At 70.8% G+C, this 54603-nt stretch carries 54 protein-coding genes (2 of these 54 cut by a window edge); 31 read left to right on the forward strand and 23 right to left on the reverse strand.

Translation table 11 applies throughout. The features are described from left to right. The 9 genes from murC to G3A44_RS13970 all read left to right on the forward strand — a co-directional run. Positions 1-524, forward strand: the 3' portion of a protein-coding gene (gene murC / locus G3A44_RS13930) for a UDP-N-acetylmuramate--L-alanine ligase (protein ID WP_163458135.1). 904 nt of this gene lie to the left of the window's left edge; only the last 524 of its 1428 coding nucleotides appear in the window; the start codon falls outside the window, past its left edge; the stop codon is at positions 522-524. 18 nt (positions 525-542) lie between these two features. Beyond that, positions 543-1547 (forward strand): D-alanine--D-alanine ligase, encoded by a 1005-nt coding sequence (locus tag G3A44_RS13935; protein WP_163458136.1) that lies wholly within the window; start codon positions 543-545, stop codon positions 1545-1547. A 24-nt stretch (positions 1548-1571) separates the two neighbouring features. Further along, on the forward strand, positions 1572-2372 hold the full coding sequence (locus G3A44_RS13940) for a cell division protein FtsQ/DivIB (protein ID WP_163458137.1): 801 nt from the start codon (positions 1572-1574) through the stop codon (positions 2370-2372). 2 nt (positions 2373-2374) lie between these two features. Beyond that, entirely contained in the window at positions 2375-3604 is a 1230-nt protein-coding gene (gene ftsA, locus G3A44_RS13945; RefSeq protein ID WP_163458196.1) for a cell division protein FtsA, read from the forward strand. A gap of 102 nt (positions 3605-3706) precedes the next feature. After that, a complete protein-coding gene (gene ftsZ / locus G3A44_RS13950) occupies positions 3707-5011 on the forward strand; it encodes a cell division protein FtsZ (protein WP_163458138.1) in 1305 nt (434 codons plus the stop codon). Between the two features lie 287 nt (positions 5012-5298). Continuing rightward, a complete protein-coding gene (locus tag G3A44_RS13955) occupies positions 5299-5952 on the forward strand; it encodes a response regulator (RefSeq protein ID WP_163458139.1) in 654 nt (217 codons plus the stop codon). A 49-nt stretch (positions 5953-6001) separates the two neighbouring features. Next, positions 6002-7909: a sensor histidine kinase gene (locus tag G3A44_RS13960; RefSeq protein WP_163458140.1), complete on the forward strand. Its 1908-nt coding sequence runs from the start codon at positions 6002-6004 to the stop codon at positions 7907-7909. A gap of 105 nt (positions 7910-8014) precedes the next feature. Continuing rightward, positions 8015-8950 (forward strand): UDP-3-O-acyl-N-acetylglucosamine deacetylase, encoded by a 936-nt coding sequence (gene lpxC, locus G3A44_RS13965; protein ID WP_163458141.1) that lies wholly within the window; start codon positions 8015-8017, stop codon positions 8948-8950. 19 nt (positions 8951-8969) lie between these two features. Continuing rightward, entirely contained in the window at positions 8970-9155 is a 186-nt protein-coding gene (locus G3A44_RS13970) for a hypothetical protein (protein WP_163458142.1), read from the forward strand. A gap of 75 nt (positions 9156-9230) precedes the next feature. Here the strand turns inward: G3A44_RS13970 and G3A44_RS24110 are convergent, their stop codons facing one another. Further along, positions 9231-9851: a TetR family transcriptional regulator gene (locus tag G3A44_RS24110; protein WP_163458143.1), complete on the reverse strand. Its 621-nt coding sequence runs from the start codon at positions 9849-9851 to the stop codon at positions 9231-9233. 200 nt (positions 9852-10051) lie between these two features. On the opposite strand from G3A44_RS24110, the gene G3A44_RS13980 reads away from it, so the two are divergent. The 3 genes from G3A44_RS13980 to G3A44_RS13990 are packed head-to-tail and all read left to right on the forward strand — an operon-like array spanning position 10052 to position 16001. Then, the gene (locus tag G3A44_RS13980; protein WP_239061879.1) at positions 10052-11332 is read left to right on the forward strand and encodes an efflux RND transporter periplasmic adaptor subunit; all 1281 of its coding nucleotides are present in this window, start codon (positions 10052-10054) and stop codon (positions 11330-11332) included. Positions 11333-11353: 21 nt separating this feature from the next. Then, positions 11354-14539 (forward strand): efflux RND transporter permease subunit, encoded by a 3186-nt coding sequence (locus G3A44_RS13985; RefSeq protein ID WP_163458145.1) that lies wholly within the window; start codon positions 11354-11356, stop codon positions 14537-14539. Between the two features lie 4 nt (positions 14540-14543). Continuing rightward, on the forward strand, positions 14544-16001 hold the full coding sequence (locus G3A44_RS13990; RefSeq protein WP_163458146.1) for an efflux transporter outer membrane subunit: 1458 nt from the start codon (positions 14544-14546) through the stop codon (positions 15999-16001). 46 nt (positions 16002-16047) lie between these two features. On the opposite strand, the gene G3A44_RS13995 is transcribed toward G3A44_RS13990, so the two are convergent. From G3A44_RS13995 to dusB, 5 genes are all read right to left on the reverse strand, one after another. Beyond that, positions 16048-16803 carry a dienelactone hydrolase family protein gene (locus G3A44_RS13995; RefSeq protein ID WP_163458147.1) on the reverse strand — a complete coding sequence of 252 codons (756 nt, stop codon included), beginning with the start codon at positions 16801-16803 and terminating at the stop codon, positions 16048-16050. 72 nt (positions 16804-16875) lie between these two features. After that, positions 16876-17457 carry a crossover junction endodeoxyribonuclease RuvC gene (gene ruvC / locus G3A44_RS14000; protein ID WP_163458148.1) on the reverse strand — a complete coding sequence of 194 codons (582 nt, stop codon included), beginning with the start codon at positions 17455-17457 and terminating at the stop codon, positions 16876-16878. 62 nt (positions 17458-17519) lie between these two features. Beyond that, a complete protein-coding gene (gene purH / locus G3A44_RS14005) occupies positions 17520-19109 on the reverse strand; it encodes a bifunctional phosphoribosylaminoimidazolecarboxamide formyltransferase/IMP cyclohydrolase (protein ID WP_163458149.1) in 1590 nt (529 codons plus the stop codon). Between the two features lie 71 nt (positions 19110-19180). After that, a complete protein-coding gene (locus G3A44_RS14010; protein WP_163458150.1) occupies positions 19181-19417 on the reverse strand; it encodes a helix-turn-helix domain-containing protein in 237 nt (78 codons plus the stop codon). Between the two features lie 99 nt (positions 19418-19516). Next, a complete protein-coding gene (dusB, locus tag G3A44_RS14015) occupies positions 19517-20575 on the reverse strand; it encodes a tRNA dihydrouridine synthase DusB (RefSeq protein ID WP_163458151.1) in 1059 nt (352 codons plus the stop codon). Between the two features lie 104 nt (positions 20576-20679). Here dusB and G3A44_RS14020 point away from each other — a divergent pair, with 104 nt between their 5' ends. Together G3A44_RS14020 and G3A44_RS14025 are read left to right on the forward strand one after the other, a co-directional pair. Continuing rightward, a complete protein-coding gene (locus tag G3A44_RS14020; protein ID WP_163458152.1) occupies positions 20680-21165 on the forward strand; it encodes a YqaA family protein in 486 nt (161 codons plus the stop codon). Positions 21166-21185: 20 nt separating this feature from the next. Continuing rightward, on the forward strand, positions 21186-22715 hold the full coding sequence (locus G3A44_RS14025) for a carboxypeptidase M32 (protein WP_163458153.1): 1530 nt from the start codon (positions 21186-21188) through the stop codon (positions 22713-22715). Positions 22716-22765: 50 nt separating this feature from the next. Here G3A44_RS14025 and G3A44_RS14030 read toward each other — a convergent pair whose 3' ends face one another. Next, positions 22766-23185, reverse strand: coding sequence for a carboxymuconolactone decarboxylase family protein (locus tag G3A44_RS14030; protein WP_163458154.1), 420 nt, complete (start codon positions 23183-23185; stop codon positions 22766-22768). Positions 23186-23218: 33 nt separating this feature from the next. Next, on the reverse strand, positions 23219-24829 hold the full coding sequence (ilvA, locus tag G3A44_RS14035; protein WP_163458155.1) for a threonine ammonia-lyase, biosynthetic: 1611 nt from the start codon (positions 24827-24829) through the stop codon (positions 23219-23221). Between the two features lie 436 nt (positions 24830-25265). Between ilvA and G3A44_RS14040 the strand changes: the two genes are divergently transcribed. Next, the gene (locus G3A44_RS14040; RefSeq protein ID WP_163458156.1) at positions 25266-25691 is read left to right on the forward strand and encodes an OsmC family protein; all 426 of its coding nucleotides are present in this window, start codon (positions 25266-25268) and stop codon (positions 25689-25691) included. Positions 25692-25997: 306 nt separating this feature from the next. Then, entirely contained in the window at positions 25998-27095 is a 1098-nt protein-coding gene (locus G3A44_RS14045) for a porin (RefSeq protein ID WP_163458157.1), read from the forward strand. 102 nt (positions 27096-27197) lie between these two features. On the opposite strand, the gene lptM is transcribed toward G3A44_RS14045, so the two are convergent. Next, entirely contained in the window at positions 27198-27389 is a 192-nt protein-coding gene (gene lptM / locus G3A44_RS24250) for an LPS translocon maturation chaperone LptM (RefSeq protein ID WP_375138663.1), read from the reverse strand. Positions 27390-27490: 101 nt separating this feature from the next. Between lptM and cyaY the strand changes: the two genes are divergently transcribed. Then, positions 27491-27817, forward strand: a complete 327-nt coding sequence (gene cyaY / locus G3A44_RS14050) for an iron donor protein CyaY (RefSeq protein WP_163458158.1) — start codon at positions 27491-27493, stop codon at positions 27815-27817. Between the two features lie 19 nt (positions 27818-27836). On the opposite strand, the gene G3A44_RS14055 is transcribed toward cyaY, so the two are convergent. The 4 genes from G3A44_RS14055 to G3A44_RS14070 are packed head-to-tail and all read right to left on the reverse strand — an operon-like array spanning position 27837 to position 33100. After that, positions 27837-29186 carry a lipocalin-like domain-containing protein gene (locus G3A44_RS14055; RefSeq protein WP_163458159.1) on the reverse strand — a complete coding sequence of 450 codons (1350 nt, stop codon included), beginning with the start codon at positions 29184-29186 and terminating at the stop codon, positions 27837-27839. Position 29187: 1 nt separating this feature from the next. After that, positions 29188-31854 (reverse strand): ABC transporter permease, encoded by a 2667-nt coding sequence (locus G3A44_RS14060; RefSeq protein WP_163458160.1) that lies wholly within the window; start codon positions 31852-31854, stop codon positions 29188-29190. 4 nt (positions 31855-31858) lie between these two features. Further along, a complete protein-coding gene (locus G3A44_RS14065; protein ID WP_203561414.1) occupies positions 31859-32557 on the reverse strand; it encodes an ABC transporter ATP-binding protein in 699 nt (232 codons plus the stop codon). Positions 32558-32575: 18 nt separating this feature from the next. Further along, positions 32576-33100 (reverse strand): DUF1993 domain-containing protein, encoded by a 525-nt coding sequence (locus tag G3A44_RS14070; RefSeq protein WP_163458161.1) that lies wholly within the window; start codon positions 33098-33100, stop codon positions 32576-32578. A 227-nt stretch (positions 33101-33327) separates the two neighbouring features. Between G3A44_RS14070 and G3A44_RS14075 the strand changes: the two genes are divergently transcribed. The 7 genes from G3A44_RS14075 to G3A44_RS14105 all read left to right on the forward strand — a co-directional run bounded on the left by G3A44_RS14075 (position 33328) and on the right by G3A44_RS14105 (position 38736). Beyond that, positions 33328-33804, forward strand: coding sequence for a Spy/CpxP family protein refolding chaperone (locus tag G3A44_RS14075; protein ID WP_163458162.1), 477 nt, complete (start codon positions 33328-33330; stop codon positions 33802-33804). Beyond that, a complete protein-coding gene (locus tag G3A44_RS14080) occupies positions 33788-34321 on the forward strand; it encodes a methyltransferase family protein (protein ID WP_163458163.1) in 534 nt (177 codons plus the stop codon). The genes G3A44_RS14075 and G3A44_RS14080 overlap by 17 nt, the downstream gene beginning before the upstream one ends. A 23-nt stretch (positions 34322-34344) precedes the next feature. After that, positions 34345-35082, forward strand: coding sequence for a response regulator transcription factor (locus G3A44_RS14085; protein WP_163458164.1), 738 nt, complete (start codon positions 34345-34347; stop codon positions 35080-35082). Then, the gene (locus G3A44_RS14090) at positions 35079-36470 is read left to right on the forward strand and encodes an ATP-binding protein (protein WP_239061880.1); all 1392 of its coding nucleotides are present in this window, start codon (positions 35079-35081) and stop codon (positions 36468-36470) included. The genes G3A44_RS14085 and G3A44_RS14090 overlap by 4 nt, the downstream gene beginning before the upstream one ends. Before the next feature lie 112 nt (positions 36471-36582). After that, on the forward strand, positions 36583-37317 hold the full coding sequence (locus G3A44_RS14095; RefSeq protein ID WP_163458165.1) for a 2OG-Fe dioxygenase family protein: 735 nt from the start codon (positions 36583-36585) through the stop codon (positions 37315-37317). A 35-nt stretch (positions 37318-37352) separates the two neighbouring features. Beyond that, the gene (locus tag G3A44_RS14100) at positions 37353-38435 is read left to right on the forward strand and encodes a 6-phosphofructokinase (protein WP_163458166.1); all 1083 of its coding nucleotides are present in this window, start codon (positions 37353-37355) and stop codon (positions 38433-38435) included. 130 nt (positions 38436-38565) lie between these two features. Then, entirely contained in the window at positions 38566-38736 is a 171-nt protein-coding gene (locus G3A44_RS14105) for a DUF3149 domain-containing protein (protein WP_163458167.1), read from the forward strand. A 100-nt stretch (positions 38737-38836) separates the two neighbouring features. Here the strand turns inward: G3A44_RS14105 and orn are convergent, their stop codons facing one another. Next, positions 38837-39397, reverse strand: a complete 561-nt coding sequence (orn, locus tag G3A44_RS14110) for an oligoribonuclease (RefSeq protein WP_163458168.1) — start codon at positions 39395-39397, stop codon at positions 38837-38839. An 84-nt stretch (positions 39398-39481) separates the two neighbouring features. On the opposite strand from orn, the gene G3A44_RS14115 reads away from it, so the two are divergent. Together G3A44_RS14115 and rsgA are read left to right on the forward strand one after the other, a co-directional pair. Continuing rightward, positions 39482-40771 carry a M48 family metallopeptidase gene (locus G3A44_RS14115; protein ID WP_163458169.1) on the forward strand — a complete coding sequence of 430 codons (1290 nt, stop codon included), beginning with the start codon at positions 39482-39484 and terminating at the stop codon, positions 40769-40771. Continuing rightward, positions 40768-41739, forward strand: a complete 972-nt coding sequence (gene rsgA / locus G3A44_RS14120) for a ribosome small subunit-dependent GTPase A (protein WP_163458170.1) — start codon at positions 40768-40770, stop codon at positions 41737-41739. The genes G3A44_RS14115 and rsgA overlap by 4 nt, the downstream gene beginning before the upstream one ends. Positions 41740-41787: 48 nt before the next feature. Here rsgA and G3A44_RS14125 read toward each other — a convergent pair whose 3' ends face one another. From G3A44_RS14125 to fliF, 9 genes are all read right to left on the reverse strand, one after another. Next, entirely contained in the window at positions 41788-42768 is a 981-nt protein-coding gene (locus G3A44_RS14125) for a CobD/CbiB family protein (RefSeq protein ID WP_163458171.1), read from the reverse strand. Then, positions 42765-43517 (reverse strand): CoA pyrophosphatase, encoded by a 753-nt coding sequence (locus tag G3A44_RS14130; protein WP_163458172.1) that lies wholly within the window; start codon positions 43515-43517, stop codon positions 42765-42767. The genes G3A44_RS14125 and G3A44_RS14130 overlap by 4 nt, the downstream gene beginning before the upstream one ends. A 173-nt stretch (positions 43518-43690) precedes the next feature. Continuing rightward, a complete protein-coding gene (locus tag G3A44_RS14135; RefSeq protein ID WP_163458173.1) occupies positions 43691-44011 on the reverse strand; it encodes a hypothetical protein in 321 nt (106 codons plus the stop codon). A gap of 106 nt (positions 44012-44117) precedes the next feature. Beyond that, positions 44118-45647, reverse strand: coding sequence for a flagellar hook-length control protein FliK (locus tag G3A44_RS14140; protein ID WP_163458174.1), 1530 nt, complete (start codon positions 45645-45647; stop codon positions 44118-44120). 12 nt (positions 45648-45659) lie between these two features. Next, complete coding sequence (fliJ, locus tag G3A44_RS14145; RefSeq protein ID WP_163458175.1) at positions 45660-46124, reverse strand: flagellar export protein FliJ; 465 nt, start codon at positions 46122-46124, stop codon at positions 45660-45662. 26 nt (positions 46125-46150) lie between these two features. Then, a complete protein-coding gene (gene fliI / locus G3A44_RS14150; RefSeq protein WP_375138662.1) occupies positions 46151-47596 on the reverse strand; it encodes a flagellar protein export ATPase FliI in 1446 nt (481 codons plus the stop codon). 24 nt (positions 47597-47620) lie between these two features. Next, positions 47621-48559, reverse strand: a complete 939-nt coding sequence (locus G3A44_RS14155; protein ID WP_163458176.1) for a flagellar assembly protein FliH — start codon at positions 48557-48559, stop codon at positions 47621-47623. Then, positions 48556-49560: a flagellar motor switch protein FliG gene (fliG, locus tag G3A44_RS14160; RefSeq protein WP_163458177.1), complete on the reverse strand. Its 1005-nt coding sequence runs from the start codon at positions 49558-49560 to the stop codon at positions 48556-48558. Before fliG ends, G3A44_RS14155 begins: the two co-directional genes overlap by 4 nt. Positions 49561-49608: 48 nt before the next feature. Further along, positions 49609-51372, reverse strand: coding sequence for a flagellar basal-body MS-ring/collar protein FliF (gene fliF / locus G3A44_RS14165; RefSeq protein WP_163458178.1), 1764 nt, complete (start codon positions 51370-51372; stop codon positions 49609-49611). Between the two features lie 228 nt (positions 51373-51600). On the opposite strand from fliF, the gene fliE reads away from it, so the two are divergent. The 5 genes from fliE to G3A44_RS14190 form a co-directional block, all read left to right on the forward strand. Then, on the forward strand, positions 51601-51927 hold the full coding sequence (fliE, locus tag G3A44_RS14170) for a flagellar hook-basal body complex protein FliE (RefSeq protein WP_163458179.1): 327 nt from the start codon (positions 51601-51603) through the stop codon (positions 51925-51927). A 710-nt stretch (positions 51928-52637) separates the two neighbouring features. Further along, positions 52638-53507 carry a hypothetical protein gene (locus G3A44_RS14175; protein ID WP_163458180.1) on the forward strand — a complete coding sequence of 290 codons (870 nt, stop codon included), beginning with the start codon at positions 52638-52640 and terminating at the stop codon, positions 53505-53507. A gap of 66 nt (positions 53508-53573) precedes the next feature. Beyond that, a complete protein-coding gene (locus G3A44_RS14180) occupies positions 53574-54107 on the forward strand; it encodes a GTP-binding protein (RefSeq protein ID WP_163458181.1) in 534 nt (177 codons plus the stop codon). A 1-nt stretch (position 54108) separates the two neighbouring features. Next, complete coding sequence (locus G3A44_RS14185) at positions 54109-54489, forward strand: roadblock/LC7 domain-containing protein (RefSeq protein ID WP_310734378.1); 381 nt, start codon at positions 54109-54111, stop codon at positions 54487-54489. Beyond that, a protein-coding gene (locus G3A44_RS14190; RefSeq protein ID WP_163458183.1) for a hypothetical protein crosses the window boundary here: on the forward strand, positions 54486-54603 show its 5' portion. The gene runs 290 nt beyond the window's last position; 118 of the gene's 408 nt are visible here — the first part of the coding sequence; its start codon is at positions 54486-54488; its stop codon lies beyond the right edge, outside the window. The genes G3A44_RS14185 and G3A44_RS14190 overlap by 4 nt, the downstream gene beginning before the upstream one ends.

Here is a 54603-nt window from a genome sequence, read left to right on the forward strand (position 1 = left end):
AGCCCATCGTGCGGGCCCTGGCGGCCTTCAGCGGCGTGGGTCGGCGCTTCCAGCGTCACGGTGACCTGCCGGCTGCCGGCGGCGGCGTCTTCACCCTGATCGACGACTATGGTCATCATCCGGTCGAGATGGCCGCCGTGATCGCCGCCGCGCGCGGCGCCTTCCCGGGCCGCCGTCTGGTCCTGGCCTTCCAGCCGCACCGCTACACCCGCACCCGTGACTGCTTCGAGGACTTCGTCAAGGTCATGGGTCAGGCCGATGCGGTGCTGCTGACCGAGGTGTATGCGGCCGGCGAGTCGCCCGTCGTGGCGGCCGATGGCCGCGCCCTGACCCGCGCCCTGCGCGTGGCGGGCCGGGTGGATCCGGTTTTCGTGGACGAGGTGGCCGAGCTGCCGGCCCGCATCGCCGAGTTCTCGCGTGATGGCGATGTGGTCATTGCCATGGGCGCGGGCTCCATCGGTGCGGTGCCGGGCAAGGTGGTGGACCTGCTGGGCGGGGCGCGCGCGGCGACCCCCGGCACCTGAGGCATGAGGCCTGACGAGATGACTTCCCCCCTGTTTCCCATTCCTGACGAGCGCGACGTCGCGCATCGGGCCGCCCGCCTGGGCAAGGTGGCGGTGCTGCTGGGCGGCACCTCGGCCGAGCGACCCGTCTCCCTGATGTCCGGCCAAGGCGTGCTGGAGGCGCTGCGCTCGCTGGGCGTGGACGCCCATGCCTTTGATCCTGCCGAGCGCGACCTGGCGGAGCTCAAGCGCGAAGGTTTTGCACGTTGCTTCATCGCCCTGCATGGCCGGCACGGCGAGGACGGCACGGTCCAGGGCGCACTGGAGCTGCTGGGCTTGCCCTACACCGGCTCGGGTGTGATGGCCAGCGCCATCGCCATGGACAAGGTCATGACCAAGCGCCTGTGGCAGTCGGCGGGTCTGCCCGTGCCGCGTGGCTTGGTGCTGGACGGCGCTCACCACCGCCGCGAGGACACCCGCAGCGTGCCCGACAGCCTGGGCTTGCCGCTGATCGTCAAGCCGGCGCGCGAAGGCTCGTCCTTTGGCGTGACCAAGGTGCAAGGTTATTCGCAGATGCAGGAGGCCGTGAACCTGGCCGCCGGCTTTGATGCCGACGTGATCTGCGAGGAATTCATCGAGGGTGAAGAAGTCACCTGCGCCGTGCTCGGCCAGGGTGACGACGCGGTGGCCTTGCCGGTCATCCGCATCCAGGCACCCGACGGCAACTATGACTTCGAGCACAAGTACGTCTCAGACGACACTCGCTACCTGTGTCCGAGCGGTTTGCCCGAAGCCGAGGAGCGCGAGATTCAGCGGCTGGTGGTGCAGGCCTACCGACTGCTCGGCTGCCGTGGTTGGGGACGCGCCGATCTGATGATCCGGGCCCGTGACCGCCAACCCTACCTCCTGGAGATGAACACCTCGCCGGGCATGACCAGCCACTCGCTGGTGCCCAAGTCGGCCCAGGCCGTGGGCCTGGACTATCCGCACCTGTGCCTGCATCTGCTGCAGGCGGCCAGCCTGGACACGCCCAGCCGCCGCTGAGGCGGCCGCGACCTGCCATTTCCCATGACCCGCGTCGACACCCCTTCCACCAGCCTGCCGCTGGACCTGCGCCTGATGCGCCAGGCCACGCGCGCCGTGTGGTGGCTGCTCGCCCTGCTGGGCCTGGCGGCGGCCGGGGTGTGGGTGGCCCATCGGCCGGTGTTCGACTTTGGCGGCATCCAGATCCAGGGCCAGCTGCAGCGCAGCGCGGTGGCCGACCTGCGCGCCAGTGTCCTGCCGCAGTTGGCGGGTAATTTCGTGACGATGGATCTGCAGCGGACCCGGGAGGTCTTCGAGTCGGCGCCTTGGATCCGCCGGGCGGTGGTGCGTCGCGTGTTTCCCAACCGCCTGCTGGTGGTGGTGGAAGAGCACCAGCCCGTCGCGCTGTGGCGCGAGCCCGGCGAGCCCGACCGCCTGCTCAACCACCTGGGCGAGGTCTTCGAGGCGGACCTGGGTGAGGTGGATGGCCTGCCCACCCTGGAGGGGGGGGCCGGACAGGCGGGGCGCCTGCTGGACATGTACCGCATGCTGCAGCACCGTCTGCGGGCGCTCGACAGCGCACCGGTGCGTGTCAGCCTCAGCGGCCGGGGGGCCTGGGAGACCGAGCTGCGCAACGGCGAGGTCATCGTGCTGGGCCAAGGCAACGAGGCCCAGGTGCTGGGCCGGCTGGATACGTTCATGGCCACGCTCAGCCAGGTGCTTGCCCGCGGCGGCAGCGCCACCTGGGTGCGTGCGGATCTGCGCTACCGCAACGGCTACGCAGTGCAATGGAAGCCGCAGCCGACCGAATCCGGTCGGCGTGGCGCACAGGGACATCGAGGGTGATGATGGCCAGGGACAGCAAGGATCTCGTCGTCGGTCTGGACGTGGGCACCGCCAAGGTGATGGCGGTGGTGGGCGAGGTGGTCGGGCAGGAACTGCGCCTGGCCGGCCTGGGGGTGGCGACTTCGCATGGCCTCAAGCGGGGCGTGGTGGTCAACATCGAGGCCACGGTGCAGTCCATCCAGCAGGCCCTCAAGGAGGCCGAGATGATGGCCGCCTGCAAGATCGAGACGGTGTGCACCAGCATCAGCGGCAGCCACATCCGGGGCCAGAACTCCACCGGCATGGTCATCGTGCGCGAGAACCGCGAGGTGACGCCGGTGGACGTGGCCCGGGTGATCGAGACCGCCAAGGCCATCAACATTCCCAACGATCAGCGCCTGCTGCTGGTGGAGCCCCAGGAGTTCGTGATCGACGGCCAGGAAGTCAAGGAGCCGGTGGGCATGAGCGGCAGCCGGCTCGAGGTCAAGGTGCACATCGCCACCGGGGCGCAGAGTGCGGCGGAGAACATGCTCAAGTGCGTGCGCCGCTGCGGGTTGGAGGTGGATGTGCTGGCCCTGGGCCCTACCGCCACTGCCGCGGCCGTCCTGACCGATGACGAGCGGCAGCTGGGTGTGGCCGTGGTGGACATCGGCGCCGGCACCACCGATGTGGCCATCTACACCGAGGGCTCCATTCGCCACACCGCGGTGATTCCCATTGCCGGTGACCTGATCACCAGCGACATCGCCATGGCGCTGCGCACGCCGACCAAGGATGCCGAGGAGATCAAGGTCGAGTACGGTGTGGCCAAGCAGCTGATGGCCGATCCGGGCGATCAGGTGGAGGTGCCCGGTCTGGGCGACCGTGCGCCGCGCATGATCAGCCGCCAGGCGCTGGCCGGTGTGATCGAGCCGCGTGTGGAGGAGATCTTCCACCACGTGCACCAGGCCATCCGCGAGTCCGGTTACGAGGAGCTGCTCTCCTCAGGCATCGTCCTGACGGGCGGCACCGCCGTCATGCCCGGGATGATCGAGCTGGCTGAAGACATTTTCCTGCGGCCGGTGCGCCGTGGGCTTCCGATATACGCCGGTCCCTTGTACGACATGGTCGCCAACCCCCGCTCCGCCACGGTGATGGGCCTGCTGGAGCAGGCTCGCGTGGCGCGTGTGCGCGGGCAGAAGGTGGCGCAGCGCACGGGATCGGTGGGGACGGTGTTGGGCAGGGTCCGGGATTGGTTCCTGGGCAATTTCTGATGGGGCTTGCCCGCAACAGTGGCCGGTACAGGCCTCGGGCGATGCGATGATCAACGGCATAGGCGCAACGGCAATTGCGCGACAGGCAACAGGAGCACACAGATGTCCATCGAAATGATTGAGGACTTCAACAAGGGTACCCAGATCAAGGTGATCGGGGTGGGCGGTGGTGGAGGCAACGCCGTCGAGCACATGATCAGCCAGGGTGTGCAGGGTGTGGAGTTCATCTGCGCCAACACCGATGCCCAGGCGCTCAACCGCAGCCAGGCTGGCACCCTCGTGCAGCTGGGCGAATCCGGCCTGGGGGCCGGCTCCAAGCCTGAAGTGGGCAAGGCTTCGGCCGAGCAGGCCGAGGCCCGCATCCGCGAGGCCATCTCCGGCGCCAACATGCTGTTCATCACCGCCGGCATGGGCGGTGGCACCGGCACCGGGGCTGCGCCCGTCATCGCCCGGCTGGCCCGTGAGATGGGGATCTTGACCGTGGGCGTGGTGACCAAGCCGTTCGCCTTCGAGGGGGGCCGCCGCTGCAAGCAGGCCGAGACCGGGGTGACGGAGCTGGAGGCCAACGTCGATTCCCTGATCGTCGTGCTCAACGAGAAGCTGCTCGAGGTGCTGGGCGACGACGTCACCCAGGACGAGGCTTTTGCCCACGCCAACGATGTGCTCAAGAACGCGGTGGGCGGCATCAGCGACATCATCCACATCCCGGGTCTGGTCAACGTCGACTTTGAAGACGTCAAGACCGTGATGAGCGAGCCGGGCAAGGCCATGATGGGCACCGCCATGGCCAGTGGCCCCGACCGGGCCGCCAAGGCCGCTGAGGCCGCCGTCACCTGCAAGCTGCTGGAGGGCATCGACCTCTCCGGCGCCCGTGGCGTGCTGGTGCTGATCGCGGCGTCCCGCGGCAACTTCCGCCTGGCCGAGGTGCGCAGCGCCATGTCCACCATCGGCCGCTACGCAGCCCAGGATGCGCATGTGATCTACGGCACCGCCTACGAGGAGTCTCTGGGCGACCAGCTGCGGGTGACGGTCATCGCCACCGGTCTGACCTCGTCCAAGCAGCGCGCCCAGGCGCCGCTGACCGTGGTGCCGCAAGCGGCCACGGTGCCGGCCTCGGCGGCGGCTCAGCCGGCCGTTGCCGCACAGCCGGTGGTGCAGCCGGCTGCCCAGGCCGCTGTCCACGCCTCGGCCACGACTCAGGTCAACCTGCGCACCGGCACCGACAACCTGCCGGTCATGGGCGCCATGGTCAGTGGCGTGGCCACCCCCGCCGCAGCCCCGGAGCACCTGGTGCCCAGCGTCTGGCGCAGCGGTCGCACGCAGGCTGCGGCCAAGGTCGAGGCGCTGAGCTCCAATGGCATGGAGGAGATCGAGATCCCGGCGTTCCTGCGCAAGCAGGCCGACTGAGATCCGCCCGGCATGGCGGTCCGCCAGCTCCGGGCGGACGCCCTCCAGCTCCTGACCTGTGTCGGTGACCGGCGCCGCTAGCCTGTCGCCGTGCATCACCTGGCCTTGCCGCGCTGCGGTGGAAAGATGATCTGCGCCACTTGCCGGTGGCGCGTTGCGTGTCCCGCATGGCCGCCCCGACGGGTTTCGTCGGGGCCCGTGCCGCTGTCCCTCAGCCGGGCGACACATCCCGTCCGCCATGGCGTGGGCGCTCTGGCCGGCCGGAGCACGACCCTACACTCCCGCCGATGAAGTCTCCCCTGACCGTCGTCATCATCGAGGATGACGAGCGCTTCCGCGCCGCGTTCGCAGCTTCGGTGTCGGCAGCGCCGGACATGCGGCTGGCCGGCACTGCCGCCGACCTGCCTCAGGGTCTGCAACTGCTGCGGGACAGCCGCCCCGACGTGGTGCTGGTGGATCTGGGCCTGCCCAGCGGCAGTGGCATCGAGCTCATCCGATTTGCCCACCAACAGTTGCCTGACACCGATGTGATGGTGGTTTCAGTCTTTGGCGACGAGCCCCACGTCATGGCCTCACTCGAAGCAGGGGCCACCGGCTACCTGCTCAAGGACACCCGTGCGGCCGACCTGACCGAACAGATCCGCACCCTGCACGCGGGGGGCAGCCCCATCAGCCCCGTGATCGCTCGGCAGCTGCTGCTGCGGCTGGCGCCGGGTCCCCAGCCGCCGGTGGCCGGGGATGACGGATTGCTCAGCGCCCAGGAGCGCCAGGTGCTCACCTACAGCGCCAAGGGCTTCAACTTCGAGGAGATCGCCCGGATGATGGGGGTCTCCCGCCACACGGTGATGACCTACGTGAAGCGCAGCTACCGCAAGCTCCAGGTCCACTCCAAGACCGAAGCCATTTACGAGGCGCGCAAGCTGGGTCTTGTGCGTGACTGAGGCCCTGAGGCCGCCTGGCAGCCCACGGCCTTGGCGCGATTGGGGCGGCTTGCTCACCCTGTTGCTGGCCCTCACGGCCGCCGTGCTGTGGGTGGCCAGCGACGGCTGGCTGGGTCCCGGCTCCCGCAGCGCCGAGTTTGGCGAGCTCCGGGCCTACACCACCCTCTCGACCCAGGCCCCGGGGCCCCGGCAGGGCGGCTTGGAGCCTCGTGTGCCGCCGCCAAGCCCCGGGTCCGGGGCCTGGCAGCCGGCGGGCCTGCCGACCCAGGTCCGCGGCGATCCCGGGCAACAGGGCTTCCGCCTCACCTGGTATGCCCTGAGTTTTCGCGCGCCGCCCGCACTGGCCGCCCAGGAGGGTGGACCCCTCGCGCTGTATGTGCCCCGCATCAGCCATGGGGCCGTGCAGGTCCTGCGGCTGGAGGAGGGGCGCTGGATTGTCCGATGGGACGGCTCCGACCTGGCGCGCGAACAGTGGAACCGCCCCCTGCTGGTGCAGGTTGGTGAGATGCCCCCAGGCGGCGAGCCGCTGCAGCTGGCGTTGCGGGTCAGCCATGCTGCAGGCGAAACCCATGCCATCACCACCGCCATGGTCGGTCCCTTGACCGAACTGCAGCCGCTGGCTGAACGGCGAGAGCTGCTGCAGCGGGTTCTGCCCCTCATCAGCAGCCTCGCCTTTCTCTCGCTGGGCTTGGTGGCGCTGTTCCACTGGCTGGGGGATCCGCATGAGCGTGCCTACCTGTACTTCAGCCTGACGGCCCTGGCCTGGACGGCTCGCAATCACGCCTTCTTTGGCGTGCCGCCCGCCGATCCCTTCTGGCGGCAGTGGCTGGGATGGCTGCACGGGGTCTCCCTGTCCTGGGTGATGCTGTTCATCCTGCTGTTCGCCTTGCGTTTCGGGACGCGCCCCCCGGCGGTGCGCCTGTCCGGTCTGGTGCTGGCCGTGGTCCTGGTCTCCGCGGTGTCTGCGCCCTGGAGCGGTGGAGAGTTCCCTGCGATGGAGGCGCTGCGGCCTTGGCTCAGTGCCGGCCTGGCAGCGAGCATGCTCGCCTTGCTGGGCTGGCAGGCCCGTCATGCCGGCACCGAGCTGCGGCTGCTGGCCGGCGCATTGGGGCTGACGGCCTTGGCCGCGGTCCACGACCAGGCCCTGGCCCTGGGCCTGGTGCCGCCAGATGCCATCTACCTGCTGCCCTTGGCGTCCCTGCTGATCTTCCTGGCCTTCCTGCAGGCGGCGCAGCTGCGGTATGCGCAGGCGGTGCGGCAGGTGGAGACGGCCAATCAGCAGCTGGAGGACCGGCTGCGCCAACGCGAGTCGGAGCTGCAGGCCAACCATGAGCGCCTGCGGCAGGTGGAGCGCGACCAGGCCCTGCTGCGGGAGCGCCAGCGCCTGATGCATGACATGCACGACGGCCTGGGCTCCACGCTGATGTCCACGCTGGTGGTGGTGGAGCAGGGCCGGCTGGAGCGTGAGGAGGTGGTCGAGTTGCTGCGGGAGTGCGTGGATGACCTGCGCCTGGTCATCGATTCCCTGGAACCGGTGGAGCAGGACCTGCTGACACTGCTGGCGTCGCTGCGTCACCGCCTGGGCCGGCGCCTAGAAGGGGCGGGCCTGGCCCTGCATTGGCAGGTGCAGGACGTGCCACCGCTGGCCTGGCTGCATCCACCCGACGCCTTGCAGATCCTGCGCCTGGTGCAGGAGGCCCTGACCAATGTGCTCAAGCATTCGCGTGCGTCCCAGGTCAGCATCGAGGTCCACCAGCAGGGTGAGGACATCGAGGTGGCCATCGTCGACGACGGGGTGGGCTTCGACCCCGATCAGGTGGTGCCGGGGCGTGGGTTGCGGCACCTGGGCCAGCGTGCCGCTCGCCTGGGCGCGCACGTGCAGGTGCGCAGCGCGCCGGGCCAGGGCACCCGCGTCCAGTTGCTGCTGCCCTTGCACCGCAGTGCGCCGGGGCATTGACCTGTCTGCAGGGCCAGCCGCTGGGGGATAGTCGACAATACCGACGGTCGTCACCGGTGCGCGGACACGGGGTCCCTGCGTCGGCAGGGCGGCGCCGTCAGCCTCATGCTCCAGCAACGCACCCTCCAATCCCTCACCCGCGCCGTGGGCGTGGGCCTGCACAGCGGCCAGCGGGTCGAACTGACCTTGCGGCCCGCGCCGCCGGACACCGGCATCGTCTTCCGCCGGGTGGACCTGCCGCAGCCGGTGGACATCCCCGTGCGCTTTGACTCGGTCAGCGACACCCGCATGGCCTCCACCATCACGCCGGGGGGCGATCCGCACGGTCCCCGGGTGCAGACCATCGAGCACCTGATGTCGGCCTGTTGCGGGTTGGGTATCGACAACCTCTACATCGACATCACCGCCGACGAGGTGCCCATCCTGGATGGCTCCTCCGCAAGCTTCGTGTTCCTGCTGCAAAGTGCGGGCATCGAGTTGCAGGCGGCGCCCAAGCGCTTCCTCAAGGTCAAGAAGGCCGTGGAGGTGCGCGAAGGGGAGGGCGCGCGCCTGATGTGGGCCCGCCTGGAGCCCTTCCACGGCTACAAACTGACCTTCAAGATCGACTTCAACCACCCGGCGGTGGACGCCACCGGGCAAGAGGTGGTGTTTGACATGGGCTCAGGGCGCTACAAGCGAGACATCGCCCGGGCGCGCACATTCGGCTTTACCAAAGACCTGGACGCGATGCGCGCGCGCGGCCTGACGCTGGGTGGCAGCATGGACAACGCCATCGTGGTGGACGACACCCGGGTGCTCAATGCCGATGGCCTGCGCTATGACGATGAATTCGCCAAGCACAAGATCCTGGACGCGATCGGCGACTTGTTCGTTTGCGGCCGACCGCTGCTGGCGGCCTACACCTCATTCAAGGGCGGTCATGCCTTGAACAACAAGCTGTTGCGCACCCTGTTGGCCGATCCCGAGGCCTGGGAGGTGGTCAGCTTCGAGGATGCCCGCCATGCGCCCGCCGGCTTTGCGGAGCTGGCCCCGGCGTGGTGAACGGTGCGAAGGAGCTGACATGCTGATCTTCCGTCTGCTGATCGGCCTGCTGCTGGTGGCCGGCATCCTCTGTTTTGCCGCCTACATCGCCACCGGCCAGCCGCGCTGGCGCCGGCTGGGCATGGTCATCATCAAGTGGACAGTGCTGGCAGGTCTGGGCTTTGCTGCGGTGCTGATCCTGGAGCGGCTGGCCCTGCTGCTTTAAGCCCCCGGGCGTCCACCGGCAGGGCGGCCGGTGCCGAAGAAGGCGCCAGGGCCTGACTCGCTGCGGGGCCGGCGCTCAGCGTGCGGAGCGCAGGCCCGCCAGGTAGCTGTGGATGGTCTGCTGCCCCACTTGCACCAGGTCAAAGCTGTCGGGCGCCAGCGTCCAGTGCATCATCAGCCCGTCAACCAGTGAGAACAGGCCCAGGGCGGCGGTGCGCGGCGCCAAATGGCTGCCCAGGCTGCCTGACTGTTGGGCCCGGGCCAGCAGGCCCTCCATCTGGCCCAGGTAGCGCTGGATGCTGTCGCGGTGCTGGTCCTGCTCGATCTTCATCTCGCCGGTGTATTCCGTCAGGTGGATGGCGATGGTGAACACCCGCTGCACCTGAGGTTTGCCCGCCAACTCCTGGAGCGGGCCCATGGCCAGGCTGCACAGCGTGTCGAGCACGGCGTCGGCCGGGGCGGCCTCCAGCTCACACATCGCGCTCTCGCAGGGCAGGACCACGCGTTCCATCATGGCGTGGAATACCGCCGCCTTGTTCTCGAAGTGCCAGTACACCGCGCCACGGGTCACGCCAGCGGCCACCGCGATGTCCTGCAGTGAGGTGCCTGACACGCCTTGCCGCAGGAAGACCTGCTCGGCAGCGTCCAGGATCTGGTGGCGCGTCTCCAGCGCCTCGGCTTTTGTCTTTCGGACCATGACAGGGCGATTGTCCGTCAGCTGCCGCGTGCCGCCAAGATACATACATACGTGTTTGTATGTATACTGATCGCACAGGCTGGTCCACCGTGCGTGCCGCATCCTCTTGGCACCTCAACCCAGTCTCTCCTGTTTGGCCCCTTGCCGTGCGGCGGGTGGGCAAGCCCCCCATCCTGTTGCAGGCCATTCCGATGACCGTCATGCGCCCTTCCTCTCTTTCTGTCCTCGCCCCCCAGCCCACGCGGGCACTGCCGCGCGCCGGCCTGGGGCTGGCTGTCCTGAGCTTGGCTGTGCTGGCCGCCTGCGGGCCTTCCGGCGGCGGTGCGCCCGGCGGTGCCGGTGGCATGCAGATGCCGCCGCCGCCGGTGGGTGTGCTCACCGTGCAGACGGGCAGCGTCGCCCTGACCACCGAGTTGCCCGGCCGCCTGGAGGCGGTGCGTACCGCGCAGGTCCGCGCCCGTGTGACCGGCGTGGTCCAGAAGCGCCTGTTCACGGAAGGCGCGGTGGTCAAGGCGGGCCAGAGCCTTTACGTGATCGATCCGGCGCCGTACAAGGCCGCGTTGGACAGTGCCTTGGCCAGCCAGGCCAAGGCCGAGGCCAACCTGGCCCAGGCCCAGGCGACGCTGGAGCGCAACCGCCCGCTCGCGGAGAGCAAGGCCATCAGCCAGGCCGACTGGGTGAGCACCCAGGCCGCGCACAAGGCGGCCGAGGCGGACGTGGCCGCCGCCAAGGCCGCCGTGCAGACCGCCCGCCTGAATGTGGACTATGCCGCCGTGCAGGCGCCCATCGGCGGTCGCATCGGTCGCTCGGTTGTGACCGAGGGCGCCTTGGTCAGCCAGGGTGAGGCCACGCTGTTGGCCACCATTCAGCAGACCGACCCGATGGTCATCAACTTCACCCAGTCGGCCGCCGAGGTGATGAAGCTGCGCCGCGCCATCGAGGCTGGCAAGCTGCAGGGCAGCGGTTCCACCCAGGTGCGCGTGGTGCTGGAAGACGGCAGCGAGTACCCGCTGCCGGGCAAGCTCCAGTTTGCCGACATCTCGGTGGACGCCACCTCCGGCCAAGTCACCTTGCGTGCTGAGGTGCCCAACCCCAAGGGTGAACTGTTGCCGGGCCTGTTCGTAAAGGTGCGCCTGGAGCAGGTGCGCAGCGACAACGCCATCCTGCTGCCGCAGCAGGCCGTCACCCGCGGCACCACCGGCGATACCGTGCTGGTGGTGGGTGAAGACAAGCAGGTCGCCCCACGCCCGGTGCAGCTGGGCGGGGCCAAGGGCACGCAGTGGGTGGTGCTGGGCGGCCTGAAGGCGGGCGAACAGGTGGTGGTGGACGGCTTCCAGAAGATCCGACCCAAGGCCCCGGTCTCGCCGGTGCCGTGGACCCCCGGGGCAGCGCCCGCTGCCGGTGATGCACCGGGTGCCGCGTCTGGCGCCGCTTCAGGCGCTGCGGCACCCGCCGCACCCGCCTCGGGCGCCAGCCGCTGACCGGCCAGGAGATTCCTTTCCATGAATTCCAGGTTCTTCATCGACCGGCCCATCTTTGCGTGGGTCATCGCCCTGTTCGTTGTGGTGCTGGGGGCTGCGGCCATCACCCGGCTGCCCGTCGCGCAGTACCCGACGGTGGCGCCGCCCTCCATCGTCATCAACGCCAGCTACCCCGGGGCCTCGGCCCAGGTGATGGAAGACAGCGTGCTGGCCGTCATTGAGCAAGAGCTCAACGGCGCGCCGGGGCTGATCTACATGGAAGCCTCGGCCGATGCGACTGGCCAGGGCTCGCTGACCGTCACCTTTGAGCCGGGCACCGATGTCTCCATCGCCCAGATCGAGGTGCAGAACCGCCTGAGCCGCGCCACGCCGCGCCTGCCCAGCGCCGTCACGCAGCAGGGGGTGCGGGTGGACAAGGCCCGCTCGAACTTCCTGATGTTCGTGATGCTGACCTCCAGCAGCACGGCCTATGACCCGGTGGCGCTGGGCGACTACGCCGCCCGCAACATCCAGCCCGAGCTGCTGCGTGTGCCCGGTGTGGGTCAGGTGCAGTTGTTTGGCACCGAAAAGGCCATGCGCATCTGGCTGGACCCGCAAAAGCTGGTCAGCTACGGCCTGAGCAGCGCGGACGTCAACTCCGCCATTGCCAAGCAGAACCTGCAGGTCTCGGCCGGCAGCATCGGTGGCCTGCCCAGCGCCCAGGGCCAGACCCAGTTCGCCACCATCAAGGTCAACGGGCAGATGAACACGGTCGACCAGTTCGGCCAAATTCTGCTGCGCGCCAACACCGATGGCTCCAGCGTCCGCCTGAAGGACGTGGCCCGCATCGAGTTGGGTGGCCAGGCCTATGTGTCGTCCTCGCGCCTGAACGGCCAGGCCGCCACCGGCCTGGGCATCCAGCTCTCGCCCTCCGGCAATGCCCTGGCGGCGGCGCAGGGCGTGCGCGAGCGCATGGCCGACCTCAAGAAGTTCATGCCCGAGGGCGTGAGCTACGACGTGCCCTACGACAGCTCCAAGTTCGTGAAGATCTCCATCCAGGAGGTGGTCAAGACGCTGCTGGAAGCCATCGCGCTGGTGTTCATCGTGATGCTGCTGTTCCTCCAGAACATCCGCTACACGCTGATCCCCACCATCGTCGTGCCGGTGGCCCTGCTGGGCACCTTTGGCGTGATGCTGGCGATGGGCTTCTCCATCAACGTGCTCACGTTGTTCGGCATGGTGCTGGCCATCGGCATCCTGGTGGATGACGCCATCGTGGTGGTGGAGAACGTCGAGCGCATCATGGCCGAGGAGGGCCTGAGCCCGCGCGAAGCCACGGTCAAGGCGATGGGACAGATCACCGGCGCCATCATCGGCATCACCGTGGTGCTGATCTCGGTGTTTGTGCCCATGGCCTTCTTCTCGGGCTCGGTGGGCAACATTTACCGCCAGTTCTCGCTGGCCATGGTGGCCTCCATGGTCTTCTCCGCGGTGATGGCGCTCTCGCTCACCCCCGCGCTGTGCGCCACCCTGCTCAAGCCGGTGCCCGCCGGCCACCATGAGAAGCGCGGTTTCTTCGGCGCCTTCAACCGCGGCTTCAAGAAGACCACCCACGGCTACGAGGGCCTGGTGGCCCGCATCCTGCCGCGCGCCGGTCGCTATCTGGTGATCTACGCCGCGATCTTGGCGGCCGTGGGCTGGATGTACCAAAAGCTGCCCAGCTCCTTCCTGCCCAATGAAGACCAGGGCTACCTGATCGTCAACGTGCAGCTGCCGCCGGGTGCCTCGCTGGCCCGCACCGAGGCCGTGATGGGCCAGGTCGAGCAGTTCTTCATGGCCCAGCCCGAGGTGGACAAGGTGGTGGGTGTGCTGGGCTTCTCGTTCTCCGGCTCCGGCCAGAACGCGGCCCTGGCCTTTGTGCCGCTCAAGCCGTGGGAGGAGCGCCAAGGCCCGCAGCACAGCGCGCAGGCGCTGGCCGGCCGGGCCTTTGGGGCGCTGATGGGCATCCGCGATGCCTTCATCTTCCCGCTCTCGCCGCCGCCCATCCCCGAGCTGGGCACCGCCACGGGCTTCAACTTCCGCCTGCAAGACCGCAACGGCCAGGGCCATGAAGCCTTGCTGGCCGCCCGCAACCAGATGCTGGGCATGGCCATGCAGAGCAAGGTGCTGCAGGGCGTGCGCCCCGACGGTCTGGAAGACGCGCCGCAGCTGCAGTTGGACATTGACCGCGAGCGCGCCGCCGCCATGGGCGTGAGCTTTGACGCCATCGGCAGCGTGCTGGCCACGCAATTGGGTTCGTCGTACATCAACGACTTCCCCAACGCCGGCCGCCTGCAGCGCGTCATCGTGCAAGCGGAGCCCCTGGCCCGCATGCAGCCCGAGGACGTGCTCAAGCTGCATGTGCCCAACACCAAGGGCCAGCAGGTGCCGCTCTCCGCCTTTGCCAGCACCCGTTGGGTGACCGGCCCGGTGCAGACCGTGCGCTACAACGGCTACCCGGCCATGAAGATCGCCGGCGACGCCGCCCCCGGCTACTCCACCGGTGACGCCATGGCCGAGATGGAGAAGCTCGCCGCTCAGCTCCCCCCGGGCTTCGGCTTCGAATGGACCGGCCAGTCGCGTGAGGAGAAGCTCTCCGGCTCGCAGGCCACCATCCTGCTGGCGTTCTCGATGCTGGCGGTGTTCCTGTGCCTGGCGGCGCTTTATGAGAGCTGGAGCATCCCGGTGGCCGTGCTGCTGGTGGTGCCCCTGGGCATCTTGGGTTCACTCACGGGCGTGTGGCTGCGCGGCATGCCCAATGACGTGTACTTCAAGGTCGGCCTGATCACCATCATTGGCCTGTCCGCGAAGAACGCGATCCTGATCATCGAGTTCGCCAAGGACCTGCAAGCCGAAGGCAAGAGCCTGATCGAGGCCACGCTGGAGGCCTGCCACCTGCGCTTCCGTCCCATCATCATGACCTCGTTCGCCTTCATCCTGGGCGTGTTGCCGCTGGCCATCGCCTCGGGCGCGGGCTCGGCCAGCCAGCGGGCCATCGGCACCGGCGTGATGGGCGGCATGGTCACGGCCACGGTGTTGGCGGTGTTCCTGGTGCCGGTGTTCTTTGTGGTCATCCGCCGCTTCTTCCCCTCCACGGGGCATGAGGCGCCGCACGGCACGGCCATTGCATCGGCTGCTTCAGACGCCGCGGTGGCCGAGGCCCTGCACCATGACAAGAAGGAGGGCTGATCCCATGGCCCGCAATGCAATCCCCTCTCGTCCCGCGCTGCTGGGCATGGTCGTGCTGGCTGCCTTGAGCGGCTGCACCAGCCTGGCGCCAGAGCACCAGCGGCCCGATGTGGCGCTGCCCATGGTGGCAGCCGCTTCCTCCGTCCCCCAGGCGGCGGGTCAAGCCGCCGCCCTGCCGGGCTGGCAGGCCCTGGTGCAGGACGAGCGCCTGCGCCAAGTGGTGGACCTGGCGCTGCAGCACAACGCCGACCTGAAGGTGGCGGCGCTGAACGTGCGCAAGACCGAGGCACAGTTGCGGCTGTCAGACGCCGACCGCTGGCCCACCGTCAACGGCGTGTTCTCCGCCCAGCGCGCGCCCAATACCTCGGGCGTGCAGACCAGTACGCTGCAAGCCGGCCTGCAGGTCAGCGCCTGGGAGGTGGATTTCCTGGGCCGCCTGTCCAGCCTGTCGGACGCCGCCCAGGCCAGCTACTGGGCCAGCGAGGCGGCTCAGCGCTCGGCCCGCCTGGCCCTGGTCAGCCAAACCGTCTCCGCTTGGTTGACCTTGGCGGCCGACGGCGAGCAGCTGGCGCTGGCCGAGAAGACGCTCCAGGACCGTGAGGCCTCCCAGGCCCTGGCCGCGCTGCGCTACCGCGTGGGCGCCCTGGCCGAGCCGGACTGGCGCGGCGTCCAGGCCCTGACCGCGGCAGCCCGTAGCACCGTGGCCCAGGCCCGCCGCCAACGCACGCAAGACGAGAACGCCCTGCACGCCTTGGTGGGCGCACCGGTGCCGGCCGCGCTGCTGCCCGAGCCGCGCATTGGCGCCCTGGCCGAGGGCCGCTGGCTGGCCGAAGTGCCAGCTGGTCTGAGCGCTGATGCCCTGTTGGCCCGGCCGGACGTGATGCAGGCCGAGCAGCAGTTGCGTGCCGCCGAGGCCAACATTGGCGCCGCCCGCGCGGCGATGTGGCCGCGCATCACCCTGAGCGCCAGTGCCGGCACGGTCAGCAACGAATTGTCCAACCTGTTCTCGGCCGGCACCTTTGCCTGGACCTTGGCGGGGCAAGCGGCCGTGGCGGTGTTCGACCATGGCCGCAACCGCGCCAACGTGCAGGTGGCCGAGATCAGCCGCGATGCCGCCGTGGCCAGCTACCAGAAGACGGTGCAAACCGCCTTCAAGGAGGCGGCCGACGGGCTCGCGGGCCAGACCGGCTGGCGCGAACAGCTGGCTGCCCAGCGTGCGCAACTGGCCGCCGAAGCCGAGCGCCACCGCCTGTCCAAGCTCAAGTACGACGTGGGCGCCAGCAGCCTGCTGGACTGGCTGGACGCCGAGCGCTCGCTGGCTGCTGCCCAGCAAGCCGTGGTGCAGGTGCAACTGGCGGAGCTGCTCAACCGCGTGAGCCTCTACAAGGCGTTGGGTGGGGATGAGTCCACCCGCTCCGCGGCGGTGGCGTCGGCCAAGGCAGCCTCTGGCGCGGCGCGCTGAAGCGCCCGTGCCACGGCGAGCGGCGTGAGCCGCTCGCCGGGTGCGGTCAATACATTGGCGCCAAGAAGCTCAGCGTGCGGCCCAGGGCCTGTGCGCTGGCTGCCGGGTGCCACGCCGCCCGGGCCCAGCAATTAAAGCCGTGCTGGGCGCCGGGGTAGTCAAAGAAGCTGCTCACCGCAGCGGCGGGTGACGCGGCCATGGCTGCCCGCACCTGCGCCACCGCCTCCGGCGGAATGGCGGCGTCCACGCCCGCATGGTGGAACATCACCGGGCAGTGGATCTGCGGCGCCAGCGCCAGTTGGGTGGCAATGCCGCCGCCGTAGTAGCACACCGCGCGGTCTAGCACGCCAGTGGCGGCCAGCGCAAACGCCAGCCGCCCGCCCATGCAGTAGCCCACAGCGGCCACCTTGCCGTTCACGCCGGGCAGGGCCTTGAGGGCGGCCACGCTCGCCTGCAGGTCCGGGCCCACGGTGGCGGGTTGCACCGTCTTCATCAACGCCAGGGCGCGTTCGCGCTCTTCGCCCACATAGCCCAAAGAGAGGCGGGCGCCGTGGCGCCAGAACAGGTCCGGCGCCAGCACCACATAGCCGGCTTGCGCCAACTGCTCGGCCACGCTGCGGATGTGCGGGTTCACGCCAAAGATCTCCTGCAGCAGCAGCACCGCGGGGGCTTGGCTGTCCTGGCCATGGCCGGGCGGCAGGGCGAGGTAGGCGTCCATCGCGCCGCCGTCGGTCGGCAGGCTCAGCCAGCCGGTTTGGACGGGGGAATGGGCGGCGGGCGCGAGCACATCAGGCAGCAGCATGGGAAGGATCCTGCAAGGGGAGGTGCGGGATTGTGGACGCGGCGGCGGCAAGACTCTTTTCCATCCACACACCTAGTACGTGCGGCCCCGCTTGAAAACGCCGTGGGTCTTGCGGCTGAGGGTGGTGGCCTGGGCCAGGGCGGCGAAGGAGCCGCCAGCGTGGGCGTGGGTGATGGCGATGCCCAGGGCGTCGGCCGCGTCGGGCCCCGGCAGGCTGGGCAGGTTCAGCAGGCGCTGCACCATGGCCTGGATCTGCGGCTTGCCCGCCAGGCCGTGGCCGACCACAGACTTCTTCATCTGCGTGGCGGTGTATTCCTGCACCGTCAGGCCGCTGGCCACCAGGCTGGTGAGGGCGGCGCCGCGCGCCTGGCCCAGCATCAGTGTGCTCTGCGGGTTGACGTTGACGAAGACGATTTCGCAGGCCGACTCGGTGGGCTGGTAGCGGGCAATCACCTCGCGCACGCCGTCAAAGATGATCTTCAGCCGGCCGGGCAGGTCGCCCTGCGCCACGCCCGAGGTGGTGCGGATCGTGCCGCTGGCCACGTAGTGCAGGCGCTTGCCGTCCTGCTCCACCACGCCGAAGCCGGTGCAGGCCAAACCGGGGTCGATGCCCAGGATGCGGCGAAGGGCAGGGGGTGGTGGGGCCAGGCTCATGGCGGCGCGAGGAGGGGGGCGGCGGCCGCGCCGTGGCGCGGCGGCGTGCCCCCGTTTGGCGGTCAGTGCCGGAAGTGACGGGTGCCGGTCAGCACCATCGCGATGCCGCGCTCGTCGGCGGCGGCGATCACCTCGTCGTCGCGCATCGAGCCACCCGGATGGATGACGCAGGTCGCACCCGCGTCGACCACCACGTCCAGGCCGTCGCGGAACGGGAAGAAGGCGTCGCTCGCCACGGCGGTGCCCGACAGGCTCAGGCCGGCGGCCTGGGCCTTGATGCTGGCGATGCGGGCCGAGTCCAGGCGGCTCATCTGGCCGGCGCCGACGCCGAAGGTCATGCCGTCCTTGCAGAAGACGATGGCGTTGGACTTGACGAAGCGCGCCACGGTCCAGGCGAACTTCAGGTCCTCCAGCTGCTGGGCGGTGGGCTGCACCTTGGTGACCACCTTCAGCTCGCCGACGATGTCGAGGTTGTCGGCCGACTGCAGCAGCATGCCGCCGCCCACGCGCTTGAAGTCCAGCGCGTTCACCGCTTTGCTCACGGGCACTTCCAGCAGGCGCACATTGACCTTGCTGGCGTAGGCCGCGCGGGCCGCCGGGGTGATGACCGGGGCGATGGCCACTTCGACGAAGTGCTTGTTGAAGTGGATCTTCTCGACCACGTCGGCGTCGAGCGGGCGGTTGAAGGCGATGATGCCGCCGAAGGCCGAGGTCGGGTCGGTCTTCAGGGCCTTCTCATAGGCTTCCAGCAGGGTCGCGCCCACGGCCACACCGCAGGGGTTGGCGTGCTTGACGATCACGCAGGCGGGCGCGTCAAAGGCCTTGACGCATTCCCAGGCCGCATCGGCGTCGGCGATGTTGTTGAAGCTCAGCTCCTTGCCCTGGATCTGGGTCCAGCCGGCCAGCAGGCCGTCGGCGACCTTGGCTTCCTTGTAGAAGGCGGCCGACTGGTGCGGGTTCTCGCCGTAGCGCATGCCCTGCACCTTGTGCAGCTGCAGGTTGAAGACGGCGGGGTATTCCTCTCGCTTGGGCACGGCGGCGGTGTTCTCTTCGGCGCCCGGCTCGATGGCGGTCAGGTAGTTGCTGATCATGCCGTCGTAGGCGGCGGTGTGCGAGAACACCTTCTTGGCCAGCATGAACTTGGTGGCGCGGGTCAGGCTGGCGCCCTTCGAGGCGGCCAGCTCGGCCAGCACCTGCGGGTAGTCGGTGGGGTCGATCACCACGCCCACGTCCTGCCAGTTCTTGGCGGCGGCGCGCAGCATGGCGGGGCCGCCGATGTCGATGTTCTCGATCGCGTCTTCGAACGTGCAGTCGGCCTTGGCGGTGGCCTGGGCGAACGGGTACAGGTTGATGATCAGCAGGTCGATGGTGCCGATGCCGTGTTCTTTCAGCGCGGCCATGTGCTCGGGCACATCGCGGCGGGCCAGCAGGCCGCCGTGCACGCGCGGGTGCAGGGTCTTGACGCGGCCGTCGAGCATCTCGGGGAAGCCGGTGATCTCGGAGACCTCGGTGACGGGCAGGCCGGCCTGGGCCAGCAGCTTGGCGGTGCCGCCGGTCGACAGCAGCTGGATGCCGTGGCCGTGCAGGGCCTGGGCGAATTCGACGATGCCGGTCTTGTCAGAGACCGAAAGCAGGGCGGTGAGTGGGCTCATGGTGGGAGGGGAGGGGTCGGAGAAGGTTTGGGGAGACGTGCACGATCCACGGGCGACAGGGCGCCTGCGGTTCACTTGACCAGGTGGTGCTCCAGCAGCTTGCGGCGCAGGGTGTTGCGGTTGATGCCCAGCCACTCGGCGGCCTTGCTCTGGTTGCCGGCGGTGCGCTCCATCACCACCTCCAGCAGCGGGCGCTCCACCGTGCGCATGACCATGTCGTGCATGGCATGCGGCTCGGCGCCGCCCAGGTCCTTGAAGTAATCAGCCAGCGTCTCACGGACGCATTCGTCGAGGGTCTTCTTGCTCATGGCGAGGATGGGGGTGGGCCGGCGCCGACGCGGTGGGTCGGGCGGCCCCGGTTCGGGCCGGGCGCGGGCACCGCGGTGGCGGCGGCCCGTCTCGGACGGTCAGGCGTGCCGGGCGATCTGGTCCTGGTTGGCGGCAGGGGCGATCACCGGCTGCGGCAGCAGGGGGTGGGCGTCGGCCAGCTGGTCGAAGAAGGTGGCGACCGCGCGGTGCTGGGCGTCGGCGGTCTCCAGGGTGTTCATCACGGCGCGGAAGGCCTCGCCGCCCGGCAGGGCGCGCACCGCCCAGCCGATGTGCTTGCGGGCCGTGCGCACGCCGGCCCGCTCGCCGTACAGGCCCATGTGGTCCTGCAAATGTTCCAGCAGCCAGCCCTGCACCTCACGCGTGGCCGGCGGGGGCAGGTGCGCGCCGGTGTCCAGGTAGTGGGCGATCTCGCGGAAGATCCAGGGTCGGCCCTGGGCGGCGCGGCCGATCATCAGCGCATCGGCACCGGTGGCACGCAGCACCTGGGCGGCCTTCTCGGGGGAGTCGATGTCGCCATTGGCCACCACCGGGATGGACAGCGCGGCCTTGACCGCGGCGATGGTGTCGTACTCGGCCCAGCCCTTGTAGCCCTGTTCACGGGTGCGGCCATGTACCGTCACCAAGGCCACGCCGGCGGCCTGGGCGCCCCGGGCCAGCTGCACCGCGTTGCGCTCGGTGTCGCACCAGCCGGTGCGCATCTTCAGGGTGACGGGCACGCCCAAGGGGGCGCAGGCGGCCACGACGGCCTCGACGATGGCCAGGGCGGTGGGCTCATCGCGCATCAGGGCCGAGCCCGCCCATTTGTTGCACACCTTCTTGGCGGGGCAGCCCATGTTGATGTCGATGATCTGCGCGCCGCGGTCGATGTTGTAGCGCGCCGCGTCGGCCATCATCTGCGGCTCGGTGCCCGCGATCTGCACCGCGATGGGGGCGGTCTCGCCTTCGTGGTTGGCGCGGCGGGAGGTCTTGAGCGAGTCCCAGAGGTCTGGCCGCGAGGTCACCATCTCGCTCACCGCATAGCCCGCCCCCAGGCGCTTGCACAGCTGCCGGAACGGGCGGTCCGTCACCCCGGCCATGGGCGCGACGAAAAGCGCGTTCGGCAGCACGAAGCCGCCGATCTGGGGACCGGGACGCATGGGACGGATGGGGGGTGTGCTGAAAAAGGAGGCAGGATTATAGGTGCCCGGCGCCACAGGCCCAGCCGCCATGGGGCCAGGGCCTGCTGGTGACAATGCGGGGCATGGACGACTGGATTCCCGCCCTGCTTGCCTTCTTCGCCCTGCCCCAGGTGGGCCTGGGGACGGTCTTTGTCGTGGCGCTGGTCTCGGCCACGCTGCTGCCCATGGGGTCGGAGCCCGCGGTCTTTGCGCTGGTCAAGCTCGATCCCACGCTGTTCTGGCCGGCGGTGTTGGTGGCCGCGGCCGGCAACACGCTGGGGGGCGCCATCAGCTGGTGGATGGGTTACGGGGCAGAGCGGGCCTATGAGCAGGTGCGCCACCGCCCGCCGGCCGAGCACCGGGCACTGGCCTGGCTGCAGCGCTTCGGGCCACAGGCCTGCCTGCTCAGCTGGCTGCCGCTGGTGGGCGATCCGCTGTGTGCCGTGGCCGGCTGGCTGCGCCTGCCTTTCTGGCCCTGCCTGGCGTACATGGCCGTGGGCAAGCTGCTGCGCTACACGGTGATGACGGCGGGCCTGTTGTGGTGGTTTCCGGGGCAGTGGACGCCCTGAAGGCCGCGCACAATCGGGCGATGAGCGCCCACGACACCACGCCTGCGGACCCCCTCTTCGCGGCCACCCCGGCCTATGGCCGGCTGCATCGTCTGCAGTCTCGACTGCACCGTCTGAACCATTTGGTGAGCATCGCCCACTGGGACCAGGCCGCCATGATGCCCGCGGGCGGGCATGCGGCGCGCTCGGCGGCCTTGGCCGAGCTGCAGACCCAGATCCACCGTGAGGGCATCGCGCCGGAGGTGGGCCACTGGTTGGCCCAGGCCGCCGACGAACCGCTGGACGACTGGCAGCGCGCCAACTGGCGGGAGATCGACCTGCAGTGGCGTCGCGCCCGCGCCCTGCCCGATGCCCTGGTGGAGCGCCGATCCCAGTTGGCCAGCGCCTGTGAGCATGCCTGGCGCCAGCAGCGCCCGGCCAACGATTGGCAGGGCTTTGTCCAGCAATTCAAGCCCTTGCTGGCCGTGGTGCGGGAGGAGGCGGCGCTGCTCAGCGACCATCTCGGGCTCTCACCCTACGACACGCAACTCCAGCAGTTCGAGCCCGGGGCCCGCAGCCAGGACATTGCCCGCGTCTTTGACGAGGTGCGTACCTGGTTGCCCGGCCTGATCCAGGCCGCCCGTGAGCGGCAGGCCGCCGAGCCGGTGCCCGTGGCGCCGCAGGGGCCCTTTCCGGTGGCCGCGCAGCAGGCCTTGGGGCTGGACGTGGTGCGCTGGCTCGGCTTTGACCTGGACGCCGGCCGCCTGGACGTGAGCACCCATCCCTTCACCGGTGGCGTGCCCGAGGATGTGCGCTTGACCACCCGCTACCGCGAGGACGAGTGCCTGCAGGCCCTGATGGGCACCATCCACGAGACCGGCCATGGCCGTTACGAGCAGCACCGTCCCCGTGCCTGGCTGGACCAGCCGGTGTCGCGTGCCCGCTCCATGGCCATCCATGAAAGCCAGAGCCTGTTCTTCGAGATGCAGTTGGCCGGTCACCCGGGCTTTGCGGCGCAGCTGGCGCCCCGGCTGCAGGCCGCCCTGGGCGCACAACCGGCCTTCGAGGCCGGCAACCTGCACCGCCTGCTGACTCGGGTGCAGCCGGGCTTCATCCGGGTGGAGGCCGACGAGATGACCTATCCGGCCCACATCCTGCTGCGTTTTGACATCGAGCAGGCGCTGTTGGCGGGCCAGGCCGAGGTGGAGGACATTCCCGCGCTGTGGGACGCCGGCATGCAGACCCTGCTGGGCCTGGACACGCGCGGCAACTACCGGGATGGGCCCATGCAGGATGTGCACTGGCCGGCGGGGCTGTTGGGCTATTTCCCCTGCTACTCGCTGGGGGCGATGTATGCCGCCCAGTGGATGGCCACGCTGCGGCGCGAGCAGCCGGAGGTGGAGGCGCGCATCGCGGCGGGTGATCTGGCGCCGGTGATGGACTGGCTGCGCGATCGCGTGTGGTCGCAGGGCAGCCGCTGGTCGACGGATGTCTTGTCGCAACGCATCAGCGGTGAGACGCTGAACCCGGCGCACTTCCGTGCGCACCTCACGCGCCGCTATCTGAGCTGAGCGGGGCCGGACGGGGCTGACGGCCGATGGCCGAGGGCCGCCAAGTCGTCTCAGGCGCCCGGGGCGCTGGCGGCCTGGGCGGCTGCCGCCGCCTCGGCGTCGAGCGTGGCAAACACTTCCTTGGCCACCCGGAAGCTGTCCATGGCGGCCGGGGCACCGCAGTAGATGGCGGCCTGCAAGAACGCTTCGCGGATCTCTTCGCGGCTCAGGCCGTTGTTGAGGGCGCCGCGCAGGTGCAGCTTCAGCTCATGGGGCCGGTTCAGCGCCACCAGCATGCCCAGCACCAGCAGGCTGCGGTCTCGCCGGGGCAGGCCCGGGCGGTTCCACACATCCCCCCAGGCGTACTGGGTCACCAGTTCCTGCAGCGGCAGGCTGAAGGCGTCGGCGTTGCGGATGGCCTGGTCCACGTAGTCGCTGCCCAACACCTCACGGCGGGTTTGCAGGCCTTTGTCAAACAGCTCAGGGTTCATGGCGCGCTCCGGTGCGGTGTGCGGGGCAGGGGTTCAGCCCAGGAACAGGCGGTAGACCGGGTTGTCGGTCTCGTCCACGTACGGGTAGCCCAGCGTGTCCAGGAAGGTCTTGAGGGCCTTCTGGTCGCGCTTGGGCACCTGCATGCCCACCAGGATGCGGCCGTAGTCGGCTCCCTGGTTGCGGTAGTGGAACAGGCTGATGTTCCAGCCCGGGTCCATGGCCGTCAGGAAGCGCATGAGCGCGCCCGGCCGTTCGGGGAACTCAAAGCGCAGCACGCGCTCGTCCTTGGCCAGCGCGCTGCGGCCCCCCACCATGTGGCGCACATGCTCCTTGGCCAGTTCGTCGCCGGTCAGGTTTACACAGGCAAAGCCGTGCTTGGTGAAGTTGCGCTCGATCTTGTCGGCCTCTTCGCGCTTCTGGATGGCCACGCCCACGAACACATGCGCCTTGTCCGCATGCGAGATGCGGTAGTTGAACTCGGTGACGTTGCGCGGCCCCACCAGCTCGCAGAAGCGGCGGAAGCTGCCCCTCTCCTCGGGGATGGTGATGGCGAACAAGGCCTCGCGCTCCTCGCCGAACTCCGCCCGTTCCGCGACGAAGCGCAGCCGGTCAAAGTTCATGTTCGCGCCGCAGGTCACCGCCACCAGCGCCTTGCCCTTGAGCTTGTGGGTCTGGGCGTACTGCTTGAGGCCGGCCACGCCCATCGCGCCGGAGGGCTCGACGATGCTGCGCGTGTCCTGGTAGATGTCTTTCATGGCCGCGCAGACCGCGTCGGTGTTGACCAACACGTAGTCGTCTACCAGCGCGCTGGCCAGCTTGAAGGTTTCGGCACCCACCAGCTTGACCGCGGTGCCGTCGGCGAACAGGCCCACGTCGCTCAGGGTCACGCGCTCGCCGGCCTTCACCGAGCGCACCATGGCGTCGGAGTCCACCGTCTGCACGCCAATGACCTTGATCTCCGGACGCACGGCCTTGATGTAGGCCGCCACGCCCGAGATGAGCCCGCCGCCGCCGATGGCGCAGAACACCGCCTCGATCGGACCCTGGTGCTGGCGCAGGATCTCCATGGCGATCGTCCCCTGGCCGGCGATCACATCCGGGTCGTCAAAGGGGTGGACGAACGTCAGCCCCTGGGCCTTCTCCAGCTCCACGGCGTGGCCGTAGGCGTCGGAATAGCTCTCGCCGTGCAGCACCACCTCACCGCCCAGGGCGGCCACTGCATCGACCTTGACCTTGGGCGTGGTCACCGGCATCACGATGACGGCCCGGCAGCCCATGCGCTTGGCCCCCAGGGCCACCCCCTGGGCGTGGTTGCCGGCCGAGGCGCAGATCACGCCACGCTTGATTGCCTCCGGCGGCAGGTTGGCCATCTTGTTGTAAGCGCCGCGCAGCTTGAAGCTGAAGACGGGCTGCAGGTCCTCGCGCTTGAGCAGCACGGTGTTGCCGAGCCGGCGCGCCAGCGACTTGGCTGGCGTCAGGGGCGTCTCCTGTGCCACGTCGTAGACCTTGGCGTTGAGGATGCGGCGCAGGTAGGCGGTGGCCATGGCCTGCTGGTCCTGCGGCACGGCCGCCTCGGGGGTCGGGGTGGGGCGGGCACGCGACCGCGCGGGGGCGGTGCGCGCCTTGGGGGCGGCGCCGGCCATGGCGTCTCTCCTCGGGCAATCGGGTTCAGGGGGGCGGCAAGCCGCGGGGCGGGATGATAAGTCAGGGTCTTCCCGGCGCCGCGGTCACGCCCGGTGCAGGGCGGTCGGGACGAAAAAAAGCCCGAAGCCGTGAGGCTTCGGGCTGAATCCACCAATGGAGGAGGTGGAGGAGACAAACGGTGCATTGGGAGCGGCCCTGGAGAGGTGCTCAACGCGAGCCCTGCTTCAACCAACGCGTGCCTAGAGTTTACCCTAGGTTGTGTTGCGCTGCAATATCCCTTCCCCCCTTAAAAGCAGGCGCATTGATAATCCGGCGCCCCGCCGGCGCTGTCGCCGTGCGGAAAGTCACGCGGTCCGGCCCAGTCGCCGACCGTCCCGGACGGCGGCGCCCGTGCGGCAGCCCGCTCCCGGTCCCTGCACACAAGAGGACAAGACGATGGAATGCACCATTCACTGGGTGGCCGACGCCGGCATGGCGATGATGGCCACCACCGGCAGCGGCCATGTGCTGACCATGGACGGCGCCCCCGAGGGCGGCGGCCGCAACCTGGCACCGCGCCCCATGGAGACCCTGCTGGCGGGCGCCGGCGGTTGCACCGCCTATGACGTGGTGCTGATCCTCAAGCGCGGACGCCACCAGGTCAGCGGGTGCACCGTACGCATGACCGCCGAGCGTGCCGAGGCCGACCCCAAGGTGTTCACCAAGCTGCACATGCACTATGTGGTCACGGGTCAGGGCCTGGCCGAGGGGCCGGTGGCGCGTGCGGTGCAACTCTCGCATGACAAATACTGCTCGGCCACCGCCATGCTGGGCCGCACCGCAGAGATCACCCACAGCGTGGAAGTGATGCAGGCGGGCTGATCCCAGACGGCGGCGCATGAGCCGCCGCGGCCACTGAGGTTGCGGGCGCAACCTTGGTGTGCATGCAACCGGAACTGAATTCCATTCCCTTGTCCAGGGCTTTGTGTGATCAGGGTTTTCGCTCGTTGTCGGCCCACAACAGTCGGCCTGATTTACGGGTTCACCGCTATGCGCCTGTCACAAAGCTCTGTTGGAATTGCGCCCAGCTTCCGATGAGGAGGTCGGCCAGTGCAGCCGGTTCACCCCGTAGAGCCGGCGAATCCTGACAAGCACGGTGCCTCTGGTTCAACCCTGGAGAAAGTTGGAATGAAAAAGTCTCTGCTCGCTATCGCCGCCATGGCTGCCGCTTCTGGCGCGTTCGCCCAGTCTTCCCTGCAGATCGACGGCATCCTGGATGCCGGCGTGCAGCGCATCGACTACAAGGGCACCACGGTGACCGGCATTGGCGGCAACGGTTCCTCGACCTCGCAGATCAACTTCCGTGGCACGGAAGACCTGGGCGGCGGCCTGTCGGCCCGCTTCCGCGTCGAGACCGACTGGAACGTCGTGTCCAACAAGGCCAACACCGGCACCACCGCTGCCTCTGGCGCTGCGCCGGTTACCGGCAGCACCTTCGGCAACGGTGAAATCCGCGTGGGCGTGGCCGGTGCCTTCGGTGCCCTGGACCTGGGTTCGGTCAACTACAACACCCTGGGCACCTATGGCGTGGGCCAGCCCTTCGGCACCGCCATCGGTTCCGGCTTCCGCGCCGTGGCCATCAACGATGCCGCCTCCACCTCGTCGGTTCGTGCCGAGAACGCGCTGAAGTACGTTTCCCCGAACTTCAGCGGCGTGACCGTGTCCCTGTACAAGTCGTTCAAGCAGACCAAGGCCGGCACCGGCGTGGCTGCTGACGGCAACTACAGCTCCACCCTGGGTGCCTACGACCAGTACGGCGTGCAGGAACTGGGCCTGAACTACGCCGGCGGCCCGCTGGCAGCCTCGTTCAGCACCCTGAAGCAGGACAACGAAGAGGTTGGCGCAGGCACTGCCCCCGACTACACCGTCAACACCCTGGGCGTGAACTACAACTTTGGCACCGCCAAGGCCTTCTTCCTGTACCAGACCGTCAAGGGCGAAGGCGTTCGTGAATCCAAGCTGATGACGCTGTCCGGCACCTACACCCTGGGCGCCACCGTGCTGATGGCTCAAGTGGGCTCGCTGAACGACGACGTGCAGGACAAGAAGGACAAGATGATCTCCTTCGGCGCCGACTACAACCTGAGCAAGCGCTCGGCCGTGTACGTCCGCTACGAGTCGATCGACGACAAGCTGAACTACGCCAAGAACCCGGGTTCCATCGCTGGCACCGCTGGCGAGACCACCCGTACCCGCACCGCCATCGGCGTGCGCCACTCGTTCTGATGTCCTGACCGGGCCTGTGCCCGGTCGGCATGTCTGAATCCCAGACCGCGGGGTGCTCCTGGCGGTCTCGAATGGGCCACCTTCGTGAGAAGGTGGCTTTTTTCATGGTGTCCCGCCAGTCGAAACAGGACGGGGCGCTGACGCCGATGCCGTAGGGGGTTGGGCGGCAGGCGTCGCCTTGGGCAGCACCAAGGGGCCGCGCTGGCCGCATGCGCTTGCCGCCAGCGCGGCGGCCCCCAGCAGCAGGGCAAGACCCAACGGCGGGCGCGGGCGTGCGACGCGCCCCGGTGCCATGGCGTCGTGGCTCCGTACACTCGACGCCGACGCAGCGGGCTCACGCTGCACGCCGGAGCCTTCGGGCTCGTGTTGCAACACGGAAGAATTCTCCTCAGAACATGACCGACGCCGAGTATGACCGCCTCAGCCAGGAGCTGCTGCGCCGCATTGAGCAGCAGGTGGACCGCTGGCTGGATGACGATGTGGTGGACATCGACACCCACCGCACCGGGGGCCTGCTGGAGCTGACCCTGCCCGACCGCAGCAAGCTCATCGTCAACACCCAGCCGCCGCTGCAGGAGATCTGGCTGGCCGCCAAGGCGGGCGGCTTCCATTTCCGCCACGCGCAAGGGCGCTGGGTGGACACCCGCTCAGGCCTGGAGTTCCTGGCCTGCCTGTCCGAACAGGCCAGCCGCCAGTCGGGTGTGACGCTCACCTTTGTGTGAGCGGTGAGGGGTCGCGTCGCTACAGCCGCAGGCGGCCGGCATAGCCGGTCATCTCCAGGTAGCCCCAACCCAGGCGACGACCGCTGCCGGCCTCGCGCAGCTCCGACAGGCCTTCCCAGTAGACCGTGCCGGTGGTGCCGGCGGTGTCCATCTCCTGTGCCGCCATCAGCGCCACCAGCTCGAAGTGGCCGGCGGGCGTTTCCAGCCGCCAGTGCAGGGGATAGGTGGCCCCGGTGGCGGGGCTGCGCCAGCGCGCGGGCACCGCGACCGGGGCGCCAGCCGGGGGCCTGTCCAGCGGTTCCATCTTCACCTCGTGGGCCTGGAAGCGGCGCACCGGTGCCTGCGCCCCGCCTGCGCGCCAACTGCCGCCCGCCCACACCGCCGGCGCGCGGCCGGCATCGGCCTGTGGTGCCACCGATTGGCGCAGCCGAAAGACGGTGAGCGCGCTGCCATCGTCCAGCAGCATGCCCAGCCAGTCCCAGCCGGCGGCGCCTGCTGGCATCAGGGTGTCGCTCCATTCGTGGTCCAGCCAGGCCAGGCCCTGCACCGCCTGTTCGCGGCTGCCCTGGCGCAGGCGTCCCTGCACCGCCAGGTGCGGATGGCTGTAGTAGTGGCTGGCCTCCGGCGGGCTGCCCGGCCGTCCGGGGCCCTTGCGTGAGAAGCCTGGCGTGGCCAGGCCGTCCCCTTGTGCCAGCAGCGCTTGGCCGGCCTGCAGCTGCAGCCGTAGGCCAAAGCCGCCTTGGGCGCTGCGGGCCTCCACCTGCGTCTCATAACGGGCCGCGCCACCGGGGGGGCCGGGCTCACGCCGCAGGAACCAATCGCCCAGGTGCACCTGCAGGTCGGCGCGCGCGGCGGCGGCCAGGTGCTCGCGCTGCGCGGCCGGCACGCCCGGAGGCGGTTCCTCGCCACTCCAGCGCTGCAGCCGCTGGTCGTGCTGGTGCCGAGGGGTTGCGCCCAGGGTGGTCAGCGCGGCATGGGCCAGCAGCAGCTGGCGCGGCACCAGGCGTCCGGACCAGGCGGTGGTGTCCTGGCCCCAGCCCGTGAGGCTGCGGAAGAAGGTGACCTGAAAGCCCATCAGGTTTGCGCTGGCCTGGGTGGGGCCGGCGGAGTCCGTGGGCCGCAGCCAGCCGGTCAGGTACCACCATTCGATGCGTGCGCCCGGGTGGGCGCCGTGGTCGCGTGGAAACTGCAGTGCACGGTCCGGCCGCACCGGATCGGGTGTCTCCTTGGGGGGCGTTTGCGGCCCGCGGGCCCAGGTGGCGCCGGGGTGGCCGGCGGCCAGGCCCGTGCCTGCGCCCAGGCGGGTGAAGGCCCAGGCGGCGCTGCAGCCCAGCCAGTGCCGGCGGCGTGCGGGGTGGGGGGCGCTCATGTCACCAATCCTCCTTGACCGCGCGCACCGCGTCGCCGCCGGCGGCACGCCGGGCGGTCAGGGCGGTGGTGAGCAGGCCGGCGGCCAGGACGGCGCCACTCAGCTCCGCCAGCTGGCCCACCGGCACCTGCAGCGGCATCGTCCAGTGGAAGCTCTGTGGGTTGACCACAAAGACCAGCACCGCGCTGATGGCCAGGCCCAGGGCGGTGCCCACCAGCACGCCGGCACCCAGCCACCCGGCGGTTTCCAGCACCACCACCTGCAGCACCTGGCGGCGGGTCAGGCCCAGGTGCACCAGCAGGCCGAATTCGCGCCGCCGGGCCAGCACTTGGGCGGAGAGGCTGGCGGCCACGCCGGCCAGCCCGATGGCGATGGCCACCGCCTGCAGGTACCGGGTGACGGCAAAGCTGCGGTCGAAGATCTGCATCGACAGGGCCTTGATCTGCGCGGTGCCAGCCGTCTCCAGCGGCTGGGCGGGGGCCCCCAGTGCGGTCATCGCCCGGCGCAGGCCGGCTTCTACCTCCGCGGGCGCGGCCCCGGGATGCAGCCACAGCGCCAGCTCGTTGAGTCGGGGGTCGCCGCTGAGGCGGCGGTAGTCGTCCAGGTCCATGGCAATGCTGCCGAATTGCCGGGCGTAGTCGCGCCAGACACCGCGCACCCGCACCGTCACGCCGCCGCCATCCACGTGCTCCAGCGGCAGTGTGAGGGTGGCGCCAGGGGCCACGCCATGCAGCGCCACCACCGCTTCGCTGACGAAGACGCCGACCTCGCCCGGCACGGCCGGCTGTGGTGCCGACAGCAGGGGCAGCCGCCGGGTCGGGTCGGGCCCCAGTGGGCGCGCCTGCAGCCACACCGCCGGCTGGCGCGGCGACAGGCGCAGCATCAGGCTGCGTCCGGGCTGGACCCGCGCCACCCCGGGCAGGGCGGCGGCGGCCTGGGGCAGGTCGGGGGGCAGCAGCAGGTGGGCGCCGGCCTGCCCGGGCTCGCCCGCCCGTGCGTAGAGGTCGGCCGGCAGCACCGTCTCCAGCCAGTCGGCCACTGCGCTGCGGAAGCTGGCGACCATGACGGTGAGCGCCACGCACAGGGCCAGGCTGGCCACCACGCCCGCCACCGCGGCGGTGGCGGTGCCGCGGTGCCGCCGCGCACGTTGCAGCGCCAGCAGCAGCAGGGGATGGCGGGCTGGCCCGGGGCCCCGGTGGCCCAGCAGCAGGTGCACGGCACGTGGCACCAGGGCGATGCCGCCCACCAGCCAGGCGGCCACGGCACCGTAGGCCGCCAGGGGCAGTCCCTGCCAGGGGGGCAGCAGGGCGAGGAGGGCGCCGGCAGCCAGCAGGGCCAGGGCTGGCCAGGCGGGGGGCACGTCGGCGGTGGTTTGCCCCAGGCCCTTGAGGGCTTGCGCCGGGGCCAGCCGGGCGGCCTGCGCCGCTGGCCACAGGCCGCCCGTCACCGCGGCCAGCACCCCCAGGCCGCCAAAGAGCACGGCGGCAGCGCCGTCCCAGCGCAGGCTGGGGGCCACGCCGGTGAAGTAGCCGCCACCCAGGTCGCCGGCCAGCAGGCGCAGCGCAGCCATGGCCATGCCGGTGCCCGCGGCCAGGCCCAGCAGGCTGGCCACAGCGCCCAGGGCGGCGCATTCCCACAGCACCAGGCGGCGGCGGCCAGCGGCGTCCAGGCCGAGCACGCCCAGCAGGGCCAGGGCCGGGGTGCGCTGGGCCACCGCCAGCGAGACGACCGAGAACACCAGGAAGGCGCCCACCACCAGGGCGACCAGGGCCAGCACGGTCAGGTTGACACGGTAAGCGCGGGACAGGGCCGAGACGCGCTGCTGGCTGTCGTCGGGCGATTCGGCCTGCACGGTGGCGGGCAGGGCGGGGCCGCCGTCCCAGCCGCGCTGCAAGTCGGCCAGCAGGGCCTGGCGGTCGGCGCCCGGTGCCAGGCGCAGGTCCACACGGCTCAGCCGGGGCGGGGCATCCCCTTGCAGGCGCTGGGCGCCGGCCACGTCCATCACCGCCAGCGGCGGCCCGGCGGCGCCGACCGCCCCAGCCACCCGCAGGCGCAGGGTCCGCCCCTGGACGAGCAGCTCCACGTGGGTGGCGTGGGCCACGGTGGGGCCGGTCAGCCCCAGGGCCTGGGCCGCGGCGGGGTTGAGCCAGAGCCGCTCAGGGTCCAGCAGGTCCAGGCCGGCCGGCCGCGCCCCGGCGGCGGTGGGCGCGTCGGAGCCGGCTTCATCGGAGGTGGCGCCGGCCGCCGTCGTGGCGCGGGGCATGAGCGCCGGGGCCACGGCCGACACGGTCAGGGGGTCCACCCCGCGCAGCTGCAGGGCCTGCCAGGCGGGGGCGGGCCGGTCTGCTTGGGGCAGGGGGCGTGCCAGCACCTCCAGGTCCAGGCGCGGATGCACCAGTTGCACCGCGGCATGGCCCGCCAGGCGTGGCAGCCACTGTTCGTCCAGGCCGGCGGGGCCTTGGCCGACCAGGCTCAGGTCAGGCTCGCCGTTGGCGGTGCGGGTGGCGGCGGAGAACTCGCTCAGGGCCGACTCGTTGATCAGGTGCACCGAGAAGGCCAGCGCCACGCCCAGGGCCACGCTGAGCAGGGCGGCCAGCTGCCGCCAGGGATGGGCGCGCCATTCGGCCCAGGACAGGTGCCAGCGCCGCAAGGCGCGTGGACGGTCCATGGCGTCAGGCGTCCTGCACACCGCCGCGCGCCAGGAACAGGCGGCGGTCGGCCCGTGCGGCGGCGGATTCGGAGTGGGTGACCAGCAGGCAGGCGGCACCTTCCTCGCGCACCTGGTGGCGCAGCAGTTCCAGAATGCGTCCGGCGGTCTCCGGATCGAGGTTGCCGGTGGGTTCGTCGGCCAGCAGCAGCGGTGGGCGGTGCACCAGGGCCCGGGCGATGGCCACCCGCTGCAGCTGGCCGCCCGAGAGTTGGGCGGGCCAGCGGGTGCCCAGGCCCTCCAGGCCCACGGCGGCCAGCATGTGGGCCACGCGGGTCGGGTCGGGGCGACCCAGCAGCATCAGCGGCAGGGCCACGTTGTCGGCCACATCCAGGTGCGGCAGCACGTGAAAGGCCTGGAAGACAAAGCCCAGGCGCTCGCGGCGCAGCCCGGCCTGTGCCGCCTCGGGCAATCGGTGCAGGGCCTGGCCTTGCAGCAGCACCTCGCCCTGGTCGGGCCGGTCCAGGCCGGCAATGCAGTTGAGCAAGGTGGACTTGCCGACCCCGCTCTCTCCCGTCAGGGCCACGAACTCGCCGGCGTGCAGGCACAGGTCCACGCCGCTGAAGACCGGTGGGCCGTCGTAGGCCTTGGCCAGGCCGCGCACCTGCAGCAGCGGGGCGTCCGGGGTGGTGCCGACAGGGGCGGTGCGGGCGGGCGTGGACATGACGGCGGGCTGGCGGGCTCAGGCGCCGGCCTGGGCGCCCAGGAGGTAGTCGGCCTTGCCCAGGTCCACACCGTTGTGGCGCAGCAGGGCATAGGTCGTGGTGACATGGAAATAGACGTTGGGCAGGGCCCAGTGCTTGACGTAGGCCTCGCCCTTCATCGTGCGTGTGGCGCCATCGCGGCCCACGGGGAAGGTGATGTCGCGGTCTTCCTGGCCGTCCAGGGCGTTGGCGGGCACGGTGGCCAGCCAGGCCAGGGTTTTGGCGATGCGCTCGCGCAGCTGGGCCAGGGTGGTCTCGTCGTCGGCAAAGCGCGGGGCGTCCAGGGCCCCCACGCGGGCGACGGCCAGTTTGGCCGCGTCGCAGGCAATGCGCACCTGCGAGGCCAGCGGCAGCATGTCCGGTGCCAGCCGCGCCTGCACCAGCACGTTCACGTCGAACTTGCGCACGGCGGCATGGGCTTCGGCCTTGGCCAGGCAGTGGTCCAGGTTGGCCAGCATGGTCTGGAACACGGGCAGGCAGGCCGAGGACAGGGTGAGGGACATGGAGAGGCTCCGTGGTGCTGAGGTGCGGCCCATGTTACGGGCCGGCCGCCGGGTGCGTGCGGACGGGGGCTTGAGCCGGCCAGGCCTGAAAAGAAACGAAACACGGCGATACGGCGATGAAAGGACGGCCGCCCGCCGCCCCGGCACGATGACGTCCAGGGTGATGCCCCGGCCGGTTCCGGCCGTCACCTCCCCTCCCCACGTTTCCACTTCAAGAGGAGTTCCGCATGTCCCGCTGGTTCAAGCCCTGGATCCGACGCAGCCTGATCGCCGCGACCGCCCTCACCGTCACCCTGGGCCTGGGCGCCTGCGGCCACCGCCCGTACGGCCACGGGCCGATGAGCGAGGGCGAGTGGGTGGCGGCCAGCGCCAAGATGGTGGACCGCATCGGGAGCCGGCTGGACCTGGACGCGACGCAGCGCCAGCATCTGCAGGCCCTGGCCGACACCCTGCGGGCCCAGCGCGCCCAGGTGGCCGGCGAGCCCGGCAGCGGCCGGCGCGAGGTGCAGGCCCTGTTTGCCGGTGAGCGCTTTGACCTGGCCGGCGCCCAGTCCCTGGTGCAGCGCAAGACCAGTGCCGTGCAGACCGCCAGTCCGCCCGTGCTGCAGGCCCTGGCCACCTTCTACGACAGCCTGAAGCCGGCACAGCAGGCCAAGGTGCGTGAGTTCCTGGCGCGGGAGCGTGGCCATGGCTGGCGCGGTTGATCCCTGCCTCCGGGGCCTCAGTCCGGAGGGCGAAGGCCTGGCCGACCGCGCCGCGCCTGAGGCCGGACCGTGGCGCCGCCGCCTGAGCCCGCCGCGTCTGGCCCTGGGTTTGGGGGCCCTGGCGCTGGGCCTGCACGCCAGTGTCTGGGGCGGCGATCCGGCTTGGGGTCAGGCCCCCGCGGCCGGTCTGGCGCTGCTGGGCCTGGGCCTGGGGCTGATGGTCTGGGCCCTGCGCAGGTTCGGTCAGGCGCACACGCCCTCCCGCCCCGGGCAGGTGCCGCAGCTCCTGCTGGACGAAGGGCCCTTTGCCCTGAGCCGCAACCCGATGTACCTGGGCAAGGCCCTGGGCTTGGCCGGGCTGGGCCTGGCCCTGGGCGTGCCGGCGCTGCTGGGGGCGGCCGTGGCCTTCATGGCCGCGGTGCAGGTGTTGCACATAAGGCCTGAGGAGGTGCTGATGCGCCAGCGCTTTGGCGGCTGGTACACCGACTATGCTGCCCGCGTCCGCCGCTGGCTCTGAGTCACCGCACGCCGTTCCCCACCATGCCCCACCTGCTCCTGATCGACGATGACCATGACCTGGGCCCCCCCCTGGGCAGCTACCTGCGGCGGTTCGACTTCACGCTGGAGCAGGCCTTGGCGCCCAGCCAGGGCCTGGCCCGTCTGGCCGCCGGCGGCGTGGACGCGGTCATCCTCGACGTGATGCTGCCCGAGATGGACGGTTTTGAGGTCTGCCGCCGCCTGCGCACCGGGCCCCCGGCGCTGCAGGGCCTGCCGGTGCTGATGCTCACCGCCCGCGGCGAGCTGACCGACCGGGTGGTGGGCCTGGAGTTGGGCGCCGACGACTACCTGCCCAAACCCTTCGAGCCCCGTGAGCTGGCCGCCCGGCTGACCACCATCCTGCGGCGCCAGCGCGGCGCGGCCGCGGTCCCGGCTGCGCCGTTGGCCGCCGAGCCGGTGCTGCGCTTCGAGGGGCTGAGCCTGGATCCCCTGCGTCGGGAAGCTCGGCGCCTGGCCGCCGGCGAGCCGGCCGGGCCGGCCCTGGAGCTCACCGGCACCGAGTTCGAGCTGCTCCTGCTGCTGGCCCGGGAGCCCGGCCGGGTCTTCAGCCGTGACGAGATCCTGGGCCGCCTGCGCGGGCATGACGCCGAGCTGTTCACCCGGGCGGTGGACATCCTGGTCTCGCGTCTGCGCCGCAAGCTCGAGCCGCTCGACTGCATCCGCACCTTGCGCAATGCCGGCTACAGCTTTGCCGGCGCTCCCCTGGGGGCGCTGCGTTGAGTCCCGCCCACCGGGACCGCCTGGCCCGGCTGCACGCCTGGTGGCACCAATGCCACGCCTGCCGCCACCGGTTGGGCCGCCACTGGCGCCACTCCATCGGCCTGCGCCTGGTGGCCTTGTTCATGGTGCTGGCGCTGCTCAGCAGCTTGCTGGTCATGGGCGGGCTGCAGCGTGCGGTCGGTGGCGCCTGGCGCGAGATCGGACGCCCCCTGGTGGCCGACTACGTGGACCATCTGGTGGCCGAGCTGGGCAGCCCGCCTGACCGTGCCCGGGCCCAGGCCCTGGCCGACCGGCTGCCCCTGGTGGTGGTCATCGAGGGGCCCGACGGCCGCTGGCAGACCCGACGCGGCGCCGCCGACGGCCAGCCCGACCGCCCCGGCGAGCCTGCGCTGCCGCCACCGGCCGTGCGCGAGGGCCTGAGCCGGCTCACCGCCGATGGGCACCGCATCCTGATCACCTTGGACGCCGAGGCGCTGCACCGCCAACCCCGGCGCTGGGGGCTGACCATCGTCGGCCTGCTGCTCACGCTGGTGGCCATCACCTGGGCCATCGTGCGCCGGCTCATCCGTCCTCTGCGGGACATCGGCGCCGGGGCCGAGCGCTACGGCCGCGGCGACTTCACCCAACCCATCCCCGTGCGCCGGCCTGACGAGCTGGGTGAGCTGGCCGGCCGGGTCAACACCATGGCCCGTGATCTGGCCGACATGCTCGACGCCAAGCGGGCACTGCTGCTGGCCCTCAGCCATGAACTGCGTTCCCCCCTGACCCGCGCCCGCCTGAACGCCGAGTTGGTGGCCGAGGGCCCGGAGCGCGACGCCCTGCTGCGCGACCTGGGCGAGATGCGCAACCTCATCACCGACCTGCTGGAGAGCGAGCGCCTGGCCCAGCCCCATGCCGCCCTGCAACGCGAGGCCACCGACCTGACCGGCCTGCTGCACAGCCTGGTGGCCGGCGGCGGCCACGGCCCCGCGCGGCCGGCCCGCCTGGACCTGCCCACCGACCTGCCTGCCGGCTGGGTGGACCGCCAGCGCCTGGCGCTGCTGCTGCGCAACCTGTTGGACAACTGCGCCCGCCATGCCGCGGGCGCCCCGCAGTTGCCCGCGGTGCTGGTGCGGCTGCAGCCTGCCACGGGCGACGGGGCGCCCAGGCTGGTCTTGAGCCTGCGTGACCACGGCCCCGGGGTGGAGCCCGCGCAGCTGGCCCGCCTGGCCCAGCCCTTTCACCGCACCGATGCTGCGCGTCAGCGCAGCACCGGCGGCGTGGGCCTGGGCCTGTACCTGGCGCGGCTGGTGGCCCAGGCGCATGGCGGCCGCCTGGAGGTGGAGAACGCCCACCCCGGCCTGTGCGTGCGGCTGACCCTGCCGTGGCCGGCACCCCCTGCCGCCTAGCGCCTGTGGGGCGCGTGCCGGCGCCCCTGAGCTGTCGCAGATCAAGCGCCACGCGCCGCACAACGTCTGGACACGGTTGCGGGTCGACCTGCCGGCGACAATGCGCGCCACCATGAATCTCCCTCCTCCCGTCACCCCGGCCGCCGAGGTGGACCGCGCCCTGGCCACGCAGGGCTATGCCGTGTTGAACGCCCAGGGCGTGGGCGAGCTGCTGGGCTGCACCCCGGCTGCGCTGGACGACTGGCGTCCCTTCTGGAACCGACTCCCCCCGGATGAATACCTGCGCGACGGCGGCCGTTACCGCCGCCGCCGCCACAGCAGCTTCATCGTCGAGGGCGGCCGTGTGGTGCAGGTGCCGCACCGGCCGCACTGGCAGCCCGTGTCCTACAACGCCCTGCACGGCGGCCTGGAGCGCCATTTCGAGCCCATGGAGCGGGCCCAGGTCACCCACCGCCTGTGGGGGCCCTTTGTCTGCGCCATGGCCGCGCGGGCCAGCGCCCTCAAAGGCGAGCGCCCCTGGTTCGTCGAGGCCCACGTTTTCCGCATCGACACCACAGACGGCATCGGCCGGCCCACCCCCGAGGGCGCCCACCGCGACGGCGTGGACCTGGTCAGCGTCACCCTGGTGGGCCGCCATCGCCTCAAGGGGGCGGAGACCCGCGTCTTCTCCGCCACGGGCCGCGAGGGCCTGCGTTTCACCCTGGAGGAGCGCTGGGCCACCCTGCTGCTGGACGATGAGCGCGTCATCCACGAGTCCACCCCCATCCAGCCGCTGTACCCGGACGAAGACGGCCACCGCGACACCCTGGTGCTGACCTTCCGCCGCGACGGCTTCCAGGACCCCTGAACTCCACCGCCACGGGCCCGCGGCCCCTTTCCCCCATGCACATCGGCATCCTCACGGGCGGCGGCGACTGCCCCGGCCTGAACGCGGTCATCCGCGCAGTCACCTTGGCGCTCATCAACGAGGGCGGCGCCCGCGTCACCGGCATCGAGCGTGGCTTCCTGGGTCTGATCACCCGCCAGGTCCGGCCGCTGGATGCCCGGGCGGTCGAGGGCATCCTGGCGCAGGGCGGCACCCTGCTGGGCACCCACAACCGCTGCGACCCTTTCCATTACTTCGGGGCGGGCGGCGCCGACGTCTCGGCCCAGGCGCTGGCCTATGCGCGCGACGAGCTGGGCCTGGACGGTCTGGTGGTGATCGGTGGCGACGGCACCATGGTCATCGCCCATCGCTTTGAGCAGCTGGGCCTGCCGGTGGTGGGCGTGCCCAAGACCATCGACAACGACCTGGCCTGCACCGAGCGCACCTTCGGCTTTGACAGCGCCGTGGCGGTGGTGGCCGAGGCCCTGGACCGGCTGGAGACCACTGCCCGCAGCCATGGCCGGGTGATGATCGCCGAGACCATGGGCCGCTATGCCGGCTGGATCGCCCTGGAGGGCGGCATGGCTGGCGGGGCCGACGTCATCCTGCTGCCCGAGGTGCCCTTTGACGTGGACGAGGTGGTGCGCGTCTGCGCCGCGCGCGAGGCCCGCGAGGGCTACACCCTGGTCTGCATTGCCGAGGGCGCGCACGCTCGCGGCCAGGGCCTGAGCGTCAGCGCCACCCTGGCCGACAGCCCCGATCCGTTGCGTCTGGGTGGCGTGGGCCCGTGGCTGCAGCACCAGCTGCAGCCACGGCTGCAAAGTGAGGTGCGGACGACCCTGCTGGGCCATGTGCAGCGTGGCGGTTCGCCCACGCCCTATGACCGGGTGCTGGCCACACGTTTTGGCTACCACGCCGCGCAGCTGGTGCGCCAGGGCCGCTTCGGCCGCATGGTCACCCTGCGGGGCGAGGCCTGCGACAGCGTGCCGCTGCAGGCCGTGGCTGGACAGACCCGCACCGTGCCCGCCGACCATCCCCTGTTGGCCGCGGCCCGGGGCCTGGGCATCTCGCTGGGCGAGCCCGCGTTGCCACCGGCTTGATCCTTGTCAAAGCGGTGGCGCGCCCCGGCGCGGGCGGCCCGCCAGGATTGCGCCAGCGCAATGGCGACCCTGCCACGAGGGTGTCTGATGGAGGCCATAGACCTTCATCCATCCCACACGGAGAGACGCCATGCATGCGCTGAGAGACTTCCTGACCACCGACTACGGCCTGCTGAGCCTGGCTGTCATCGTCGTCACCCTGGGCATGGGCGTGTTCTACACCCGGTACTTCATCCAGCACATCCGCCAGGACGAGGCCGCCGAGCGCGCCCGGCTGGCGGCGGCGGGCCTGAAGAAGTAAGCCACCACGCCCTGCCTGAAGAAAAGGGCCGCCGCTCCTGACCGGAGCGGCGGCCCTTTTGCATGTGGACGGTGGCCCCGTGGGGCCGCCAGCGCAGGACTCAGACCTTGAGCAGATGCTGGCGGTAGTGCAGCAGCTCGTCGATGGACTCCTGGATGTCGGCCAGGGCGGTGTGGGCCTGGGCCTTCTTGAAGCTGTCCATCACCTCGGGCTTCCAGCGGCGGGCCAACTCCTTGAGCGTGCTCACGTCCAGGTTGCGGTAGTGGAAGAAGGCCTCCAGCTTGGGCATGTAGTTGTAGAGGAAGCGCCGGTCCTGGCAGATGGAGTTGCCGCACATGGGGCTCTTGCCCTTGGGCACGTACTTGGCGAGGAATTCGATCATCTGCGCCTCGGCCGCGGCCTCGTCCACCGTGGAGGCCTTGACCCGGTCGATCAGGCCGCTGCGGCCATGGGTGCCCTTGTTCCAGTTGTCCATCGCGTCCAGCGTGGCGTCGCTCTGGTGGATGGCAAAGACCGGGCCCTCCACCCGCCGGGTGAGCTGGGCGTCGGTGACCACCACGGCAATCTCGATGATGCGGTCGGACTCGGGCTTCAGGCCGGTCATCTCCAGGTCGATCCAGATGAGGTTCTGTTCGTGGCGGGCCAGGTCGGGAGTGCTCATGGGCGGAGGGCAACGAAAAAGGGGAATGCCCGGATTGTCGGCCATGGCCGCGGGGACTGAAGCGGGCCCCTACACTCCCGCCCCATGCAGGCGACCACCCTCTCCCTGGCCTTCAGCGCGGTGCTGCTGGCTTCTCTGGCCACCCGTTTGTGGCTGGCCAGCCGTCAGATCCGCCACGTCGTGCGCCATCGCGGCGACGTGCCGGCGGCCTTTGCGGCCACCATCGGCCTGCCCGCCCACCAGAAGGCGGCCGACTACACCGTGGCCCGTGCCCGCATGGGCATGCTCACCGACTCCGTGGGCACGGCGGTGCTGCTGGGCTGGACCCTGCTGGGCGGGCTCGATGCGCTCAACGCCTGGGTGCTGGCCACCGTGCCGCCCTCTTGGGGAGGGCTGGCCGCGCAGCTGGCGCTGTTCGCCGCCTTCGCCCTGGTGGGCATGCTCATCGACCTGCCCTTCGAGTGGGCCAGGACCTTCGGGCTGGAGGCACGCTTCGGCTTCAACCGCATGACGCCAGCCCTGTTCTGGAGCGACCAGCTCAAGGGCCTGGCCCTGGGGGCGGTCATCGGCCTGCCGCTGCTGGCGGCGGTGCTGTGGATCATGGAGGTCTCCGGCGGGCTGTGGTGGCTGTGGGCCTGGGCGCTGATCACTGCCTTCAGCCTGCTGATGCAGGTCATCTTCCCGACCTGGATCGCCCCGCTGTTCAACCGCTTTGAACCGCTGGCCGACGCCGCGCTGGCCGAACGGGTGCAGGCGCTGATGCTGCGCTGCGGTTTCCGGGCCAAGGGCTTTTTCGTGATGGACGGCAGCAAGCGCTCAGCCCATGGCAACGCCTACTTCGGCGGCTTGGGGCGCAGCAAGCGTGTCGTGTTCTTCGACACCCTGCTCAGCCGCCTGCAGCCGCTGGAGGTGGAGGCCGTGCTGGCCCATGAGCTGGGCCATTTCCACCACCGGCATGTGCTCAAGATGATGCTGCGCGGCTTCGCCTTGAGCCTGGCCGGACTGGCCTTGCTGGGCTGGTTGGCCCAGCAGCCGGCCTTCTACCTGGGGCTGGGGGTGGAGCCCAGCCTGAACGGCTCCCACCAGGCGCTGGCGCTCATCCTGTTCAGTCTGGCCACCCCGCCGGTGATGTTTTTCCTCTCGCCCCTCATGGCCGGCAGCTCGCGCCGCGCCGAGTTCGAGGCCGATGCCTATGCCTGCGCCCAGTCCAGCGGCAAGGCCCTGCAGGCCGCCTTGCTCAAGCTCTACGAGGACAACGCCAGCACCCTGACCCCGGACCCGGTGTACGCCCGCTTCTTCTATTCGCACCCGCCGGCGGCTGAGCGGCTGGCGGCGATGGCCAAGCACCTCCGTCCTGAGGGGGCCCAGGCATGAAGCGCCGCAGCGTTGCGGGCGCTCCCGCTGCCTCCGCCCTGGCCGAGGCCCTGGTTGTGGGGGCCCACGGCCGGCATGTGGTGATCGAATGCGCCGATGGCCAGCGCCTGCTGGCCCATTCACGCGGCAAGAAGAGCGCCTGTGTGGTGGGTGACCGCGTGCGCTGGGCCCCGGCGGGGGATGAGGCCGTGGTTGAAGGCCTGCTGCCGCGGCGCAACCTGCTCATGCGCCAGGACGAATGGCGCACCAAGTCCTTCGCCGCCAACCTGGACCGGCTGCTGGTGATGCTGGCGGGCGAGCCCATGTTCAGCGAATCGCAGCTGATGCGTGCCCTGATCGCGGCCGAGGACGCCGGCATCGAGGCCGTGCTGCTGCTCAACAAATGTGACCTGCCGGCAGCCGCCCTGGCCCGTGAGCGCCTGGCGCCTTACCGGGCCATGGGCCTGACCGTGCTCGAAACGGCCCTCAAGGCCGATCCCGAGGCGGCCCGCGCCCAGCTCGCGCCGGTGCTGGGTGGCCACACCACCTTGGTGCTGGGGCCCAGCGGCACGGGCAAGAGCACGCTGATCAACCTGCTGGTGCCCGAGGCGGCGGCCCAGGTGGGTGAGATCTCCCAGGCCCTGAACTCCGGTCGTCACACCACCACCACCAGCACCTGGTACTGGCTCGGTGAGCAGGCGACGGGACAGGCGGGACAGGATGGGCCGGCTGCGGCCCGCGGCGCGATGATCGACTCTCCGGGTTTCCAGGAGTTCGGGTTGATGCACATCACCCCCGAGCGGCTGGCCACGCTGATGCCCGACTTCCGCGCCTTGCTGGGCGGCTGCCGCTTCTACAACTGCAGCCATCGCCATGAGCCCGGTTGCGCCATCCGCGCAGCGGTGGAGTCTGGCGCGGTCAGCGCCCAGCGCCACCGCCTCTACGAAGGCCTGTGGGCCGAGCTGGAGACGGGCCAGCGGCCTGGCTGAGCTGCGGTGGTGGCTGAGCCCCCGCCCGCTCAGCCGGTCAGCCGCGCATCAGCCCAGCAGGTTGGCAAGCTTGAGCAGGGCCAGCAACAGCATCCACAGCACCACCGATCGCCAGACCAGGCCCACCACACTGCTGAGGTGGCCGGTCTGCGGTGGCAGTCCGGGCGTGGAGCCGGTGGACTGCGCGGCGCCCAGGTCCACCTGGCGGCCCGGGTGGTGGGGACGCAAGGCCTGGGCACCGCCCAGCTGGACACCCACCGCCCCGGCGGCAGCGGCCAGGATGATGCCCTCGTTGGGCCGCAGCCACAGGCCGGCGTCGCGGCGCCAGCCCGCCACCGCTTCCTCGAAGTTGCCCACCACGGCAAAGCCGGCGGCGGTCAGCCGGGCGGGCACATGGTCCACCAGGCCATACCAGCGTGCGGACAGGTCGGCCACCTCCTCATGACCGGAGGCGGCGTCGGCACGCCGGCTCTCGTGGGCCCAGTAGCGGCTGGCAAACTCGGCCATGCGGTAGAGCACGGCGCCCGCCGGCCCCAAGCCCAGGGCATTGAAGACCACATAGCAGAAGAAGACGCCGAAGACGTGGCGGTGGGCGGCCAGCAGGGCGTGCTCAATCAGGTGGCGCAGCAGCTCGTTGCGCGGCACCTCGCTCACGTCGAGATGCCGCCACTCGGCCAGCAGGCGCCGGGCGGTGTCTTCGTCGCCGCGCTCCAGCGCCTCGCGGATGTCGGTGTGGTAGTGGCTGAACTGCCGGAAGCCCAAACACAGGTAGAGCATGCCGACGTCGAATGCCAGGGCCAGGAAGAAGCTCAGCCCGTAATACAGCAGCGCGTGCAGGACCGCGACCAGCAGGGCCGGCAGCAGCACCGCCATGGCCCAGACCACACGCGCGTGGCGGGGCTGTCCGGCGTCGAAATTGCGGCCGCACCAGCCCAGCCAGGCCCCCATGCCCTCAAACACCCAGTTGTCCCGAGGCAGGGGCTTGAACTGCTCAAGGGCCAGGGCGAGAAGTACGGCGAAGAAACTCATGGCGCCGGGGATGATAACGAGGCCGGCGGTGCCAGCGGGGTGTCGTGCAGCAGGTGGTAGAAGTTGCGCAGCATGGCGGCCGTGGCGCCCCAGATGAAATAGCGCTGCGGCTGGGCCGCGTCCGGTCCCCAGGGCATGGAGAGGAACTGCCGGCGCTGGCCTTCCCACTCGAACTGGTGGCGCTGGTGGTGGGCCGGGCTCATCAGGAAAGCCAGCGGCACCTCGAAGACCTCGGCCACCTCGCCCGGGTCGTGACAGGGGGCGGCCTCGGGTGCCACCAGGGCGACCACGGGGGTGACGTCGTAGCGGGTGATGGTGGCGTAGGGGGGCAGGGGGCCCAGCACCTCCAGGTGCTGCGCGGACAAGCCCACCTCCTCCTGCGCTTCGCGCAGCGCGGTGGCCACCGCGTCGGCGTCCTGTGGCTCGGCACGCCCTCCGGGGAAGCTGATCTGGCCGGCGTGGTCGCGAAGGTGGTCGGTGCGGCGCGTGAGCAGCACCTGCAGGCCCTGCGGGCGGGTCACCAGCGGCACCAGCACCGAGGCCGGCCGCAGGGCCTGCCCCGCGGCTTGGGCCTGGGCACGGGCCACGTCTCCTCCGATGGGGGCCTGCCAGGCCACGGCGGCCGCCACGCTGCGGCGCAGGTGCGGCAGGGCCAGGCGTCCGGCGTCCAGGGCGGGCAGGTGCGCGTCGGTGCCCACCACGGGCACGGCGCGCGGGTCGCGGATCAGGCTACGGGCTTCGGCGGCCATGGCGTGTGGCGGGCAGGCGGGGTGGTCGGCAAGGCAGGCATGGTGGGCGGCGCCGCCGTGGGTCACGGCAGCGGGACCATGATAGAGGCCCCGTCATGCCGGGGTGCCCCGTCGACCGCCTTGTCCCCGGTGTCCGGCCGGCCGTGGTCGGGCGGTCCCGGGCCGGCGCCGGCTCAGAGCAGGCGTTTGTCGCGCAGGTGGCGTGCCAGCTGGCAATAGCCGCCGGCCATCAGCAGCTCACTCTCGAGCTTGGCGGGCAGCAGCTGTTCCTTCAGGCGCCCGGCGGCTTCCACGCCTTGGGCGTCCCGCACGAAGGCGATGGCCTGTTCGAAGCGCGAGACCTGGCTGCGGCAGTTGGCGTCGGCAGCGGTGGGCGTTTCCTGCGCGGCGGCTGGCTGGGCAAGGGCTGCTCCCAGCAGGGCGGCCGCGCCCAGGCGCGACGCGTGGGTGGCTCGGGCGATGTGACGGAGCACGACGGGCGTGAACGACGACATGGGGCACCTCCTTGGACACTGCGGGTTTACCCCAGCAATTGCGGTGCCAGCCCTGCGCCGCCCCAGGTCGCCGCGAAGCGCCTGGCGGCGCCCCACCCCGGTGAGCTCAGGCGTACAGGTCGAGTGCGCCCTGCGGCGCCCGCACCCGGGCGGTGCGCATGGTGGTGGCCGCGTCGGTGGCCTCGCCGGGCAGTGTGGTGCCCTGGCCGCGGGCTTGGGCCGCGGTCTGGGCGGCTTGGCGGCGTGATTCGGCCTGTGCGGCCAGGTCCTGGCGCGTGCCCTGGTCGGACACGCCCCCGCCGGCCACCGACACGCCTTGCTCGCCCAGCAGGTCGCGCAGGCCGGGCAGGGCCTGCTGCAGGGCCTCGCGGGTGCTGGCCACGTCGGCCCGCAGCTCGATCTGGGCGCTTTGCTGGGCGTCCAGCGCGATGTGGATCTCGATGGGGCCGAGGTGCTCGGGGGTGACGGACAAGGTGGCGTGGCTGATGCCCTGTTCCTTCCAGGCGTGGAGCTGGGCGCCCAGGGCCCGCGGGAAGTCGGGGTCCTGGGGCGCCATGTCCAGCTGGGCTTGGGCGGTGGCCTCCTGGCCGGAGGGGGCGGCCGGCAAGGCCGGGGCAGTTTCCATCGCGCTGAAGCCGGCAGCGGGTGTGCCCTCTGCCCAGGGACCGGGGAGGCCCTGTGGGAGGGCGGAGGCGTTTTCACCGCGTGGGGCGCCAGCGCCCTGGCCGCTGGCGGACCCTTCCAGCAACCGGCCCAGGCCCGCGTCGCCCAGGCTGGTCGTCGTCCCGTCACCGGAGGGGGCTGGGTCCGCGTTACGGCGGGGGCTGCCGTCGTCTGCCAGGGCGGTGGCCCGGTTCAGGCGGCCGGCGTTGGACTCTTGGCCGCTGCGGGTGGCCGCCGGGCGCTGGGCGTCACCCTGGCGGCCGGCCTGCCGTGCCCAGCCCAGGGTGCTGGTGAGCGGGGGGGCGGCCGGGTTGGGGGGCGGCGAGGGGGCGGCCATGGCGTTGGCCGCGGAGGTCCCGGCCGTGGGCGTGCCTGCAGCGGCGGCGCCGTCGGCCGTGGCCCCTGCATGAAGGGGGCTGGCGGCGCTGCCGACCGTGGCGCGTCCGCCTTCGGCGCCGCCGGCCTGGCGAAGGCGCTCACGGTCCTGTGCGGCGGCCGTGCGCGGGTTCAGGGCGTCCAGGGGGGTGGCCCCTGCGGCATCTTCCTGGCGGTCGAGCCCCTGGCGGGCCTCGGTGGCGGGGGCGGACGGGCCGGCGGACGGGCCGGCGGGCGGGGTGCCAGGGACGGCACTGGCGGCCGCCGCCGCTTCTGCAGCGCTGCGGTCCTCTGCGGTCGAGTCGTCGGGCGTGGAGCGGGCGGCTGCGGTGGCGGATGCCGGGGGGGCGGTGTCTTCGGTGCCGGGCTCATCGGCAGGTGCCCGGGTGGTGCAGCGTTCGCTGTCCGGTGTCGGGTCGGCCGGTTCGGTGGCGGCGTGGCGTGCTGCGGCGCCATGCTGGGCGCCCTGCAGCAGGCGGGCGAAGTCGCGGGCCTGGCTGTCGGCGCCCAGGGGGGGGCGGGCGATGCGCGGGGTGGCGGACACGGCCGACAGGGCCGCAAGGCGCGGGGCCGGCTGGGCGGGTGAGGTGCTGTCCATGGGGGTCTCCGGTCAGGCGGCCAGGGCACTGCGGCGGCGCCAGGCCTGGCGCTGCGCGGCCTCGTCGTTGCTCTTCTGCTCGCGCAGCTGTTCGGCCCGCTGTTGGGCCTCCTGGCGGCGCTGGATGAGGCGCCGCACCGTGGCCACCTTGAGTTCGCGCTGGTGCAGGGCCTGCTGGGTGGCGGCCACACGGGCGCGTGCGGCCTCCACCTGGCTGGACTGGCTGCCGATGGCCTGCTCCAGGCGTTCCACAAAGCCGTGGTAGCAGCGCACCACCTCGATGGGGGCGCCACGGCTGAACTGGGCGGCCCAGCGCTGGCGGTATTCGGCCCGGTAGGTGACCAAGGCATCGGACTGCTCGCTGGCCCGCTCCAGCTGGCGTTGCGCTTCGCGCCAGGCCAGCAGGGCCTGGTCGCGGCGCCGCTCATCGCGTTCCAGCAGGGTGTGCAGCAGTTGCAGGCGTTGGGCTTGGCTCATGGGGTCACCTCAGGCGGCGGGGCGGTTCAGCGCGGGCCCAGGGCCAGCAGCAGGCGGCGGCTGGTGGCCAGGTCGGCGGCTTCATGCATGTCCTGCTGCAGCAGGGTGCGCAGCGCGGGGAAGACCTTGACGGCGGCGTCCAGCTCGGGGTCGGCACCGGCGTTGTAGGCGCCCAGCTGGATCAGGTCGCGGGCGCGGTTGTAGCGGGCCAGCCACTGGCGGGCCCGGCGCGCGGCGTCCAGCTGTTCGCGCGGGGCCACCGAGGTCATGACGCGCGAGATGCTCTTTTCCACGTCAATGGCGGGGAAGTGGCCGCTCTCGGCCAGTTCGCGACTGAGCACGATGTGGCCGTCCAGAATGCCTCGGGCGGCGTCGGCGATGGGGTCCTGCGGGTCGTCCCCTTCGGTGAGCACGGTGTAGAAGGCGGTGATGGAGCCTACGCCGTTGAGGCCATTGCCCGAGCGCTCGACCAGCGCCGGCAGCTTGGCAAAGCAGCTGGGCGGGTAGCCTTTGGTGGCGGGGGGCTCGCCAATGGCCAGGGCGATCTCGCGTTGGGCCATGGCGTAGCGGGTCAGGCTGTCCATGAGCAGCAGCACGTGCCGGCCTTGGTCGCGGAAGTGCTCGGCGATGGCGGTGGCGTAGGTGGCGCCCTGCATGCGCATCAGCGGCGGGGCATCGGCCGGGGCAGCGACCACCACCGCACGGTGGCGGCCCTCCTCGCCGAGGATGTCCTCGATGAATTCCTTGACTTCACGGCCGCGCTCGCCGATCAGCCCGACCACGATGACGTCGGCTGCGGTGTAGCGGGCCATCATGCCCAGCAGCACCGATTTGCCCACGCCGGTGCCGGCAAACAGTCCCAGCCGCTGGCCGCGGCCCACGGTGAGCAGGGCGTTGATGGCGCGCACGCCGGTGTCCAGCGGCTGGCGCACCGGGTCGCGGTCCATGGCGTTGATGGGCCGGCGCTGCATGGGGGCGTTGCGCACCTGTTGCAGCGGGCCGGCGCGGTCCAGGGGGTGGCCGTGGCTGTCGACCACCCGGCCCAGCAGGCCTTCGCCCATGGGCAGGTGCAGGCCGCGGTCCTCGCTGCGTCGCCAGGGGTGGTTGTCCTGGCCCAGGCGCGGGGGGTGGTGGGGCAGGGGCAGGGGCACCACCCGGGCGCCGCTGGCCAGGCCATGCAGCTCGCCGGTGGGCATGAGGAAGGCGCGGTCGCCGTCGAAGCCGACCACCTCGGCCCGCACAGGGGCTTCGCCCGGGGCGTCGATGGCGCAGATGGCGCCCACCGGGGCGCGCACCCCTGAGGCTTCCAGCACCAGGCCGGTCACACGCACCAGGGCGCCCTGCATCTCCAGGGGCTGGGGCAGGTCGGCGTACAGGGTGAGGTCGCGCAGGTAGCGTTGCCAGCGCTCGGGCCGCTGGTGCAGGGCGGACTGCATGTCCTGCGTGGGCATCGGGGCGGGTGCGTTGGTCATGGGCCGGGCAGGGGAGGCGGACGTTCAGCGGCCCAGGTCGGGGATGGGCCCGGGCGACGGGGCCTGTTCCGGCGCAGGCGCAGACGCCGGTTCGGCCTCGGTCGGTGTGGGCGCCTCGGGCTCCCAGGCGGGGGCGTCGCCCAGGGCGCTGGCGGCTTGCCACCAGCGTGTAGCCAGGGTGGCGTCCACCCGACCCAGGTCAGACTCGACGCGGCAGCCGCCCCGGTCGAGCTGGGCGTCGGCCACCAGGGTCACGGGCCGGCCGGCCAGCACCTGTTCGGCGCCCTCGCGCACCAGGGCCAGGTCATCGGGATGCAGCATCAGCCGGATGTGCCGGGCCGACAGCATCATGGCGGCCACGGCCTCGCGGGCGGCATGCAGCACCTGTTCCGGATGCTGGCGCAGCTCGGTACGCAGCACCTGACGCGCCAGCAGCAGGGTGCTGCGGCCCACGGCATCGGCCATGGTCTGCTCCAGGTCCTGCAGCTGGTCCTGCAGCTGCGCCACCAGCTGGCCCACCTGCGCACTGACCTGCAGGGCGAACTGCCGGCGCGCGGCGTCCAGGGCCTCCAGGCCGTCGCGGTGGCCGTCGTGCCAGCCTTGTTCGCGGCCCTGCTGCAGGCCCTCGGACAGGCCTTGGGCATGGCCTTCGCGCAGGCCTTCCTCGCGGCCCTGCTGCAGGCCCTCGGCCAGGCCGCGGGCTTCGGCCTCGGCCAGGCGCTCGCGCCAGGCCAGCTCCACCGGATCGGGGGGCGGCGGTGCCGGGGGCTCGCGACGCGGTCCGTGGTCGGGGAAGGTGGCGCTCGGCGCGGGCCGACCCCCCGGGCCGATGGCCTCGGGCGTCCAGCTGGCAAAGCCCTCCAGCTCTTCGCGGGGGATGAAGCGCTGGTAGGCGGCCGGGGCGCGTTGGGTCCCCGGGGGCGGTGGCACCTGGCGCGGGGCGTTGCGGTTGGGTGTGTTCATACGAAGTCATCCGCACCGCCGGAGGCGAGCACGATCTGGCCTTCGTCCACGAGGCGGCGGACGATCTTGAGCATTTCCTTCTGCTCGGCCTCCACCTCGGAGACGCGCACCGGCCCCCGGCCCTCGAGGTCCTCTCGCAAGGTCTCGGCGGCGCGGCTGGACATGTTGCGGAAGACCTTTTCGCGCAGCTCGGGCGTGGCGCCCTTGAGGGCCACCACCAGGGAGTCGCTCTGCACCTCCTTGAGCACCGCCTGGAAGCCCTTGTCGTCGAGCTTGTTGAGGTCCTCGAAGGTGAACATGTTGTCCATGATCTTCTGGGCCAGGTCGCCATCGGCCTCGCGGATGTAGTCCAGCGCTGAGGTTTCCACCGAGCTGCCCATGAGGTTGATGATCTCGGCGGCAGCCTTGACCCCGCCCAGCGAGGCCTTCTTGAGCCGATCGCCGCCTGCCAGGATCTTGCTCATCACCTCGTTGAGGTCCTTGAGCGCGCTGGGCTGGATGCCGTCGAGGGTGGCGATGCGGATGAGCACCTCGTTGCGCTGGCGTTCGCTGAACTGCTTGAGCACGCTGCTGGACTGGTCCTGGTCCAGGTGCACCAGGATGGCGGCAATGATCTGCGGGTGCTCGTTGCGCAGCAGTTCGGCCACGCTGCCGGCGTCCATCCACTTGAGGCTCTCGATGCCGCTGATGTCGCTGCCTTGCAGGATGCGGTCGATCAGCATGTTGGCCTTGTCATCGCCCAGGGCCTTGCGCAGTACGCTCTTGACGTACTGGTCGGTGTCGGCCACCAGCATGTGCTGCTTCTCGGCCTCGCCGGCGAACTTCTCCAGCACCGATTCCACCCGCTCACGCGGGATCACCTTCATGCGGGCGATGGTTTCGCCGAGCTTTTGAACTTCCTTGGGCCCCAGGTGCTTGAAGACGTTGGCGGCCTCCTCCTCCCCCAGCGACATGAGGAGGATGGCGGCGTTCTCGACGCCTTGGTCTTCGGATCCGGGCATGGTGGTGTCGGGGTGGGAAGGTGGGGGGCGGGCCGGGGGCGCGTGGGCTCAGCCAGCCTCGCCGTTGACCCAGTCGCGCATGATGTTGGCCACGGCCACGGGGTTCTCCCGGGCCAGGCGGCGGGCCTGCTCCAGCAGGGTGTTCTCCTGCGGCGCCTCCAGCGCGGGCAGGCCCGAGGGCATGCCTTCGAGGGCGGGCGCGCCGCCCTCGGCGCCGGGCAGGGCGGCGCCTTCGTCGACCACGGCGTCCAGCAGCTGGGTGGCCTTCTCCTCCTCCTCTGGCGGCGGAGGCGGAGGGGGCGGGGCGAAGGCCTCCTTGAGGGTCGGGCGGATCACCCCGAACATCAGCACCAGCGCGCCCAGCAACACGGCCGCCGGCAGTGCCCCGGCCTTGAGCATCTCCAGGAACCAGGCCTGCTTCCACAGCGGCAGCTCGGGCTCGGGCTCGCCCTTGTCGGCCCGGAAGGGCACGTTGACCACCCGCACCGAGTCGCCGCGGTCGCGGCTGTAGCCCACCGCCTCCTGCACCAGGGCGGTCAGCTTGTCGAGCTCCTCTTGCGGCAGGGGCTGGGGCTGGGCGCCGGCCTTGCCCTTGGGGTCGGTGACCAGCCGGTGGTTGACCACGGCGGCCGCCGTGATCCGGCGGATCTGACCGGTGGCGTTGCGTACCACCCGCACCGTGCGGTCGAGCTCGAAGTTGGTGACGTTCTCGCGCTTGCTGCCTCCGCCCACGGTGGTGGTGGTCGAGGCGGTGAGCGGCGGGGCCGCGCCGTTGACGGGGGCGGTGGCCGGCACCGGGGGCTGGTTGGTGGCGGCACCGGGCACCCCGGTGGGCAGCTGCTGGCCCGGCCCGGCCGACTCCAAAATCTGCTGGCTGCGCACCGCGGACGTGGTGTTCTCCCCCTGGTTGGGCTTGTAGGCCTCGGAGGTGGCTTCGCTCTGCGAGAAGTCGATCTCGGCGGTGACGGTGGCGCGCACATTGTCCTTGCCCAGCACCGGCTCCAGGATGGCCTGCACCCGCTTGAGGTACTCGGCCTCGATCTCCCGCACGTACTTGAGCTGTTGCTCATCCAGGCTCTTGGCCTGGTCTTCGCCCGGGCCCGACAGCAGGTTGCCGTGGTGGTCCAGCACACTGACCGCCTTGGGGTTGAGCTCGGAGACGCTGGAGGACACCAGGTGGACGATGGCCGCGGTCTGGCCGCGGTCCAGGGTGCGCCCGGGCAGCATGGTGACCATGACGCTGGCGCTGGGCTTCTGCTGCTCCCGAAAGAAGCCGTTCTGCACCGGCAGGGCCAGGTGGACCCGTGCCTCCTCGATGCCGTCCAGGCGCATGATGGTGCGCACCAGCTCCCCTTCCAGGGCGCGCTGCAGGTTGCTGCGCTCCTGGCGATCGGTCTGGCCGAAGCGGGCGTTGTCGAGAATCTCGTTGCCGGGCAGGCCGGCCTTGGGCAGCCCGGCCGCGGCCAGCTTCATCTTCAGGTCGTACACCCGCTCGGCCGGCACCAGGATGGCGCCGCCGCCGTCGGTGTACTTGTAGGGCACGTTCTGCTGCGTGAGCTGGGCGATGACCGCCGCCTGGTCCTTCTCGTTGAGGTTGGCGTAGAGCACCTTCCACTCGCTGCGGTTGCTCCACAGCAGCACGCCCACCAGCAGGGCCAGCAGCAGGGCTACGCCCACGCCCAGCTTGATCTTGGCGGCCGGCGGCAGGGCGCGCAGCTTGTCCATGGCCGTGCGCGGGGGCTCGGGCGTGGCGGCGGCGGCGGGAGGCAGCTCGGGCGCGGCGGCGGGTACAGGCAGTGCTTCGGCGTCCATGGTCGGGGCGTTGTCTGGGCGGCACCGGGCGCACGCTTGCCCCGGAACTCCCCTCTGTGCGGCATTGTTGGGGCCCCCCTGCCACGGCCAATGCCCAAGTAGTGGACGATTGGCCGGGCACTTTGGCTCTTCGCGCCATGCAAGTGATCTCTAGGATCCCGGCCATTCCCCACCCTGGCGCTGGCGCGTGCGCCGTCCGGGTCGGGCCCGTCCCCCTGGGAGACCGCCATGGACCTCAAGCTCAAGCCGTTCGACTTCGCCCAGGCTGCCGCCCGCGCCGGCCTGGCGCCCGATGGCACGCCCTTGAAGAAGGTGGCGACGTCGGCCGAACCGGCCAATTTCCAGACGGCCATGAGCCAGGCCCTGAAGTCGGTGAGTACCCAGCAGAACGAGTCCCAGCGCCTGCAGCGCGAGGTGCAGCTGGGCAACCCGACGGTGAGCCTGGAGGAGACCATGGTGGCCATGCAGAAGAGCCAGATCGGCTTCCAGGCCGTGGTGTCGGTGCGCAACCGCATGGTGCAGGCTTACACCGAGATCATGAACATGCAGGTTTGAAGCCTGTGGCCACGGCCGCCGGACCGGCGCGCGGTGGTGGTGCGGGCGTGTGGTGAAACGGCCACGCGCCCCGGGAAGGCGCCGCGCGGCCCCCACCGCCGGGCGGTCAACTTGTAACAGATACCCGCTTGCAGGCTCAGCCGGGGAGCCTCGATACGCGTTTGCGCGATGGCCCGCGGCTGCGGGGCGCGACGGCCCTGGCGCACCACCTCGATGCGAACGCTCTTCACCGGATTCCGGATCGACCCTGACCGCCACCTGCGGAGCTCCCTGTGCCTCGTGTCACCCTTATGGGGGACTTCTGCGCCCGATGGAACTTTGCCCAGGATCAGAGTAGTTTCATCGGAATTTCATCTGTTTCGGGAATACGTCACAATGTATACAGACGGAGGCGTCGTGTCTGACATTGGACTGACACGAAAGGCCTGTTCAGGGTAAGGAAAAAGGGCGACAAAAGGCCCCATGGGGCGACCAGCGGTGCGCGGTTGCTCAAATGTCAACGTGTTTTGCTGCGCCCGTTGATTGCGCCCGCAACCAGTTGTGCCGTTTTGGCGCAATGCAAGGGTGGCGTCGCGTTTCCAGCGTACTTCCTCACCCCAAAGCACTTCAGACCCCATCGTGCAAGACCGTCCGGTGTGTTACAGAAAGATGCATGCAGTAACAAATCAAGGTGGTCATACTGTTTCTGACCATCAAGAGGGGATCTCTGCATGACCGCTTTACGGCTGCGTGCCGATGCCTTCGGGCATTTCGATCAGGAGGTGTTTCGGGTCTACCTCAACTACGTCGGCCGCAAGGCCGGCGTGGAGTGGACGTTGGTGCCCGACGGGCCGGCCGACCTGCTGCTGTGGGGCCAGGCCGATGTGCCGCAGGCCTGTGCCGCGCCCTATCGGCTGCTGGCCTGGGTGCTGGCGCCAGAACGGTCTGCCCCAGAGCAGGCCGGGATGCCGGCGTTGACCTTGCGCCGTCCGTTCCAGCTGGAGTCCTTCTCGGCCCTGCTGCGCGCGGCCGAGCGGCAGCTGCTGGCGCCTGTCCCGGTGTCTGCCCCCGAGGCGCCTGCGCAGGTGCCGGCGCGGCCGATTCCCCTGCCTAGCGCCCCGCCGAACACCCCGGGTACCGTGCCGCAGGGCGAGGCCTGTGCGGCAAGCCCCACCGCGGCGGCGCCGGCCCGGGCGGCCGGGCAAGGCCATGCCGTGCGGCTGGTCCGTTGGCCCGGGCGGTCCCTGCTGTCCATGCACCCCCGCTACCCGCGGCTTGCAGGCTTTCTCGCCGCCCGTCCGTTGGATGTGGAGCAACTGTCCCGCCTGGGGGGCGTGGACCTGGCCACCAGCCTGTCGTTCATCCGGACCCTGGCCCGGGAGAACCTGCTGACCGGTGGCGAAGGTTGGGCCACCGGCCCGACCGCGCCGGCCCTCAATCCCTTTGACGCCGTGGTGGAGCGTGCCACGGCGAGGCCGCTCAGCCCGGCCGGGTCGCCCGGCCCCTTGTCGCGGTCGCCTGCTGCCGCCACCCTGCGTCCGGCGGCGCCGCCGGTCAGCGGCCTGCTGGCTCGGCTGCGTACCCACCTGGGTTTGGCATGAGCGGCACGACCAGGTCGTGGCGCGGCGGGTCGCCAGGAAGCGGAAGTCACTGAGGGAGCACGGGCGATGGAGTTCAAGATCGTTTTCACCGGTCCCCCCGGGGCGGGCAAGACCACGGCCATTGCGGCCATCAGCGATGTGGCGCCGGTCAACACCGACGTGGCCAACCATGACCCGTCGCTGAACAAGGCCCAGACCACGGTGGGTTTGGACTTTGGCGTGCTGGCCCTGGGCGAGGGCGATCAGGTCCGCCTGTTTGGCACGCCAGGGCAGAGCCGCTTTGAGTTCATGTGGCGCATCCTGGCCCGCGATGCACTGGGCCTGGTGCTGCTGCTGGACAACAGCCGCCCGGATCCTGTGCAGGACCTCCTGGAGGTGCTGGACGGGCTGGGTGACGCCCTGGACGGGGTGGCCTGCGCCGTGGGGGTGGGTCGCACCGAGACCCACCCGTCGCCGGCGCTGGACGTGTTCATGGATGAGTTGCAACGCCGTGGCCGGGTGTATCCGGTGATGGCGGTGGATGTGCGCCAGCGCGAAGACGTGCTGCTGCTGCTCGATACCGTGCTGGCCCAAGCCGAGGCCAGCTGTTGGGAGGCGTGACGTGAACCTGGATCCTGACTTGCAGGCCGCCTGCGCACGCGCGGCGCAGGCGCTGCTGGACCGCCTGGAAGACGCGCGGGCGGTGGTGGTGGCCACCGAGGACGGCTTTGACGTGGCCTGTGCGGCCCGACAGGGCGTGGAGGCCGCGCGGCTGGCCGCCATGACCAGCTCGATCACCGCCATCGGTGAGGTGGCCAGCCGGGAGGCCGACATGGGCGCCGTCACCAGCTTTGTCGTGGACGCCCAGGCGGGCTACTTGGTGCTGAGGCCTTGCCGCCGGGGCGGTGTGCGGCTGGTGCTTGCGGCCTTGACCCACCGTCAGGTACTGCTCGGTCTCGTGCTGCATGCGGTGGCCGAGGCGGCCCGGGGGCTGGAGGCATGAAGGCCGCACAGATGGCGCAGGCGCTGCAGGCGCTGCTGGCCCAGGCGCCGGGCGTCCAGGGCTGTGCCCTGGTGGACGCCAGCAGCGGCCTGCTGTGGCACCGCGCGGGGGTCG

It is taken from the genome of Ideonella livida, assembly GCF_010499455.1.
Lineage (GTDB): Bacteria > Pseudomonadota > Gammaproteobacteria > Burkholderiales > Burkholderiaceae_C > Ideonella > Ideonella livida.

Coding starts and splice junctions, on each gene's coding strand:
- G3A44_RS14070 (WP_163458161.1), bottom strand. CDS start 33,100: ATGTCCCTCACCCTGTCCTCGGCCTGCCTGCCCGTGTTCCAGACCATG.
- rsgA (WP_163458170.1), top strand. CDS start 40,768: ATGAAGCGCCGCAGCGTTGCGGGCGCTCCCGCTGCCTCCGCCCTGGCC.
- G3A44_RS14130 (WP_163458172.1), bottom strand. CDS start 43,517: ATGGCCGCCGAAGCCCGTAGCCTGATCCGCGACCCGCGCGCCGTGCCC.
- G3A44_RS14045 (WP_163458157.1), top strand. CDS start 25,998: ATGAAAAAGTCTCTGCTCGCTATCGCCGCCATGGCTGCCGCTTCTGGC.
- lptM (WP_375138663.1), bottom strand. CDS start 27,389: ATGGCACCGGGGCGCGTCGCACGCCCGCGCCCGCCGTTGGGTCTTGCC.
- G3A44_RS14140 (WP_163458174.1), bottom strand. CDS start 45,647: ATGGACAGCACCTCACCCGCCCAGCCGGCCCCGCGCCTTGCGGCCCTG.
- ilvA (WP_163458155.1), bottom strand. CDS start 24,829: ATGGCCGGCGCCGCCCCCAAGGCGCGCACCGCCCCCGCGCGGTCGCGT.
- fliG (WP_163458177.1), bottom strand. CDS start 49,560: ATGCCCGGATCCGAAGACCAAGGCGTCGAGAACGCCGCCATCCTCCTC.
- fliI (WP_375138662.1), bottom strand. CDS start 47,596: ATGACCAACGCACCCGCCCCGATGCCCACGCAGGACATGCAGTCCGCC.
- G3A44_RS14085 (WP_163458164.1), top strand. CDS start 34,345: ATGCCCCACCTGCTCCTGATCGACGATGACCATGACCTGGGCCCCCCC.
- G3A44_RS14105 (WP_163458167.1), top strand. CDS start 38,566: ATGCATGCGCTGAGAGACTTCCTGACCACCGACTACGGCCTGCTGAGC.
- fliE (WP_163458179.1), top strand. CDS start 51,601: ATGGACCTCAAGCTCAAGCCGTTCGACTTCGCCCAGGCTGCCGCCCGC.
- G3A44_RS14030 (WP_163458154.1), bottom strand. CDS start 23,185: ATGAACCCTGAGCTGTTTGACAAAGGCCTGCAAACCCGCCGTGAGGTG.
- G3A44_RS14080 (WP_163458163.1), top strand. CDS start 33,788: ATGGCTGGCGCGGTTGATCCCTGCCTCCGGGGCCTCAGTCCGGAGGGC.
- G3A44_RS13940 (WP_163458137.1), top strand. CDS start 1,572: ATGACCCGCGTCGACACCCCTTCCACCAGCCTGCCGCTGGACCTGCGC.
- G3A44_RS13990 (WP_163458146.1), top strand. CDS start 14,544: ATGGCCCGCAATGCAATCCCCTCTCGTCCCGCGCTGCTGGGCATGGTC.
- fliF (WP_163458178.1), bottom strand. CDS start 51,372: ATGGACGCCGAAGCACTGCCTGTACCCGCCGCCGCGCCCGAGCTGCCT.
- purH (WP_163458149.1), bottom strand. CDS start 19,109: ATGAGCCCACTCACCGCCCTGCTTTCGGTCTCTGACAAGACCGGCATC.
- G3A44_RS14040 (WP_163458156.1), top strand. CDS start 25,266: ATGGAATGCACCATTCACTGGGTGGCCGACGCCGGCATGGCGATGATG.
- dusB (WP_163458151.1), bottom strand. CDS start 20,575: ATGCGTCCCGGTCCCCAGATCGGCGGCTTCGTGCTGCCGAACGCGCTT.
- G3A44_RS13970 (WP_163458142.1), top strand. CDS start 8,970: ATGCTGATCTTCCGTCTGCTGATCGGCCTGCTGCTGGTGGCCGGCATC.
- G3A44_RS14175 (WP_163458180.1), top strand. CDS start 52,638: ATGACCGCTTTACGGCTGCGTGCCGATGCCTTCGGGCATTTCGATCAG.
- G3A44_RS14095 (WP_163458165.1), top strand. CDS start 36,583: ATGAATCTCCCTCCTCCCGTCACCCCGGCCGCCGAGGTGGACCGCGCC.
- G3A44_RS13935 (WP_163458136.1), top strand. CDS start 543: ATGACTTCCCCCCTGTTTCCCATTCCTGACGAGCGCGACGTCGCGCAT.
- G3A44_RS13995 (WP_163458147.1), bottom strand. CDS start 16,803: ATGCTGCTGCCTGATGTGCTCGCGCCCGCCGCCCATTCCCCCGTCCAA.
- ruvC (WP_163458148.1), bottom strand. CDS start 17,457: ATGAGCCTGGCCCCACCACCCCCTGCCCTTCGCCGCATCCTGGGCATC.
- G3A44_RS13985 (WP_163458145.1), top strand. CDS start 11,354: ATGAATTCCAGGTTCTTCATCGACCGGCCCATCTTTGCGTGGGTCATC.
- G3A44_RS14135 (WP_163458173.1), bottom strand. CDS start 44,011: ATGTCGTCGTTCACGCCCGTCGTGCTCCGTCACATCGCCCGAGCCACC.
- G3A44_RS13955 (WP_163458139.1), top strand. CDS start 5,299: ATGAAGTCTCCCCTGACCGTCGTCATCATCGAGGATGACGAGCGCTTC.
- G3A44_RS13980 (WP_239061879.1), top strand. CDS start 10,052: ATGCGCCCTTCCTCTCTTTCTGTCCTCGCCCCCCAGCCCACGCGGGCA.
- lpxC (WP_163458141.1), top strand. CDS start 8,015: ATGCTCCAGCAACGCACCCTCCAATCCCTCACCCGCGCCGTGGGCGTG.
- cyaY (WP_163458158.1), top strand. CDS start 27,491: ATGACCGACGCCGAGTATGACCGCCTCAGCCAGGAGCTGCTGCGCCGC.
- G3A44_RS14115 (WP_163458169.1), top strand. CDS start 39,482: ATGCAGGCGACCACCCTCTCCCTGGCCTTCAGCGCGGTGCTGCTGGCT.
- G3A44_RS14180 (WP_163458181.1), top strand. CDS start 53,574: ATGGAGTTCAAGATCGTTTTCACCGGTCCCCCCGGGGCGGGCAAGACC.
- G3A44_RS14010 (WP_163458150.1), bottom strand. CDS start 19,417: ATGAGCAAGAAGACCCTCGACGAATGCGTCCGTGAGACGCTGGCTGAT.
- G3A44_RS14075 (WP_163458162.1), top strand. CDS start 33,328: ATGTCCCGCTGGTTCAAGCCCTGGATCCGACGCAGCCTGATCGCCGCG.
- ftsZ (WP_163458138.1), top strand. CDS start 3,707: ATGTCCATCGAAATGATTGAGGACTTCAACAAGGGTACCCAGATCAAG.
- orn (WP_163458168.1), bottom strand. CDS start 39,397: ATGAGCACTCCCGACCTGGCCCGCCACGAACAGAACCTCATCTGGATC.
- G3A44_RS14100 (WP_163458166.1), top strand. CDS start 37,353: ATGCACATCGGCATCCTCACGGGCGGCGGCGACTGCCCCGGCCTGAAC.
- ftsA (WP_163458196.1), top strand. CDS start 2,375: ATGGCCAGGGACAGCAAGGATCTCGTCGTCGGTCTGGACGTGGGCACC.
- fliJ (WP_163458175.1), bottom strand. CDS start 46,124: ATGAGCCAAGCCCAACGCCTGCAACTGCTGCACACCCTGCTGGAACGC.
- G3A44_RS14060 (WP_163458160.1), bottom strand. CDS start 31,854: ATGGACCGTCCACGCGCCTTGCGGCGCTGGCACCTGTCCTGGGCCGAA.
- G3A44_RS14125 (WP_163458171.1), bottom strand. CDS start 42,768: ATGAGTTTCTTCGCCGTACTTCTCGCCCTGGCCCTTGAGCAGTTCAAG.
- G3A44_RS14065 (WP_203561414.1), bottom strand. CDS start 32,557: ATGTCCACGCCCGCCCGCACCGCCCCTGTCGGCACCACCCCGGACGCC.
- G3A44_RS14155 (WP_163458176.1), bottom strand. CDS start 48,559: ATGAACACACCCAACCGCAACGCCCCGCGCCAGGTGCCACCGCCCCCG.
- G3A44_RS24110 (WP_163458143.1), bottom strand. CDS start 9,851: ATGGTCCGAAAGACAAAAGCCGAGGCGCTGGAGACGCGCCACCAGATC.
- G3A44_RS14055 (WP_163458159.1), bottom strand. CDS start 29,186: ATGAGCGCCCCCCACCCCGCACGCCGCCGGCACTGGCTGGGCTGCAGC.
- G3A44_RS14025 (WP_163458153.1), top strand. CDS start 21,186: ATGAGCGCCCACGACACCACGCCTGCGGACCCCCTCTTCGCGGCCACC.
- G3A44_RS14020 (WP_163458152.1), top strand. CDS start 20,680: ATGGACGACTGGATTCCCGCCCTGCTTGCCTTCTTCGCCCTGCCCCAG.